At 49.2% G+C, this 57,671-nt stretch carries 47 protein-coding genes and 1 rRNA gene (1 of these 48 running past the window's edge); 17 read left to right on the top strand and 31 right to left on the bottom strand.

The window, feature by feature from the left end; all coding sequences use genetic code 11:
• A protein-coding gene (locus BMW93_RS22485; RefSeq protein ID WP_090381638.1) for a hypothetical protein crosses the window boundary here: on the bottom strand, positions 1-1,205 show its 5' portion. 670 nt of this gene lie to the left of the window's left edge; only the first 1,205 of its 1,875 coding nucleotides appear in the window; the start codon lies at positions 1,203-1,205; its stop codon lies off the left edge, out of view.
• 147 nt (positions 1,206-1,352) lie between these two features.
• Here BMW93_RS22485 and BMW93_RS22480 point away from each other — a divergent pair, with 147 nt between their 5' ends.
• Positions 1,353-2,354 (top strand): MBL fold metallo-hydrolase, encoded by a 1,002-nt coding sequence (locus BMW93_RS22480; protein WP_090381636.1) that lies wholly within the window; start codon positions 1,353-1,355, stop codon positions 2,352-2,354.
• A 29-nt stretch (positions 2,355-2,383) separates the two neighbouring features.
• Here the strand turns inward: BMW93_RS22480 and BMW93_RS22475 are convergent, their stop codons facing one another.
• The 6 genes from BMW93_RS22475 to BMW93_RS22450 all read right to left on the bottom strand — a co-directional run bounded on the left by BMW93_RS22475 (position 2,384) and on the right by BMW93_RS22450 (position 12,144).
• Positions 2,384-3,283, bottom strand: a complete 900-nt coding sequence (locus BMW93_RS22475) for a DUF72 domain-containing protein (RefSeq protein WP_090381633.1) — start codon at positions 3,281-3,283, stop codon at positions 2,384-2,386.
• 75 nt (positions 3,284-3,358) lie between these two features.
• Positions 3,359-3,874: a phosphoheptose isomerase gene (locus BMW93_RS22470; RefSeq protein WP_090381629.1), complete on the bottom strand. Its 516-nt coding sequence runs from the start codon at positions 3,872-3,874 to the stop codon at positions 3,359-3,361.
• Between the two features lie 107 nt (positions 3,875-3,981).
• Entirely contained in the window at positions 3,982-5,580 is a 1,599-nt protein-coding gene (locus tag BMW93_RS22465) for a SusD/RagB family nutrient-binding outer membrane lipoprotein (protein WP_090381626.1), read from the bottom strand.
• Positions 5,581-5,590: 10 nt separating this feature from the next.
• Positions 5,591-8,776 (bottom strand): SusC/RagA family TonB-linked outer membrane protein, encoded by a 3,186-nt coding sequence (locus tag BMW93_RS22460; protein ID WP_090381623.1) that lies wholly within the window; start codon positions 8,774-8,776, stop codon positions 5,591-5,593.
• Between the two features lie 296 nt (positions 8,777-9,072).
• Positions 9,073-10,290 (bottom strand): glycosidase, encoded by a 1,218-nt coding sequence (locus BMW93_RS22455; RefSeq protein ID WP_090381622.1) that lies wholly within the window; start codon positions 10,288-10,290, stop codon positions 9,073-9,075.
• 24 nt (positions 10,291-10,314) lie between these two features.
• Positions 10,315-12,144, bottom strand: a complete 1,830-nt coding sequence (locus BMW93_RS22450) for a sodium:solute symporter family protein (RefSeq protein WP_090381619.1) — start codon at positions 12,142-12,144, stop codon at positions 10,315-10,317.
• A 197-nt stretch (positions 12,145-12,341) separates the two neighbouring features.
• Between BMW93_RS22450 and BMW93_RS22445 the strand changes: the two genes are divergently transcribed.
• Positions 12,342-13,226 carry an AraC family transcriptional regulator gene (locus tag BMW93_RS22445; RefSeq protein WP_090381617.1) on the top strand — a complete coding sequence of 295 codons (885 nt, stop codon included), beginning with the start codon at positions 12,342-12,344 and terminating at the stop codon, positions 13,224-13,226.
• A 122-nt stretch (positions 13,227-13,348) separates the two neighbouring features.
• Here BMW93_RS22445 and BMW93_RS22440 read toward each other — a convergent pair whose 3' ends face one another.
• From BMW93_RS22440 to BMW93_RS36320, 4 genes are all read right to left on the bottom strand, one after another.
• On the bottom strand, positions 13,349-14,416 hold the full coding sequence (locus BMW93_RS22440; RefSeq protein WP_090381614.1) for a branched-chain amino acid aminotransferase: 1,068 nt from the start codon (positions 14,414-14,416) through the stop codon (positions 13,349-13,351).
• Between the two features lie 142 nt (positions 14,417-14,558).
• Positions 14,559-15,119 (bottom strand): cob(I)yrinic acid a,c-diamide adenosyltransferase, encoded by a 561-nt coding sequence (locus BMW93_RS22435; protein ID WP_090381611.1) that lies wholly within the window; start codon positions 15,117-15,119, stop codon positions 14,559-14,561.
• A 9-nt stretch (positions 15,120-15,128) separates the two neighbouring features.
• The gene (locus BMW93_RS35545) at positions 15,129-15,287 is read right to left on the bottom strand and encodes a hypothetical protein (RefSeq protein WP_177194172.1); all 159 of its coding nucleotides are present in this window, start codon (positions 15,285-15,287) and stop codon (positions 15,129-15,131) included.
• A complete protein-coding gene (locus tag BMW93_RS36320; protein WP_090381607.1) occupies positions 15,265-15,555 on the bottom strand; it encodes a BrnT family toxin in 291 nt (96 codons plus the stop codon). The genes BMW93_RS35545 and BMW93_RS36320 overlap by 23 nt, the downstream gene beginning before the upstream one ends.
• Before the next feature lie 110 nt (positions 15,556-15,665).
• Between BMW93_RS36320 and BMW93_RS22425 the strand changes: the two genes are divergently transcribed.
• The 3 genes from BMW93_RS22425 (at position 15,666) to BMW93_RS22415 (ending at position 18,100) form a co-directional block, all read left to right on the top strand.
• A complete protein-coding gene (locus BMW93_RS22425; protein ID WP_090381604.1) occupies positions 15,666-16,178 on the top strand; it encodes a glycerol-3-phosphate dehydrogenase/oxidase in 513 nt (170 codons plus the stop codon).
• 11 nt (positions 16,179-16,189) lie between these two features.
• Entirely contained in the window at positions 16,190-17,452 is a 1,263-nt protein-coding gene (locus BMW93_RS22420) for an S-adenosylmethionine:tRNA ribosyltransferase-isomerase (RefSeq protein ID WP_229240694.1), read from the top strand.
• Between the two features lie 81 nt (positions 17,453-17,533).
• On the top strand, positions 17,534-18,100 hold the full coding sequence (locus BMW93_RS22415; RefSeq protein WP_177194171.1) for a Uma2 family endonuclease: 567 nt from the start codon (positions 17,534-17,536) through the stop codon (positions 18,098-18,100).
• A gap of 1 nt (position 18,101) precedes the next feature.
• On the opposite strand, the gene BMW93_RS22410 is transcribed toward BMW93_RS22415, so the two are convergent.
• Positions 18,102-19,892: a discoidin domain-containing protein gene (locus BMW93_RS22410; protein WP_090381599.1), complete on the bottom strand. Its 1,791-nt coding sequence runs from the start codon at positions 19,890-19,892 to the stop codon at positions 18,102-18,104.
• A 148-nt stretch (positions 19,893-20,040) separates the two neighbouring features.
• Here BMW93_RS22410 and tyrS point away from each other — a divergent pair, with 148 nt between their 5' ends.
• Complete coding sequence (gene tyrS, locus BMW93_RS22405; RefSeq protein ID WP_090382125.1) at positions 20,041-21,336, top strand: tyrosine--tRNA ligase; 1,296 nt, start codon at positions 20,041-20,043, stop codon at positions 21,334-21,336.
• A 24-nt stretch (positions 21,337-21,360) separates the two neighbouring features.
• On the opposite strand, the gene BMW93_RS22400 is transcribed toward tyrS, so the two are convergent.
• Complete coding sequence (locus BMW93_RS22400) at positions 21,361-22,581, bottom strand: FAD-binding oxidoreductase (RefSeq protein WP_090381596.1); 1,221 nt, start codon at positions 22,579-22,581, stop codon at positions 21,361-21,363.
• A gap of 118 nt (positions 22,582-22,699) precedes the next feature.
• The gene (locus BMW93_RS22395; protein WP_090381593.1) at positions 22,700-23,515 is read right to left on the bottom strand and encodes a metallophosphoesterase; all 816 of its coding nucleotides are present in this window, start codon (positions 23,513-23,515) and stop codon (positions 22,700-22,702) included.
• Between the two features lie 121 nt (positions 23,516-23,636).
• Between BMW93_RS22395 and BMW93_RS22390 the strand changes: the two genes are divergently transcribed.
• The gene (locus BMW93_RS22390) at positions 23,637-24,089 is read left to right on the top strand and encodes a regulatory protein RecX (protein WP_090381591.1); all 453 of its coding nucleotides are present in this window, start codon (positions 23,637-23,639) and stop codon (positions 24,087-24,089) included.
• A gap of 86 nt (positions 24,090-24,175) precedes the next feature.
• Here the strand turns inward: BMW93_RS22390 and BMW93_RS22385 are convergent, their stop codons facing one another.
• Positions 24,176-25,171, bottom strand: coding sequence for a ribonucleoside-diphosphate reductase small subunit (locus BMW93_RS22385; RefSeq protein ID WP_090381589.1), 996 nt, complete (start codon positions 25,169-25,171; stop codon positions 24,176-24,178).
• Between the two features lie 442 nt (positions 25,172-25,613).
• On the opposite strand from BMW93_RS22385, the gene BMW93_RS22380 reads away from it, so the two are divergent.
• Positions 25,614-26,231: an FkbM family methyltransferase gene (locus tag BMW93_RS22380; protein ID WP_229240689.1), complete on the top strand. Its 618-nt coding sequence runs from the start codon at positions 25,614-25,616 to the stop codon at positions 26,229-26,231.
• A 44-nt stretch (positions 26,232-26,275) separates the two neighbouring features.
• Positions 26,276-27,310: a glycosyltransferase family 1 protein gene (locus BMW93_RS22375; protein WP_090381584.1), complete on the top strand. Its 1,035-nt coding sequence runs from the start codon at positions 26,276-26,278 to the stop codon at positions 27,308-27,310.
• On the opposite strand, the gene BMW93_RS22370 is transcribed toward BMW93_RS22375, so the two are convergent.
• Both BMW93_RS22370 and corA read right to left on the bottom strand, forming a co-directional pair.
• On the bottom strand, positions 27,297-28,283 hold the full coding sequence (locus tag BMW93_RS22370; protein ID WP_090381582.1) for a glycosyltransferase family 2 protein: 987 nt from the start codon (positions 28,281-28,283) through the stop codon (positions 27,297-27,299). The two genes, BMW93_RS22375 and BMW93_RS22370, sit on opposite strands and share 14 nt — an antisense overlap.
• 383 nt (positions 28,284-28,666) lie before the next feature.
• Positions 28,667-29,611: a magnesium/cobalt transporter CorA gene (gene corA, locus BMW93_RS22365; RefSeq protein ID WP_090381579.1), complete on the bottom strand. Its 945-nt coding sequence runs from the start codon at positions 29,609-29,611 to the stop codon at positions 28,667-28,669.
• A 114-nt stretch (positions 29,612-29,725) separates the two neighbouring features.
• On the opposite strand from corA, the gene BMW93_RS22360 reads away from it, so the two are divergent.
• From BMW93_RS22360 to BMW93_RS22350, 3 genes are all read left to right on the top strand, one after another.
• A complete protein-coding gene (locus BMW93_RS22360; RefSeq protein WP_090381577.1) occupies positions 29,726-30,160 on the top strand; it encodes a DUF6934 family protein in 435 nt (144 codons plus the stop codon).
• Between the two features lie 199 nt (positions 30,161-30,359).
• Positions 30,360-31,547 carry an MFS transporter gene (locus BMW93_RS22355; RefSeq protein ID WP_090381575.1) on the top strand — a complete coding sequence of 396 codons (1,188 nt, stop codon included), beginning with the start codon at positions 30,360-30,362 and terminating at the stop codon, positions 31,545-31,547.
• On the top strand, positions 31,537-32,145 hold the full coding sequence (locus tag BMW93_RS22350) for a YigZ family protein (RefSeq protein WP_090381572.1): 609 nt from the start codon (positions 31,537-31,539) through the stop codon (positions 32,143-32,145). Before BMW93_RS22355 ends, BMW93_RS22350 begins: the two co-directional genes overlap by 11 nt.
• Here the strand turns inward: BMW93_RS22350 and BMW93_RS35540 are convergent.
• The 3 genes from BMW93_RS35540 to BMW93_RS22340 all read right to left on the bottom strand — a co-directional run bounded on the left by BMW93_RS35540 (position 32,142) and on the right by BMW93_RS22340 (position 37,474).
• Complete coding sequence (locus BMW93_RS35540) at positions 32,142-32,306, bottom strand: hypothetical protein (RefSeq protein WP_177194170.1); 165 nt, start codon at positions 32,304-32,306, stop codon at positions 32,142-32,144. The two genes, BMW93_RS22350 and BMW93_RS35540, sit on opposite strands and share 4 nt — an antisense overlap.
• 111 nt (positions 32,307-32,417) lie before the next feature.
• The gene (locus tag BMW93_RS22345; RefSeq protein ID WP_090381570.1) at positions 32,418-34,181 is read right to left on the bottom strand and encodes a RagB/SusD family nutrient uptake outer membrane protein; all 1,764 of its coding nucleotides are present in this window, start codon (positions 34,179-34,181) and stop codon (positions 32,418-32,420) included.
• 35 nt (positions 34,182-34,216) lie between these two features.
• Positions 34,217-37,474 (bottom strand): TonB-dependent receptor, encoded by a 3,258-nt coding sequence (locus BMW93_RS22340; protein ID WP_229240687.1) that lies wholly within the window; start codon positions 37,472-37,474, stop codon positions 34,217-34,219.
• Positions 37,475-37,789: 315 nt separating this feature from the next.
• On the opposite strand from BMW93_RS22340, the gene uvrA reads away from it, so the two are divergent.
• Positions 37,790-40,642: an excinuclease ABC subunit UvrA gene (uvrA, locus tag BMW93_RS22335; RefSeq protein WP_090381566.1), complete on the top strand. Its 2,853-nt coding sequence runs from the start codon at positions 37,790-37,792 to the stop codon at positions 40,640-40,642.
• Between the two features lie 92 nt (positions 40,643-40,734).
• Here uvrA and BMW93_RS22330 read toward each other — a convergent pair whose 3' ends face one another.
• Both BMW93_RS22330 and BMW93_RS22325 read right to left on the bottom strand, forming a co-directional pair.
• A complete protein-coding gene (locus tag BMW93_RS22330) occupies positions 40,735-41,466 on the bottom strand; it encodes a LytTR family DNA-binding domain-containing protein (protein WP_090382123.1) in 732 nt (243 codons plus the stop codon).
• Between the two features lie 2 nt (positions 41,467-41,468).
• Entirely contained in the window at positions 41,469-42,539 is a 1,071-nt protein-coding gene (locus tag BMW93_RS22325; RefSeq protein ID WP_090381564.1) for a sensor histidine kinase, read from the bottom strand.
• A 381-nt stretch (positions 42,540-42,920) separates the two neighbouring features.
• Between BMW93_RS22325 and BMW93_RS22320 the strand changes: the two genes are divergently transcribed.
• Positions 42,921-45,848 carry a TonB-dependent receptor domain-containing protein gene (locus BMW93_RS22320; protein ID WP_090382121.1) on the top strand — a complete coding sequence of 976 codons (2,928 nt, stop codon included), beginning with the start codon at positions 42,921-42,923 and terminating at the stop codon, positions 45,846-45,848.
• Positions 45,849-45,917: 69 nt separating this feature from the next.
• Here BMW93_RS22320 and hemC read toward each other — a convergent pair whose 3' ends face one another.
• The 3 genes from hemC to BMW93_RS36315 are packed head-to-tail and all read right to left on the bottom strand — an operon-like array spanning position 45,918 to position 47,492.
• Complete coding sequence (hemC, locus tag BMW93_RS22315; protein ID WP_090381561.1) at positions 45,918-46,850, bottom strand: hydroxymethylbilane synthase; 933 nt, start codon at positions 46,848-46,850, stop codon at positions 45,918-45,920.
• A 23-nt stretch (positions 46,851-46,873) separates the two neighbouring features.
• Complete coding sequence (locus tag BMW93_RS22310; protein ID WP_090381558.1) at positions 46,874-47,233, bottom strand: type II toxin-antitoxin system HigA family antitoxin; 360 nt, start codon at positions 47,231-47,233, stop codon at positions 46,874-46,876.
• Complete coding sequence (locus BMW93_RS36315) at positions 47,211-47,492, bottom strand: type II toxin-antitoxin system HigB family toxin (protein ID WP_218147728.1); 282 nt, start codon at positions 47,490-47,492, stop codon at positions 47,211-47,213. The genes BMW93_RS22310 and BMW93_RS36315 overlap by 23 nt, the downstream gene beginning before the upstream one ends.
• A 254-nt stretch (positions 47,493-47,746) precedes the next feature.
• On the opposite strand from BMW93_RS36315, the gene BMW93_RS22300 reads away from it, so the two are divergent.
• The gene (locus tag BMW93_RS22300; RefSeq protein WP_090381553.1) at positions 47,747-48,826 is read left to right on the top strand and encodes a DUF2652 domain-containing protein; all 1,080 of its coding nucleotides are present in this window, start codon (positions 47,747-47,749) and stop codon (positions 48,824-48,826) included.
• A gap of 56 nt (positions 48,827-48,882) precedes the next feature.
• On the opposite strand, the gene rimK is transcribed toward BMW93_RS22300, so the two are convergent.
• From rimK to BMW93_RS22270, 6 genes are all read right to left on the bottom strand, one after another.
• A complete protein-coding gene (gene rimK / locus BMW93_RS22295; RefSeq protein WP_090381551.1) occupies positions 48,883-49,785 on the bottom strand; it encodes a 30S ribosomal protein S6--L-glutamate ligase in 903 nt (300 codons plus the stop codon).
• Between the two features lie 69 nt (positions 49,786-49,854).
• Complete coding sequence (locus BMW93_RS22290) at positions 49,855-50,325, bottom strand: RimK/LysX family protein (RefSeq protein WP_090381549.1); 471 nt, start codon at positions 50,323-50,325, stop codon at positions 49,855-49,857.
• Positions 50,322-51,440: a DNA polymerase III subunit delta' gene (locus BMW93_RS22285; RefSeq protein WP_090381546.1), complete on the bottom strand. Its 1,119-nt coding sequence runs from the start codon at positions 51,438-51,440 to the stop codon at positions 50,322-50,324. Before BMW93_RS22285 ends, BMW93_RS22290 begins: the two co-directional genes overlap by 4 nt.
• 34 nt (positions 51,441-51,474) lie before the next feature.
• Positions 51,475-52,665, bottom strand: coding sequence for a putative sugar nucleotidyl transferase (locus BMW93_RS22280; RefSeq protein ID WP_090381544.1), 1,191 nt, complete (start codon positions 52,663-52,665; stop codon positions 51,475-51,477).
• 154 nt (positions 52,666-52,819) lie between these two features.
• Positions 52,820-53,062 carry a type B 50S ribosomal protein L31 gene (locus BMW93_RS22275; RefSeq protein WP_015812727.1) on the bottom strand — a complete coding sequence of 81 codons (243 nt, stop codon included), beginning with the start codon at positions 53,060-53,062 and terminating at the stop codon, positions 52,820-52,822.
• A gap of 130 nt (positions 53,063-53,192) precedes the next feature.
• Entirely contained in the window at positions 53,193-54,104 is a 912-nt protein-coding gene (locus tag BMW93_RS22270; RefSeq protein ID WP_090381541.1) for a sugar phosphate isomerase/epimerase, read from the bottom strand.
• A gap of 426 nt (positions 54,105-54,530) precedes the next feature.
• On the opposite strand from BMW93_RS22270, the gene BMW93_RS22265 reads away from it, so the two are divergent.
• Both BMW93_RS22265 and BMW93_RS22260 read left to right on the top strand, forming a co-directional pair.
• A complete protein-coding gene (locus BMW93_RS22265; protein ID WP_090381539.1) occupies positions 54,531-56,975 on the top strand; it encodes a ribonucleoside-diphosphate reductase subunit alpha in 2,445 nt (814 codons plus the stop codon).
• Positions 56,976-57,474: 499 nt separating this feature from the next.
• Positions 57,475-57,671: ribosomal RNA gene (locus tag BMW93_RS22260) — 16S ribosomal RNA — on the top strand; the annotation flags it as partial.

The following is a 57,671-nucleotide window of genomic DNA, read 5'->3' as shown; positions in this document are numbered from 1 at the left end:
ACAGACCCGGTCAGCGTGATCTGGCTGGCGGGACTGTTGGGGTTGTTACAGCATATTGTTGCCCCTATGACCGAAAAGCCGGAGCTTAACAACGCTTTATTGGTTGAATAGCAATTGCCGTTCGGGTTGAAGTAGAATGCGTAATAGGTGCCCAGGGGGGCTTGTGCAGCATTTGTAATAACCGATCCCTGGTGCTGATCATTGTTAAACCATCTTACCTGATACGGTGACTGGCTTTCTCGGCTCGTAAGATCAAAGGTGTTTTGGTTTGAGCAGTTAATCGCCGCACTGTTACTTGTGAGCACTGCCTGCGTTTCCGCTGCCGTAAAGGAAAATGCAGCAGTTGAAAATTCTGTGTTGTAGCATTCATAAGGAATGTTGACCCCTTTGTAAAATGCATAATACTGGGCTCCGGGAATTTGGGTTGGCGCTTCGGCAACTTCCTGGGCTGTCATAGTTGCGTAATTTATATCCGGATTTTTCTTCCATATTACCTGTGTGCCTGTTGGCGTTGGCAGCTGAACCTGATCATTGAGGTTGATAGTTGCGCAAGAAAACGGCGTCACGTCAGATGTCCTGATTAATGCTACCTTACCGCCTTTGATCCTGCACGAGAATGGCCGGGAGTAAATGTCGAAGTTTACATATCCGTTCTGGCCATTGGGCGAGGTGCCGAAAAGCGTGATGTTTAATTCCGGGGCCGGGGCGGTAAACGTTAGCTTCTCCAACAGCCATTGATTGTGGTTGCCGTTAAATGTGGTCAGCTGCGTTTCGACAATGGCAGGGAATTGATCTTTGGTTGAGATCTGCAGGGTTGCGGTGCTCCCGAAGCTTGAAAACTGTGTCGAGGAAGAAAGCACATAGTAGCTGATCGTGTATTCATAGCCGGGTACCAGGCCACCTGCACTGACCCTGATTTTGTCGCTTTGGGTGCCGTTGCTCTTCAATGTAACGAATACCTCATCCGTATTCGGAAAGACGGCCGCAGTTTTGGATGGTGGTGACGGGATCGGGACAGACCAGTTCGGTAAATTACCGCCATAAGTGAAGCGGTTCGAGACGGCGGGCGCCCCGGATAAAATGGTGTACCCGGAAGGGGTGCAGTTCAGGCAGGCCGGGTTTGTAAATGTTTCAGGTAACGTCTGTCCGAATGTGGAATGGGTGCCCAAAAGTATGAGAGCCAGGAGGTAGTAAATTGTTTTCATGGTTCGTGGTAAGGATGGTATTTTTGTCAATCAATGACAGATCCCGAAATCCACAGGCTAATAACCACAATCACATATTGGATTATTTAATTTAATTAACATTCGGCTATCTTGAACTAACCATTGGTTCCAACCCGGGCTTTCGGAATGTTATCGTCTGAGTTTTCTATTTTTGTGACTTCCTATAACTTTGATTACGTGATCCGTGCATTTTGCTTTCTGGCTCTTCTGTTTTGGTACTCTTCATCGGTATTCGCCCAGGAAGGCTTTAAAGTGGTGCCGCTCGGCGTGAAAGGCGGGACGATGGACGGAAACCTTTCCGCATACATGCTCGCGCCAGCGGGCTCGGACGCTTATGTATGCCTGGATGCGGGTACGGTAAGTAACGGAATAGCGTACGCCATTGAGAAGAAGGCATTCAGCGCGAATGTGGAGACGGTCCTGAAAAGATACATCAAAGGCTACCTCATTTCGCACCCGCATCTCGATCATATCTCGGGGATGATCATCAATTCGGTCGACGATACGTTGAAGCAGGTGTACGCGATGGAGCATTGCATTAGCGTGATGAAATCGCATTATTTCAACTGGCAAAGCTGGCCTAACCTTGCTAGCGACGGTAATCCGCCTGCGTTGAACAAATACCGGTACAGCCAACTGGCCGCAGGGGTTGAAACACCGCTATCTGAGACGCAAATGTCGGTGAGGGCGTTTCCGTTGAGTCATTCCAATCCCTATTCAAGTACTGCTTTTCTGGTCAGAAGCGGAGAGTCGTATGTGCTGTATTTCGGCGATACCGGGCCGGACGAGGTAGAGAAAACCGACCATATGCGGCAGGTTTGGACCGCTGTGGCACCGCTCGTGAAGTCGGGAAAGTTGAAAGGCGTTTTCCTGGAAGTTTCTTACCCCAACGCGCAGCCTGACCGCCATCTGTACGGGCATTTGACCCCGAAATGGTTCATGAAGGAATTTGAAGTACTGGCGCAGCTGGCCGGGAAAGAGGGGTTGCGAAATCTTAATGTGGTCGTGACGCACATTAAGCCTACGGGAAATAATGAGGAAAGCATCCGCAAGGAATTACAGGCGGCGAATACGCTCGGCCTGCGGCTGATCTTTCCCGAACAGGGCGTTAAGTTGGAACTGAAATAATGCGAAAGGCGGATTTTTCCGCCTTTCTGCTATTTGAAAAGGCTCACCTGCCCGCTCGCGACCCTTGGATCGTACGGAACTTGCAGTTCCATTCCCAGTTCTCTGTTTAATTTTTGGATTAAATAGGAGGACAATAGCGGCGAAGCTTCCTCGTGGTTCTGGTGCACAAAGAAGTACACATTCTGAATGCCTTCCTCGATCCAGCTTTTCAGCCTTTCGAACCAGTCGTCCAGGCGCGTATAATCTGAATCCACATTAGCGCCATTGTAACGGATGAATGCGGTAGGCGTGGTAAGCCGCATGTGCAGCAAATCGCGGCGGCCGGCCGAATCGGTTACGATATGGGTGATATTCTTCTTTTCGAGGACGCTATACAGGTCTTCACTATTGAAGGTACCGTCGTACCAGCCTGTATGGCGCAATTCCAGCGCGAGTGGAAAACCCGAAGGCCATTCTTCGAGGTATGCTTTTAAAATTTCCCAGTTTTTAGGACCGAAGTTGTCGGGCATTTGCAGGAAAAGCATTCCGAGTTTGTCTTGTAAATGGGCGATTCCGTCGAGGTAAATGTCGGTTGGCTCCTTCGCGTCTTTCAATCTTTTCCAGTGGCTGATACTTTGATGCAGTTTTGGGAAGAACTTGAAACCTTCCGGTGTTTTGGCATGCCAGGTTTCGATGGTTTCGACGGGGAAGTTATTGTAAAACGTCGCATTCAGTTCGATGCTGTTGAACTGCGTCGCATAATATCCCAGTTCGTCCTTGGTACCTTTCGGATAGAAACCTTTGAGATCGGTCTTGTTCCATTTGGCACAGCCGATATAGATTCCCGGCTTTTCGCCCTTTGCCGCATTGAGCAATGCTTTGTTCGCAGGCGCGTCGGGCGGTAAGGTGAAATCTATGTCGTCGGCATTTTCAACTTTTCCAAATTTCATGACTGGTCAGGTTAGGATGAATAAAAACCGATCTGGCAAGCCCTCAGACTTGCCAGATGTGGATGAATGGTAGTATTATCTTCCGAAATCGTCCTGGACGCGAACGATATCGTCTTCGTCGGATGGATTGGAAGGGTCGGTATGCTGCCAGATTTCCGCTACAAAGCCCCATTCATTAACGCCTACCAGGCGGTGGCGCTCTCCTTTTTTGAGGTTAATCACTGTACCGATCGGCAATTGTTGCAATTCGGTTTCCTCGTCGGTGTCGCTGATCACGATGCCTGCATTTCCGCCGATTACTTTCCAGATTTCGGCGCGACGGTGGTGGTACTGCCACGAAAGGCGTTTGTTGGGGGCCACCACGAGGATTTTAGGACTCAGTTTTTCATAACCGGCAAAATCGGCGAGCGACAAATGCGGGAAAAATGTGGAGATGAATTTGGGCGCCTGGCTTTCGTCGAGCACGAAGAAGCCGCCCCACGGACGTGAATGGTCTTTCGCTACGACGGTGAATCCTTGCTCATCTATAAACTGCTGTACTTTTTCAAAAACCTCATTTTTATCGGCATCCGCCGCAAAAGATTGTATCATAACCGGGAGTAATTAGTAATTCAGGTGAATCTCAAAATTAGGATAAAAAACAAAAAGATGCCCCAAAATATTCAGGGCACCTTTTGAATTATATCTACTAATTTTTCCTATTTGTCCCACCAAACCTTGGTGGTGAAGTCGTCTGGCAAAGTGGCCCCGGTCTGGTAATTCGGGTTACCTGCCACTTCGTTGGTTGGATAGCGGAGTCTTACGGGAATGGTGCCGTTAGTTACATTGCCTGGGTAATTGGTTGGCGTAAGTTTCGGGAACCCGGTTCTGCGCCAGTCGTTCCAGGCTTCCCACCAGTTGAAAAACTTGTTCACCCACATCTGTTCGCCGATCATCTCGAGTGCCGGCTTAGCGGTACCGTACGGATAGGTGGTCAGATAACTGGCTACCGCGGCATCCGAAACAGTCAAAGATGCGTCGTAAGGCGTGTACATCTGCATGGACGCCTTCACACCCGCCTCATAATGCGATTTCGCCGTTCCTGAGATTCCGGTTCCGATTTTCCGCTCGATGGCTTCTGCCAGGAGGAATTCCACCTCGCCGTAGTTCATGATCATGTAGGGATCGGAGTCTTGGAGCATTTTCACGTTGATACGGGAGTAGGTTTTGGGCAATATGACTGCCGTGCCTTCCAGTTTGTCGAGCATGGGTTGGTCGTATCCATTTGGCATTCCCTTTTGTTTCAAGGGGTCAACCGTAATAGGCGTATACCCGGCGGCAGTCCAGTCGCCGATGCCTCCGCTGATAATCATCAGCCGGGGATCGTCGTCGGCCACGCTGTTGGCATTAGTACCCTTCAAAAAATTGACCAGCGTAGCGCTCAGGTAGGCGGGTTGTCCACCATCACCCGGGTCGAATGCGCGGGAAATACCATTCTGGTTGGTCCACTCACCCGGTCCGTCGGCCATGGCTACCCACACGTTGTCGGTATTGCTGGCAAAAACGCCACCGGCAGCCGCTTTGGTAACGTAAGTCGCAGCTTTGGCAGCATCCACATTGGAAATACGCATAGCCAAACGGAGCATCAGTGAATAGCCGAATTTTTTCCATTTCGAGATATCTCCTTTGTAGATGAAATCGGCGGCGGCAAAGCCTTCATCCGGATTGGAAGTACTCAGCGCCGAAGCAGCTTCATCCAGCTCTTTCAGCAAGTCGGCGTAGACGGCATCCTGCGTATCGTATTTAGGGAAGAAAATACCCTCTGTACCCTTGTTGGCCTCCGAATAGGGAATGTTGCCGTAAAAGTCGGTGAGGCGTGCAAAGCTGAATGCACGGAGAATGCGGGCGGCCTGGCGCATATTCAGGTATTTGCCTTCCCCGAATCCGCCGGGTCCCGACTGTTTCAGGATTTCTGCGAGGTTTTTCAGCTGGTCATTATAGGTAAAATCAAACGGCGCCGCGTTGGTCTCGGCATTCACGGTGTATTTGTCACCCGGAGCGATACCACCACCCGCATTGGCCAGTTGCTGGATCGCATAAGCACACATACCGATATTGGTACGCCAGTCGATGTAGCGGTTGTCGCCGGATGTACCATTGGAAGCGATACCCAATTCGGCCGACGTGAAAATCAGGTTCAGGTTTACCTGATTCAATGCCTGGGGATTGATGTTCAGATCATGGAGCTCCTGCGTGTCGCAACCTGTCGCTAAAACTACCGCCAAACTGTATTTTAAATATTTAGTTAAATTTTTCATGTCGGGATAATTAGAATGTTGCTCTCAAGTTGAAACCGTAACTACGTGTGGAAGGGAAACCGAAATAATCGAAGCCCTGTGAGTTTCCGTTCGAATAGGTGGATTCCGGATCGACGTTATCGATGTTTTTGAACAGGATAGCGAGGTTACGTCCGACGAATGAAACGCTGAGGCTTTGTAACGGGGTTTTTTCAAGCAGTTTTCTCGGAACTGAGTACCCTAATGTTAACTGCCTCAACTTGATGAACGAAGCATCATAAAGGTACATTGGCGTTACAGCGTCTGCTTCACCGCCAACGGATTGCCAGTAGTCAAAAGCTTCACGCGGTGACAGGGTTTTGGTGAAAGGTTTGTATTCGGTGCCTTCCTGTGTTACGCCTGTTACGGTCAAAGGTGCTTCGCCTTCTCTTCCTTTCAGCGATTGTTTGCTCACACCCCATTGGTCAAGGCGCATGTTGGTGCCCGAAAGAATATCTCCGCCCCATTTGAAGTCAACCAGGAAAGAAAGATCGATGCCTTTGTAATTGAATGAGTTTGTTAAACCGCCGGTAAGTTTGGCGATACCGTTACCTATGATTTCATATCCGCTTGATCCGACAGGGCGGCCGTCGCTGTAAAACACGGGCTGGCCATCGGGCGACATTTTCTGTACCCGGCCGGTGATCATACCGAACGGCTTGCCCACAATGTTCTTGATGTAGGCGTTTCGCGTGCGCGGCTCTTCCATTACGAGCTCATTGCTGCCTTCGATCAACGATTTTACCTTGTTATTGTTCTTGGCAAGGTTCAACGATACATCCCAGTTCAGGTTGGCGCTTTTGAGCGGAGTAAGTGTCAGCAAGAGTTCGATACCACGGTTTTGCATTTTACCTACGTTTACATAAGTCTGCCCGAATCCACTGGCTTTGGAAATGGTGGCACTCAGAATATCGTCGGTAGTTTGCTGGTCGTAGTAAGTAAAGTCGACTGCTAGCTTGTTGTTGAACATACGGAAGTCAATCCCGAACTCTTTTTCAGTCGATGTCAATGGTTTCAAATTCGGGTTTGGAATAGTACCATTGTTACCCATCGCTTGTGAAAATGATGCCATTGCATAACCCAGGTGCGGGTTGCCGTTGAGTGAATAGGTTAGATTGGTCGAATATGGATCGTTTGTTGCATTACCAACCTGTGCCCAGGATGCGCGTACCTTACCGTACGACAGCCATGACGGCATATTTTTGAAAGCGTCCGAGAATACGAAACTGGTTCCAATAGATGGATAGAGGGTATTGTTGCTTTCGGGGTTCAAAGTGGAGAACCAGTCATTACGAGCGGTCGCATTCAGGTAAAGGAAACCGTCGTAGGAAATCTCCGCCGACCCGAACAGGGAGTTGATCCCCTTTTCCTGGTAATTGTAATCCCATGATTTTCCTTTCACATTGTTGATAGCAGGGAAAAACTGAACATTGAAACCGTTACCATAGATATTGACGAAGTCGTATTTCCACCGCATCCGGTTGCCGCCGACAAATGCGTTGACCCCGATTTTTCCGAAGTCTTTATTAACTCCCACCATGTATTCAGCATTGATTTCCTGCACATTCCAGGTTCCCATGCTCCGCGCGCCGCCCCGCTGATACCCTGTTCCTTCCGGGGTAAGCCCCTCGGCCCGGCGCTGGTATTTATCGAGACCGACGCGGCCCGAGACATACAACCAGTCGGTAATTTGGTATTTCAACGACCCCGAGGTGATAAATCGGTTCTTTTTGTCGGTTTTGATAAACTGGTGGGTTACCCAGTAAGGATTCTGGCCCCAGTTGTTGCTGGCTTGCTGGAATTCCTCTCCCACCTGCTTGCCGAAAACGCTCAGACTATTGGCATCGGTTCCGGCGGGAATTGCACCCGGTTTGTTGGGATCACCGTAATAGTCGAGCACATTATAGCTTCCCGGCGTGCGCCAAAGCGATTGGATCGCGTTTCCTGGTGAGTCCGACACGTTGGGGCGGTTTTTAGCTTTCTCTTCGGAGTAAAGTACCTTAGCGTCCAAGGTCAGGCGTTTGCCGAATTTAGCATTAGTTGACAAGGAAATGTTGATCCTGTCGTAACCCGAGTTGGGAATGATGGTCGTACTGTTCAGATTGGTAACCGACGCCCGGAAGTTCTGGGTTTCGTTTCCGCCGGATAGTGCCAGGTTGTTCGTAAATGCATGCCCTGTTTTATAAAAACGCGAGAAATTGTCGCCCTGGTAGGCATAAGGTCTCATTTTGCCATCAAACCCTACGTATTGGCTATTATCATATTTCGGTCCCCAGGAGTCGTCACCCCACTCATATGCTTGTGTCTGAGTAGCCGGTTTGACGGCTACGCCATTCGCATACGCCCCGCTGCCGTACGACTTTTGCAGGTCGGAGAGGTCATTGAATTTTTCAAAAACGTAGTTGGAGCCAAACTCGACGCCGATCCCTTTTCTTTTGGTTCCGCGCTTGGTAGTGACGTTAATAACCCCATTCGTCGCGCGAGAACCGTAAAGTGCTGCCGCATTCGCACCTTTCAATACAGTTACCGACTCGATGTCATCCGGGTTAATACTCGAAAGACCATCCCCTTCATCGGAGCCACCCCATAGACCGGCCTGGCCGAAGTTATTGTTGTCCATCGGAATACCATCAATCACATATAACGGCTGATTAGGCCCTTGCAGGGATTTGTTACCGCGGATAATCACGCGTGATGAACCTGCGGGCCCGGAAGCGATTTTGCTTACGTTAACCCCCGCCACACGTCCGGCAAGTGCGTTACCGAGATTGGCTTCGCGCGCGGCCGTCATGTTAGTGCCCGCTACTTCGGTAATGGAGTATGCGAGAGACCTTTTCTCACGACTGATACCCAAAGCTGTCACCACCACCTCGTTCAGTGCGGTTGCTTCGGCGGCCAGTGAAATGTTCAGGATGGTTGCATTGGCTACCACTTCCCGGGTAACGTAGCCGATATAGCTGAAAGTCAGGGTTTTCCCTTTGTCTACGGTGATGCTATATTCACCCTTGTCATTAGTGGTAGTACCCCTGGTGGTACCTTTTACGACAACGTTCACACCGGCAATTTCACCGCCTGTGGCGTCGCTTACTTTCCCGGATACCGTCATTTCCTGTGCATACCCCCTGATGGAGAGCACAGTGAACAGCATCAGCATGGTAACTAGTAGATTTTTTTTCATACAGTCCGTACATCGATAGGTTAAACAGGATACTTGGTTGAGGAATTAATGCTGAAAATTGAGTCAAATATACCTAGGTTGACTCCATATGTACATAGTGCTTTTTTATCTAAAAATAACACATTTTTAACACTTCTTTAATATTGGAATTAAAATTATTCTGGTGTTAAACTGGACTATTTAATGTTAAAGTTTAAAATAGGAAGTGCAACTACGGCCGTGCGAATTTATTCTAATGCTCACCCATCAAATCTATTGAATGGTTTCCGGTTATGGATATACGTCCAAGTGGACGACTATCGCGGTATGTTGAATGCAGTGCTGCTTTCCATATGACCGGCAGAGAGGAATGCAAGGTTGCGGTCGATCAGGCCACTAAGGGTATTCCTGGATGACAGGGAATTGAAACTTTCGGGTGGAGTGCGTGTAATGTAGTCGAGCAGGCGCTCTACCGTAGTGGTAGCGACATGCAGCCGCGTATCCGAAGACCCGTAGTAGATGAATACCGCGCCGTTGTCATCGACGATCCAGCCGTTTGAGAATACAACATTGGAAACATCGCCGACGCGTTCGATGCCTTCGGGTGCCAGAAAATAACCTGCGGGCTTATAAATCACTTTCGCCGGATCGGCCAGGTCGGTCATGAAAAGGTATAGAACGTAACGCAGGCCCGCCGCGGTGTGCCTCACGCCATGCGCGAGGTGCAGCCAGCCAAGTCGTGTTTTGATGGGAGCGGGTCCCTGGCCGTTTTTGGATTCGTAAACGGTGTGATATTTCCTGGCGTCGATGACTGTTTCCCGCGTTATCTGCGCATTTTCGATGCAGGGCGCCAGTCCTAATGCAATGCCGCCGCCGCGCCCGGCCTCGATGAACGAATCCTGAGGGCGGGTATAAAATGCGTATTGGCCGTCGATGAACTCGGGGTGTAAGACCACGTTCCGTTGCTGGGGCGACGGCGTTTGGAGGTCCGCAAGCCTTTCCCATGTGTGCAGGTCATGCGTGCGGGCGATCCCGCATTGCGCAACCGCCTGCGACTCGTTGCCGGGCGCTGCGGCGGGATCTTTACGTTCGGTACAAAACAACCCGTAAATCCAGCCGTCTTCGTGCGCCGTGAGCCGCATGTCGTATATGTTTACGTCCGGTTCGGTAGTTTCAGGCATTTCGAGGGGATATTTCCAGAATTGAAAGCCGTCCATTCCGGTATCGCTCTCGGCCACCGCAAAAAAAGATTTCCTGTCATAACCTTCCACCCGGACGACAAGCAAATACTTCCCGCCAAGCCTGATCGCTCCCGCATTAAAAACCGCATTGATGCCGAACCGCTTCATGAAATAGGGATTGCTGGCGGGGTTAAGGTCGTATTCCCAGAAGAGCGGCACATGTGCGGCAGTGAGCACGGGGAGCTTGTAGCGCTCGCAGAATCCGTCGCCGGAGCCCAGCTTTTCGTTGCGTGTTCCGGTCAGTCGCTCCTTTTCGCTTTTGATGCGTTGCAAACGCTCTTCGAAGACAGTCATAGGCGATTTGTCAGGGGTTGTTCATCACTGATGCGGCAGGTTCTTGTACCAAGTTTTCCAGAGAATGGTCGAGGTGGCCAGAAAAATAGCCATCGCGATGCAGGTTTCCACAGGCATTTTAAGAATACCAAACACGGGTATCGCTGTAATGGCGGTTTGTGCTATGATACCGGTAACTACATTGAAAAGATCTCTTCCCAAATCCCTGTTTGGTAAAAACGAAGGGTCGCTTTTGCGGATTTCTTCCCGGACCGGCCCCCAGAACCCCCACGGGTTTACCGTGCGATAGAATGTTTTGAGGACTTCCATATCTGTCGGCGCCGTCGCAAGAGACCCGGCCACCGCCCCCATGATTGAAATGCCCAGAATAAGCGGGAAATAATAGAGCGGCAATGTGCCTGTAAAAGCATGCGGGCAAACCAGCGCGCACACGATACCGGCCAGCATTCCCCAGAAAAAACCTGCACTGTTGAACCTCCACCAGTACCATTTGAGGACATTGGAAGCGATATATCCACCATACAATGCCGATACGATCCATTGCAGGATGCTGTTGACATCCCTCGCTAGCAGGCCGAGCAGGATGCTGATGCCGACGATCACGATGCCGGACAGATAGCTGATCTTGCTGATTTGCCGGTTACCCGCACCTGGGTTGACGGACCGGAGGTAAATATCGTTCACAAAATAGGCTTGTGCCGCATTGAAAGTGCCTGCAAATGTGCCCATGAACGCGCCCATCAGGCCAATCAGAACCAGGCCCAGCAAGCCCGATGGAATGTAGGTATTGAGCACGGCCGGAAGTACTTTTTCGAAATCGGTACCGATGGCAGCCGAAATGCCGGGTTGCTGGAAATAGAGCAATGCGAAAACGGCGATTCCGGTAATAAAAAGGTACCGGGTGGGCAACAATACCACATTCACGATCATGCTCATCAGTGCGGCTTCCCGGGGCGAACGGGTGGAGAGGATTTTCTGCATGTCGTAATTCGGTGCCGGGCCGGCTAGGCTTGCGAGAATGCCTTTGGAGGCCATTAAAGCGAAGAAAAAACCAAAGGGGGTAAAGCTGTCGTTTTGTAGCTTTTGAGCGGCTGCAGGTAAAATGCCGGACCAGTCGAGGCCGAGTTCTTTGCCGAAAAACAGATCCGTCCAGCCGGAGGGAATGGGTAAGCTGCCTGCTCCGGGCAGTGCCGTGTAAGCCATGACTGCTACCGACACGCATACGATAACCATAATGAGATAATGCAGCAAATCGGCCCACACAATGCTTTTCATGCCGCCGAGCAATGCATAGCAAGCTGTGAAAAGCGTAAAAATGATACCGTAGAAGTGGGCAGTATAGGCAGGCGACAAACTGAATGGCAGGAATGCGCTGACCAACTTCCAGGGAACAAATATTTCGATGAATTTACCGAGCCCGATAAAGCCGTAGGCCATGAAGCTCAGGCAGCTTAGTAATGCAAAAACGATGATGATCTTGTGCGAAAGCCCGGCCCCTTGGCGTTCCCCGAAACGGAACAGCATCCATTCGGCTCCGGTAGCCGCATTCGAGCGCCTTAGCCACATTGATAGGTAGACCATCATGAATATTTGGTTAAATACCGGCCACAGCCACGGTAGCCAAATGCTTTTTACACCATACACTACCATGATCGCGACCATCCAGGCCGTACCGGAAAGGTCGAACATTCCCGATGCATTCGAAATGCCGAGCATCCAGAAGGGCATGGATTTCCCTCCGAGCAGGTAGTCGGTTTTGCTTTTCGCTGCCTGCCGTTTGAGGTAAATGCCGATCAAAATGACCGTTACCAGATAGAGTAATATGACGAGGAGGTCGATCGCCTTGATTTTCATCGGTGAGCTTGCTAATCGATCCGCGTATGATACAAACTTATTGACAAAACTGCCGTAGGGTATAATACTTTTTTATCCATGATTAGACCAATACGAACAGTTTATAGGATTATGGGAAGGTTTTATGGGTGGCATTATTGATAATTAATCTTTAAATTGTTACCTGAATATAACATAACAACCGATACCAATTGCCTATGAATGAAATCTACCGAGAAATTACCCCATTGACCCAGTACGATTGTTTCACCGTTTTTGACCGGAATAAGACTGTTTTCGACTTTCCGTTACATAGCCACGAGGAGTTCGAATTGAACCTGATCCTTTCGGGAAAAGGGGTAAAGCGGGTGGTTGGCGACCATACCGAGGTGATCGACGACGCGGAACTGGTGCTGGTGGGCAACAATTTGCCGCATGGCTGGCTTACGAATTCCTACCGGTGGCAGGAAGGCATGCCGGAGATCAAGGAAGTTACGGTTCAGTTCCACCGGGACCTGTTCGACGACAAGTTCCTGAAACGGAATCAGCTGTTTTTTGTCCGGTCGCTGCTGGAAAAATCAGCCAAAGGGATCGCGTTTTCGAAGGATACGATCGAACGGATCAAGCCGAGGCTTACGAGCCTGGCGCAGAGAAGCGGTTTCGATTCCATGCTCGAACTCATGTCCATTCTGCACGACCTTTCTGTTTCGCGCGACATGCGGACGCTTTCCAACAGCACATTTACCGACGAAGACATTAATTTCAATAGTCGCCGTATCGAAAAGGTGTTCGCGTACATGCGTGACAACTATGATAAGGAGGTAAACCTGGGCGGCGTGGCGAAGCTGGCGGGGATGTCAGAGGTGTCGTTCAGCCGGTTTATCAAGAAGCGTACGGGCAAAACATTCATCGAAAGCCTGAACGAGATCCGGCTCGGCCACGCATCGCGCTCGCTGATCAATACTTCCAACACGATTTCAGAAATCGCTTACAAATGCGGGTTCAACAACCTTTCGTATTTCAACCGGATTTTCAAAAGCAGGAACGGCTGCACACCGAAGGAGTTTCGTGATAACTACTCGGGGACGAGGACGTTTGTTTAATGAGTGACCGGGTCGCCGGAGCGATGAGTGAATGAGTCTAAAAAAAAGAGTTCAAAGCTTGGGACTGCCCTAACTTTGAACTCTTGTTATTTCAACGACTTGCTGACCTATTCCTTCGGTCACTAAACCTTCAACATCCACCCAAAGATATCCTCTTCTTTGCCGGTGCGGAGGTCGGTCAGGTAAGTTTTAACCTTATTCACGAATGAATCTTCCTTGATTTCGGGTAGCGGGTAGTCTGTGCCTTCGTACGCGATCGTTGCAAACGGAGAGATCACTACCGCGGTTCCGGCGCCGAATGCGGCTTCGAGCTTGCCGGCTTTTAATGCGTCGATGATCTCTTTTACGGTGATACGGCGCTCTTCCACCGGAATCCCCCAATGCTCGGCGATTGAAACGATGCTTTTGCGGGTAATACCGTCGAGCGTGGTTTCAGAAACATGCGGGGTAAGCAGTTTGCCGTCCAGCATGAACATGATGTTCATTGTTCCCGATTCTTCGATGTACTCGTGGTCGCGGGCGTCGGTCCAGATCAGCTGGTCGTAACCTTCCTGTTGGGCCAGTTTCGCCGGGTAAAGCGAGCCTGCATAGTTACCTGCGCATTTGGTAGCACCTACGCCACCTTCCGCCGCGCGGATAAAACGCGTTTCCACTTTCACACGCGGAGGTTTGGCATAATAAGTGCCTACCGGGCTCGTGAAAATGATAAAATAATATGATTCCGATGCTTTGACGCCGATATAAGGGTCGGTGGCAAACATGTATGGACGGATGTACAGTGAGCAGCCGGGTTGTGAAGGTACCCAACCGGCATCCAGACGGAGCAGCTCGGTGAGGCCGTTCATGAAAATCTCTTCCGGGATCTGCGGCATGCAAAGGCGTTCGGCGGATTTGTTAAGGCGTTTCCAGTTATCGATGGCACGGAAAAGCAACACTTCACCTGCGTCGTCTTTATAAGCTTTCATTCCCTCGAAAATAGCCTGACCGTAATGTAGCGCGGCGGTAGCAGGGCTGAGCGAGAGGTCGCCGTAAGGGACGATACGCAGGTCCTGCCATTGTCCGCTTTTGTATTCGGCGATAAACATGTGGTCGGAGATGTTCCGTCCAAAAACGAGGTTGTTGAAGTCAACCTCCTGCAAACGGGATTGGGTGGTTTGCTGAACTTCTATTTGTACTGTGTCGGCTGTCATGATGCCAAAAATTTAATTTTTCAAACGCTTTCCGGAGCTAATACCTTGAAAAAAGGCAGGATTTGGAAATCCCGGCGCATTCTTTCTAAGTCTCGCAATTTAAAAAATTTAATCTATAAATAATTGATATTTAGTATAACAATTATTTTTGCCGGGAAACCCTCGGTTGCCACGTAACTTCCTCGATTCCCAGCTCATGCGTCATGGCGCGGCAGAGCATAAAAAGGTAATCGGAGAGGCGGTTGAGGTAGCGGATCACGATGAGTTCCACTTCTTCGCCCTGCTGCAAATGGATCACCGCGCGCTCGGCCCGGCGGCAGACCGTCCTTGCAATGTGCCCGAAAGATACCGACTGATGCCCGCCCGGCAGGATGAACGCCCGCAACGGAGGTACGGCGGCATCGATCAGGTCCATTTCCTTTTCGAGCAATGTAATGTCCTCGTCATGGAGGTCAGGCAATATTCTTTTTTTCTGGTCGGGCTCGGAAGCGAGGTGCGAGCCAATCGTGAACAGGCGGTCCTGAATTTCTTTGAGCAGGTCTTTGCGGCTTTCATTCACAGGCTGGTCGCGGAGCATTCCTATGTAACTGTTCAGCTCATCGACCGTCCCGTACGCGTCTATGCGCACGTGCGCCTTACTCAGGCGCGTACCGCCAATGAGCGCGGTAGTGCCTTTATCACCGGTTTTGGTGTAGATTTTCATGTGTTGGGATTAAGCCTTTGCTTTCTTTGCGGACTCGGCTTTAATGAGTTCTTCGAGCGTGCACTTTACAGTTTCCAAATTGATAAATTCTTTCTCGATTTCACGCATTTCTTTTGCGGTATGACTGTTTTTGATAACGGCGATTTTATTTGCCTTTAATGTTTTCATGGTAGTAGCGGATAGTCTGTTTGTTGGCAGGCCAGCAGCTTATCGGCCTGATCAGTCGTTTGTCAACAGTAAATACAACGACATTAATTATCTGTGAGTTTCCTGTATCTACGGCATTGAAGCGTTGCTCGCCGCCTAATCTTGTTCCTGTTTTTATAACGAGATTCGGGTCGTCAAAGACACTTTCAACCTCTTCCACGGTATTTTTTCTCTCAGGATGGTCTTCGATAACATGTCTCAGGTTGTGTGGATCCCATTCAAATTGCATCGCCGGAAATTATAATGTGTGTTAATACAATTAGGTTTTGGAAGCTTCCCGACCTAATTTTGCACCCGATTTACTATGGCGAAAAGACCTCTATTTAGGGTACCTAATTCATGAAAGTTACAACATTTGCAATAAAGATCTGGCGCTGGGCATCTTTATTATTCGTTATCGGGGCGCTGGTTTGGACGTATTCCCTCTTCCCTGAAATGGTCGCGGTGGATTTTGCGGATAGCGGCCTCGCAGAACGTTATGTCGAAAAAGGGCACATTTTTTATATCGTAATGGGGCTTTTCCTGCTGAATAACGTGGTGATCACCGGCATCGCCCGGCACATTCCGAATGTAGACCCGATGAACCTGCCTATTCTGAAACGCAGGGAATGGGCGCAGCATCGCGCGGAACTCAACGAGCATCTTACCAACTGGCTTTTTTGCCTCGTAGCAGTGATCAATACGATCACCGGTTTCAGTCTGATGGCGTTGGCGACGATCAATAGTACCAACTACAAAATGGACGTTTTCGATTTCTCCTGGCTGTACTATGCAAGTCTTGCGCTTGTTTTAGGCGTATTCCTGCTTCCATTGCGCCTGCTATGGCCGCCCGTGCAAGACGATAAACTGTAATTTGGCGAGGTATGCAAGGTAAAATGGCGGAGGAGCAAGCATCGTGGCGGCAAGAGGCGGAGGCGATCGATTTGGAAAGCTATACCTACGATTTGCCCGACAACCGCATTGCAAAGTATCCGATGGAAGTTCGCGATCAGTCGAAACTGATGGTGTACAAAGGCGGTGAAATCAATCATCTGCGGTTTACCGATATTACTTCCCAATTACCCGCAGATACCCTTCTGGTTTTCAATGATACCAAAGTAATCCCGGCACGGGCGCATTTCCGGAAAGAAACGGGAGCCGTGATTGAACTGCTGCTCCTGCATCCCGAACTGCCCACAAGGGTGATCAACGACGCGATGCTGGTAAAGCATTCGTGCGTGTGGGAATGTATGATAGGCAATAAAAAGCGTTGGAAAGCGGGAGATGCATTATCAAATGTCATACAAGTAAGTGGGACGGAAGTGCATTTGCAGATTTCGTATCATGATTATGAGCGCAATTTGGTGAGGCTAACCTGGGACGCCGACGTTACGTTTCTGGACCTGGTGAAAGCATTGGGTGAAATCCCGTTGCCGCCCTATCTGAACCGCGATACCGAGGAGCCGGACAAGGAAACTTACCAAACCGTTTACGCGCACCACGACGGCGCCGTTGCCGCTCCCACAGCCGGATTGCATTTCACGCCACGCGTTTTTGAGGCATTAGCGCAAAAAGGCATCCGCAAATCGTTCCTCACCTTGCACGTGGGCGCCGGTACTTTTCAACCTATTAAAGTCGAGAAGGTTACTGAGCATCGGATGCATTCGGAGCAAGTGGTGTTTACAAGGAGCTTAATTGATAACCTGCTTCAATCGGTTGATCACATTGTGCCGGTAGGTACTACTTCATTGCGTTCGCTGGAAAGCCTGTACTGGTATGGCGTGAAGCTCTTTAAAGAGGAAACGACAGAATTTAATATCGAAAAACTCTATCCATATCCCTGGAAAGAGGCAGAACTCCCATCCGCGGCCCAATCTCTGCAAGCCGTCGCCGATTATATGGATGCTGCAAATCTTAATGAAATCGTAGGTGAAACCGAGATCTTCATTTTTCCGGGCTATCGTTTCCGCTTATGCCGCGGGATAATTACCAATTACCATCAGCCAGGCTCCACGCTCATTCTCCTTGTGGCCGCATTTGTAGGAAAAGATTGGAAAACGATCTATTCCGAAGCATTGGCCAACGATTACCGCTTTTTAAGCTACGGCGATTCGTCGCTCCTTTGGCTCGTTGACGAGGCTCGGTAGTTTTATTAGTTGATCTTTTCCTGCTATTTGTTGTTTAAAAAACAGTAAATTATGGGATGTGTAAAGCTAATTGACCGGAGAATGACTGTCGAGGAATACTTCGAATTGGACGAACAAAGTGATATTCGCTATGAATATTTTAACGGCGAAATGTACCCTATGGCCGACGATACGTTGAACCATAATGAGATTGTTTCAAACATTCGAGCGGCCTTTTCAAGTTTTTTTCGTCCCCGAGGGTGCCGGGCATTTTCGGAAACCATCAAGTTAAAGGCATCAGATGTCTATTACGCCTACCCGGATGTGATGGTTACCTGCGCGTCGAGCGATCTGTCAGGATCTTACATTGTCGAACATCCCAGTATAGTGGTTGGAGTCGTATCCAAAACGTCAGAGCATACCGACCGTGTTTTTAAGTTAAAAGAATACAAAAGAGTAACTTCTCTTAAATACTATCTTCTCGTGGAGCAAAATGACTATCGCGTCGAGCTCTATTCACGTTTAGAACAAACGGATCTTTGGACCTATCACACATTTAATAATCCAACCGACCTCGTCCGCCTCGATGCATTCGATTTCGAAATGAGCCTCGAAGCGATTTATGAGAACATCGAGTTCATGCCGGAAGAGTTCGCGCCGGAGGAGTAATTCAAAAGCATTGTTGCACCGCAACCACCTTACTCGCAGCGCTCACTCCATTCTCGTTAAAAGCCTCAATAGCAAAATAATAAGGCACGCCTACATTGAGCGCGCGCAGCTCGAAGGTGTTCGGTTCGTCGTTCCAGAACTGGTAGGTCTGGTATAATTTATCCGGGGCGATGCCCCATAGCACATTGTAACCTGTCGCTTCCGGTACTTTTTCCCACTTCAAATCCGCATTGCGGGCGTCTTTCTGTCGGATGGCGGTGAAAGTCGCGGGCGTTTGCGGCGCTTTGCCGAAACCGTTTCCGAAAATCCTGATTTCGCTGATCGCCAATTTCGGCGACGCCACGTATACGTGCTCATAGCGTACGTACCGCGCACGGACAGGCGCCGGGAGCTCGATGTAGGCGCAGGGGCGATCCCGTTTGGGCTCTTTGGTAAGGTCGCTCGCGAGATCCCATTTCTTGCCGTCTTTTGAGGTCCAGATTTTGAATTGCGTGTAGACCTTTTCGGGCTTGTTGTCGAAAATGTCGGATTTGTAGTCGGTATAATTGACTTGTATTGCTTTTACTTCCTGTTCGCTTTGCAAGTCGATCGTCAGCGTTTCGCCGGGCTTGTTTTGCTTTGCGGCCCAGAATGTCCTTGGATTTTCGTCTGTGACCTTTTGCGCGGACATGGTGTCGAGCGTTGACGAGGCAGTTACGGGCTTTTTATAGGATAGCAGCATCCAGCCGGTGAAAAGCTCGTCGCCTTTGCCGGTCCAGGTTTTGGTGGTTATTTTGTGCGGGAAATCGCCGAAACGGGTATTGGCGAACATTTGACCGTCCTTATCGAACCCGGCGGCGTAGCGCACAATGCGACGCTCCATAGCCCAGTTCAGGCCGATCCACGAGGTGCCGGTATTCCAGTAATTACCGAAATTGTCCTGAAATGTATTGCCATGACCGGCGCCCGTCGCGAAACCACCCGGTTTGTAGGAAACAGGGTTATAAGTAGCGTAGGTGAAGGGCCCGAGCGGCTGGTCGCTGACGTATGTCCCATTGGCATACACATTATATTCGGTACCCGGCGCGCCGTATTGCAGGTAATATTTGCCTTTGTGCTTAGTCATCCAGGCGCCTTCGGTGAAGGGTTTGAATGGGTCCGAATGGTTTGGCCCGAAGCGCTCCCAACCGTGCTCATATTGATTTAGCCAAAACAAAGACTGGTATTGCCCCTTGAATGCAAGCCGTTTGGAATAATCCAGCTCCGAGCCGAAAATGGGGTAGACATTTGACGAGCCCCAATACATATACCATTTGTCGGTATCGGGGTCGTGGAACAAAGCGGGGTCCCAGGGGCCGATGTCCTTTGGTAACCGGGGCGTCCAGCGATTGTAGAACTCCCAGATGCCTTTTTCGGGGGCAACGGAATACAATATCGGCCGCGATTCAAATGTGGATTGAAATAAAAACAATGTATCGCGAACGGAAACCGCCGCGGGTGCGCACATGTCCTCGAAAGGCCAGCGGTTGGCGGTCAGGTATTTCCAGTTAAGCATGTCTTTGGAATGCCAGTAACCGCCTGAAATGGTTACGAAAAGAAAGTATTCGCCTTTGTGATTGATGATCACCGGGTCGGCACCGGAGCGGTAGCTGATATTGTCGTTGAGCTGCTCGAAATTGTATTTGTAGTCGATGTCCATCGGATTGCAATAAGTGCTCTGGGCAATGGCAGGCATCGCGCTGAGCATTAGTGTTAAACCGATGAATATTCCGAAAATGCGTAACAACATGATTTTGTTGATGATAGGATACATATTATTCTTTTAATCCTCCAAAATTACCTGTTTTTGGATTAATAATCTTTCGGGTGCGCAAAACCATTGTGTCTTTAAGAAGTTTTGAAACCGATAACCTTTACCTTTGCGGTCGATTTTGAAATAAGCAACATTTTTTAGAATGGCGATTGATTTTATAGAGGAACTACGCTGGCGGGGCATGCTGCACGACATGATGCCGGGAACACATGAGCAACTTCAAAAGGAGATGACATGCGGTTATATCGGCTTCGACCCGACGGCTCCTTCGCTGCACATCGGTAACCTCGCTACCATTATGCTTTTGGTGCATTTCCAGCGCGCAGGCCACAAGCCGATCGCATTGGTGGGTGGCGCGACCGGGATGATCGGCGACCCTTCCTTCAAGGCGGCCGAGCGGTCATTCCTCGACGAGGATACATTGCGGATCAACCAGGAAGGTATCCGCAAGCAGCTCGAATCATTTCTGGATTTCAATTCCGGTGAAAATTCGGCCGAAATGGTCAATAATTACGACTGGTTTAAGGATATTGGCTTTTTGCAGTTCCTGCGCGATGCAGGCAAGTATTTGAGCGTCAATTATATGATGTCGAAGGATTCTGTGAAAAAGCGTCTGGAAACCGGTATTTCTTTTACCGAATTCTCCTACCAGCTTTTGCAGGGCTACGATTTTTATCATTTATATAAAAACAAAAATGTCCGGCTGCAAATGGGCGGTTCGGATCAATGGGGCAACATCACGACCGGTACGGAGATCATCCGTCGCAAAGAGGGTGATGATGAAGGCTATTTCAAAGCATATGCATTGACCACGCCGCTCGTTACCAAAGCCGACGGCTCCAAATTCGGGAAAAGCGAAGGTGGTAACATCTGGCTCGACCCGGAACGCACTTCGCCTTACCAGTTCTATCAGTTCTGGCTCAACCAGAGCGACGAGGATATGCCGCGCTACCTGCGTGTTTTCTCACTGAAAGGTCGCGAGGAAATCGAAGCATTGGAAACCAGCCATGCCGCCGAGCCGCATTTGCGCAATATGCAAAAGGCGCTGGCATCCGAGCTGACGATCCGCATTCACTCGCAAAAGGCATTGGATCTGGTGTTGAAAGCATCGGAAGTTCTGTACGGTAAGGCGACATTGGAAACGCTTAAAAGCATTGAAATAGATGAGTTCGACACTGTTTTCGACGGCGTGCCCCAAACGGAAATCACCCGTGTCGAATGGGACGAATGCGCCAACATTACCGACCTCGTTTCGACCGTAACCCGCGGAGAAGTGTATGCTTCGAAAGGCGAAGCGCGCCGTGCGATCCAGCAGAATGCGGTGAGTGTGAATAAATCGAAGGTTACCGCCGCGGAGCAAACGTTGAGCGACTTCGCATTGCTGCAAAACAAGTTTTTGTTGATCTCAAAAGGTAAGAAGAACCACCTGATTAAGGTAATATAGTGGTTTGAAATGCTTGGCGGGCGATTAGCGCTTGCCAAGCCGTTCAAAACTGAAAATAGCGGCGTCTTTATTTTTCTTTCCGGCAATCAGGTCTGTGATAATGCCGGCGGCGATAATGCTGAAAAGGATGCCGTTTCCGCCAAATCCCAATGCGAATAAGGTATTTGGATGCTCCTTCACACCACCGATAAAAGGCAAGCCATCCTCAGTCTCGGCAAATGTGCCGCACCAGGTATAATCCGTCACAAACGGCAGGTCCGGAAACATGCTGCGGGCATTCTTTTCCAACTCTCTGGATTTCCGGTTAAGCAATTTGTCCCTTTTGACGGCGCTTTGGAACATTTCGTCCTTGCCGCCGATCAACACCCGGTGATCTTCGGTCGTGCGTAAATACAGATAAGGCCGGGCACTTTCCCACAGCAATGCATTTTCGTACCACAATTCCTTTCTTTCCGGCATAGGCTTGCTCACGATCGCGTAGGAGGAATGTAGCCGTACGAAATTGTGCGATATCAGTTTTTGCGATTCGTAACCTGCTGCAACAATCAGCTTCTTTGTTTTGACGATATTTCCGTTGTCCAATATCAGCGTAACACCCGCCCGATCATGCCGGATGTCGGTGATTTCCACCGTATCATACACGCGCGCACCCTTCTGAATGCACTCCTGTAAGAGCGCATGCGCGAGCGCGTAGGCGTCCACCTGCGCGGCATCGTGCGAAAGGATCGCGCCGCTTTTGCGGATACCTGGGAAATGGGAACGTAGTGTGGCCTGATCCCACCATTCTACATCGATGCCGATCTTTCTGCGCGCCTCGTATTCTTTTTCCAGAAGCGGTAAATCATCTTTTTTCGATGCATAATACACGCTTTTCATGAGCGAAAAGCCGGTTTTGACCTGCAATGAACCCACAATTTCGCGGGCCTTATGAATGGCCTCTATGCAAAGAAGATAGCTGCGTACGGCATTCTTTTCTCCTACCAGGCCGATCAGGTCGGTTAGCATGGTGTCGATCTCGTATTGCAGCAATGCCGTGGAACCGGACGTGCTTCCCATCCCGATATGCCGTTTTTCCAGCACTACCACCGGAAATCCTGCCTGCGTAAGATGCCAGGCAAGCAATGCGCCGGTGATACCGCCGCCCATAATCACGATTTCCGCTGTCAGGTTTTCTGTTAAAGCAGGGTAAGCATGCATCGCCCCATTTTTGTAGAACCAATGAGGCTGGCCACTGAGTAGATCCATCAGGTGTTTTGGTTGAACTGATGAATCTGAGACTCCAAAATTTTGTACCAGGGGCAGAGCCCCAAATACTTGTAGAAATGGTCGCGTTTCCCCCAGATTTAAAAGGTGCAGCGCACCATCACCCCTTCCCGGAAAACGTATTCAATACCGGCGCCGCAGTCGGATTATATTGATAGGACTGCCAGGTGTGGTCATTGTAGATTTCGACAATGCGGTAGCCTTTGTAGGTCGTTCCCCAGTTGCCGCCGAAATGGCCGTCGAAGAAGTAGGGCTTTTTGCCGTAGATTTTGGTGCTGTCCTGGTCGTGGTCGTGGCCGTTGAAAATGGCCTTCACATTAGGTGTATTTTCGAAAAGTTCGATCACTTCCTTGCATTCGATGCCGTTCACGGTCCATTTGGCCGGGGTAATGTGCAGAAACACGAAAATGCCTTTTTTGTCTTTGTATTTGGCGAGTTCGTTGCGCAGCCACGTAGCGTCGGGGCATACATATTCGCCTTTTTCATTTGACGTATCACCAACTACAAATGCATATTCGCCTTTCGCAAAACTATGGTTGGTGGGGTAGCCCCAGGTGCTTTGCCACACATCCAGTGCCACTTTGTCGTGGTTGCCGCGACTTACATAATAGGGCACACTGAGGTTCGAGATCGTGTTTTTAAAATCGTAAAGCAGGGTAGGGTCGTCGTGGATGAGGTCGCCGTTGATGAAGAGGAAATCCACCCCTTTTTGCAGTTTTTCACGGTTTACCCAACTTACCAGGTCGGAATGGAATGCCTTGAACTCTGTGTCGGGTTGTCCGTAATGTCCGTCGGATGCGACGATGAACCGTAATGCGATGTTGGCCGCCGGTTGAGCCTTCGCGGGTTCTGACAAATAGGTGATTCCGGATAATGCAGGCAGGAGTTTAAGAAAAGACCGTCTCTGGAAAGTCATGGTTTAACGGGTTTGGATGATCGGAAATAGGGGTTTCATGCGTGTTCAAAAATAGCTATTCGTCCGTTATATTTCCTTAATCTTGCACATTGTTAAGCATATTTAATAAAAACCTGAATACATGGACCGGCTTATTCTGCAAAAAGCAGCTTCCTATTGCGCTTACCAGGAGCGCACGCAGGACGAGGTGAAACAGCGGCTGAAAAAATGGAATGTGTGGGGCGACGAAGCCGACGAGATCATCGCAGAGCTGATTTCCATGAACTACCTCAGCGAGGAACGCTTTGCGAAAACCTATGCCGGAGGGAAATTCAGGGTGAAAAACTGGGGCCGGATGAAAATCCGGCAGGAGCTGAACCGCCGCGGGCTGAGTGCTTACAGCATTGAAAAAGGGATGAACGAGATCGGTGACGACGATTATGTGTCGGGCTTGCGCGAGTTGCTTGCGAAGAAGCGGGTTCTGCTGTCGAAAACGGAGACAGATCCTTTTAAATTGAAACAGAAGCTGGCCAGGTTCGCGCTGGCAAAGGGGTATGAAAGCGAGCTGGTGTGGAAGGAAATAGGAGAGTTATAATGTAGTATTGGTATGTCACCCTGAGCAGAGTCGAAGGGTAGCTGCGTTTCGTATTTGCTTCGACCTCGCTCAGGGTGACAGATCGTTTAGAAGTCGGAGTCGAACGAAATTCTGTGCGCGGATTCTTTGTCCTTCACACCACTCATCACACCTGCTTTCTGGTATTCTCCTACCCGTTTTTCGAAGAAGTTGGTCTTGCCCGGAAGCGAGATCAGCTCCATGAAATCGAATGGGTTGGCCGAGCCGAACTGTTTGGGGCAGCCCAGTCTTTCGAGCCAGAAATCCGCGATGTATTCGATGTATTGCTTCATCAAATCGGCATTCATACCGATCAGCGACACCGGAAGCGCTTCACTCACGAACTCTTTCTCGATTTCCACCGCGTCGAGCATAATCTCGATCACGCGCTCTTGCGGCAACTGGTTCAGAATGTGTTTGGTATATAGCAAACATGCAAACTCGCAGTGTAAGCCCTCATCGCGGGAAATCAGCTCGTTCGAGAATGAAAGTCCGGGCATAAGGCCACGTTTTTTCAGCCAGAAGATCGAACAGAACGACCCGGAGAAGAAAATCCCTTCCACTGCTGCAAATGCGATGATGCGTTCCGCAAAAACAGGGCTGTTGATCCATTTCAATGCCCAGTCAGCTTTTTTCTGCACGCATGGGATGGTTTCGATCGCCCTTAGCAGCCTGTCTTTCTCAACCGGATCTTTAATATAGGTGTCGATCAGCAGCGAGTAGGTTTCGGAGTGGATGTTTTCCATCGCAATCTGGAACCCATAGAAGCATTTAGCTTCGGCATATTGCACTTCGCTAAGAAAGTTGACCGCCAGGTTTTCATTGACAATCCCGTCGGATGCCGCAAAAAATGCCAGTACGTGGGAAATGAAATGCCTTTCTCCGTCATTCAGGTTCTCCCAGTCCTTCATATCCTGCGACAAATCGATTTCCTCGGCTGTCCAGAACGATGCCTCGTGACGTTTGTACATTTCCCATATGTCGGAATGCTTGATGGGGAACAAAACAAACCGCAAGGGATCTTCTATCAACAGGGGTTCCTGTCTGGTAAGTTCTTGTGACATAGTTAATTAGAGTATTTTACTGGGATCAGAATGATATAACGTTATTACTTGCCGTTGGCTCTGACAGCCGGGCCGGAAGAAAACAAAGCTACACGCTTTGGGCTAAAATTCAAACAAAGTTGTCGACATCCGACCGATGGAAAACCTGAACCAACCCTATCGGTAATTATTAATGTGATGCAGGTGAGACTCTGGGTATAATGCAGGGAGGTGGTGCTTTGGATGTCTACCCCGGAAATATTCCATATCGTTAAATTCATAGCCCATGCCCGTAACAGGCCCGAGGAGGTACGTCAATTTGTTCCGGAACATCCGTAACCCTTTCGAATATATCTTCGACAAATTTCACGACCGTGGCAGGACGCTACGCTTTGTCACGAAACCCAACAGCCTCCGTTTCGACGTCCCTGCCAGCCTACACCAGGTGTTCAAGGAAATATTTATGGCCGACGTATACAACATCGGGACGCTGACGGGCGTAATGCCTGATGATCCGCTGGTGATCGATATCGGCGCAAACGCCGGTTTTTTTGATATATTGCTTTTATCTAAAACAAAGAATGCTCAAATTTATGCGTATGAGCCTCTGAGCAGTAATATCGAACGAATGCGTTCCATTGCATCCTCCAATCGCAGGTTTGATAAAAGCGTGACCATCAATCCTTTTGCCGTGACAGGAACACCCTGCGAAATGTTGCGCCTATACGCACAGGACACGGAAGATAATCAGGTGGTCGCTTCTTCGTTAAAAGGTTTTAATACTGATAATACAAAGGAGCTGTGGATTCCTGCCGTTTCATTTTCGGAAATCATGGCTGGTATTCCGAAGGCAAAGGTCGATTTGCTGAAAATGGATTGCGAAGGAAGCGAATATGATATTATTTTGAACACGCCGCCGGATGTTGTGCGCAGGGTTGAAAGAATGTTGGTTGAGGTGCATGATATTGATAGTCAGTTTAATGTAATTACGTTTAGCCAGTATCTTGAAGAGCTGGGCTATCATGTGAGTTACATGCCCATTAACGGTTTTTGTTATGCACTGGAAGCGTGCAAAAAATGAATAATCATTTTATGTCAAAAAGAATTCTGATTGATTGCGAGAGGATGAGGCACCCTCATACCGGGCTTTACCACTATTGCCTTCAATTAGGGAATTCCATATTAAAAAAGGTTGGGAACGATCAGGAAAAAATTGCCTTTTACTTACCTAATTCGGCAGAGCATGCTTTTGGCGAAAATGCCAATTATGTTTCCCAGCATTTTATTCACAAACTGTTTTTCCCGGATACCAAATCGGTTGATATCTGGCATTGCACCTACCAGGGTTCAAGGTATTTTCCGTTTGGGAAAAAGGTTTCGGTGGTTCTAACAATCCACGACCTGAATTTTCTTTATGACGGCAACAGATCCGAGAAACGTATCAAGAAGTATTTGAACAGGTTGCAATTAAAGATAGACCGGGCCGATCATATCGTAGCGATCTCTTATTATGTTCTGGAAGATTTAAAAAAGTACCTCGAATTAGGGAATAAGCCCACATCAGTAATTTACAATGGCTGTAATATCGATGATACCGGTGTAATTAATGTTCCGGACAAGCCGATTGAGCAGCCATTCCTGTTTACGATCGGAACGATTGTCGGGAAAAAAAATTTCCATGTACTGCCTGCATTGCTGGCGGGTAATGATTTTAAGCTTGTTATTGCGGGGATTGAAAGCAGCCAGGAATATAAGAAGGCGATTATCAAGGAAGCACAGAAGCTGAATGTGCTTGACAGGCTATTTTTTACGGGCCCTATCTCCGAGAACGATAAAAAATGGTATCTGAGCAACTGTACTGCTTTCGTATTTCCGTCCATTGCGGAGGGTTTCGGATTGCCGGTTATCGAGGCGATGTACTACGGCAAGCCGGTCATTTTATCACGCTGTACATCACTACCGGAAATCGGCGGTGACTACGCTTATTACTTCGATAATTTCGAGCCCGAGCACATGCGTAATGTATTGAATGCGAGTCTTGAAGACTATAATAAAACAAAACCCAGGGAAAGAATCCGGGATAGGGCCAGATTCTTTTCCTGGGATAGGGCAGCTTCGGAATACCTTGAGTTGTATCGAAGCCTTGTTAATTCAGTTTAATTACCTGCTGGTATTTCAGCATCATCCGGAAGTTATTGATCACATCAATAATACCAATATCCGAGTGATGTTTTTTCATTTCCCTGTTAAAGGCTACTTTCTTCGCTTGCAGGTTGTCCCGGTTTTTAAAGAAATCCCAGTACGCTTCTACTTTAAAGAATTGTAGCGTCAGCAGGCCGAGCAATACATCACAAAGCAGGATTTGCAAATGCCATAATTTCAGGTCCATACCTTGCAAATGCAGGTAGTGAACGTAGTAACGGTTCCTGAAATGGATTCTTTTGATGGCCTTTTTATGATTGTGGTTTTTGGTGCTGGCCGAAACCTCGTGCCGGCAAACGGCATCATGTTCGTAATAGCATTTCCAGCCCAATCGCCACGCGCGGATCGAAAGCTCCTGATCTTCGCCATAATACGGATTGAACATTTCATTAAATCCGTTAATGGCTTTCAGTTTTTGTGTATCCATTAATGCAATTGCACCTGACAAATAAAATGTCGGCGTAAAAGCATTGATATTTTGCAGATGAAAGAAATCCGATGACTTTATTTTTCTTCCTGAAATTTTTGGTTCTCTGGCAGCTTCACGAATGAAATCATCATTCATACCAATAACCCTTCCCATTACACCAAAAGTATCTTCCAATTCGAAATACTTATAGAGTTTTTCCATGTAACCGGGTTCGAGGGTTACATCCGTATTAAGAAGAAAAATCAGGTCATTGGTGGCATTCTGGATGCCTATATTGCAAGTATCTGAAAACCCCGAATTGGTATCTTTACGAATCAGCGTGATCTTGTCACCGTAATGTTCTTGTAAATATGCAACAGATTCATCCGTGGATGCATCGTCGATTACAATAATCTGAACACTGGTTTCGAGTTTTTGAAGGACCTTATAATTATGCTCAAAATATTTTTCGAACAGATGTTTCCCGTTATAATTGGGAATTACTACTGATATACTTTTCATATACAATCGGTTATCAAGTTAGTTGAGCGTTTTTTTAATACCCGATTCTTCAATATTTCCTTGTAACAGGATGGCGTTCATGATCTTCTTCTTTGGTGAAATTATATAGCTCATTTCCATATCCTTGCGGATATATTTTGTACAAATATCAAGCCAGCGCTCGCGGGAGCTACGCCGCCTGAAGTTATGACTCTGCTGTTAGGGAAATGGTTGGAAGAGGGTTGATCGCACAGGGCATAAACCTGGGCGCGGAAATATAACTTCTATACTAACACTATGGCGAAATATTTATTGTATTCGCTTACAACATTAAAGATTACATTAAAATTATACCTGTAACGTATAATCATTAGAAAAAATAACAAACCGATAAAGATTCCTTTCTAAATCCATTTTTTTCTTCTGAAAAACCAAAGGACTACAAGCGATGAGAAGACCATCAGCAGCAGTGAAAGCCAGAACCCCCACGGTTCACCGGTGGAGGGTATGTGCTGGTAGTTCATACCGAAAATACCGGCGATCAGCGTCGGCGGCATAAAAATGATCGTTACCACCGTGAAAATCTTGATTACCTGGCTCTGTTCGAGATTGATCAGACCCATGAAGGTATTCTGGAGGTATTCGAGTCGCTCGAAATTGAAAGTGGTGTATTCGAGAAGAGAGTTAATGTCTTTGAGGATGATACGCAGGTGCTCTTTCCTGTCCTCGGGGAAGTACTGGCTACGGAGAATGCCGGAGAGTACACGCTGCTTATCGATGCTCGTTTCGCGAAGCATCATCGTGATTTCCTGCAAACCGCTGATGCGGATCAGGACTTCCTGCCGTGTTTTTTGTTCGTGCGTGAGATCCTTGCTGATGGCCGAAATGTCTTTGGAAATGCCTTCGAGCGCATCCGCATCCGCCTCAATGCGGGTTTCCAGTAGCAATAGCATAAAATCGACGCCTCCCTGTATACTTTCCGGGCTCACTTTCATCTTTTTTACGGTATCTGCAAACGTTTTCGAGTCACCGCGGCGGTAGGTAAAAAGCACATTCTGATGCAGGATGAAGGACACCGGATATGTTTCGTAGCCCTCCCGCTCTATTTTGAGGAAGTTGGAGTTGGCATTGATTGTCTCGTTCTGTTCGAAAAAACGGGAGCTACTTTCGATTTCTACGATTTCCTGGGGGGTCTGAAAACTGATATTGCATTTGTTCTCCACCCACTCCTCTTCTTCGGCGCTCGGAGACTGTAAATCCACCCACACGAGGTTCGGGATCTTACCCAGTTCGCGGATATCGTTTTCGCGCTTAATGACTCTGCCGTCCTTATAGAATATGCGTACCATGCGTCAAAGTTGGGGAAAAAAGCCATACGCTTAGCCGTTCGTTCATCGGTGCTGCATTGGCTTGGAGCACTTACCGGTTAAAGCTAACTTGTATTCGCTTAACTACACGCACTTGTGAAAGAGAAATTTTACCCGTTCGAGGCTTCGGACGATTACTTGTCCTTTTGGTTCGAAAGCTGCTCCTCGGGTTGCAGGATTCAGAAGTCTGTGGAGTTTGAGGAGATAGGAGTCGATCTTTATAACTTGGCATTCGGCGATATGGATAAGAAGGGGCAATTAAATGATATGGTAGTGAGTAATAATGGTGACATGAGAAAAGTTCTTGCCACCGTCGTAAAGACCGCTTTGGCGTTTTTTGAGATGTATCCTGATAGAAGTATTTATTTCTCAGGAAGTTCATCTTCAAGAAATCGGTTATATCGGGCCATTTTAACAAGAGATATTGAAAATTGGAGTGGTATATTTGAAGTACAAGGGATAATGCAAGGCATGCCTGTCCAGTTTTCGCAGAATCTGGATTTTGAAGGGTTTCTTATTAAACGAAAATGACTAATGAAGGAGAAAAGACAGCCGCTCGTTGATTTATCAAAGATTAAAATAAATTCCAATTTGAAAAGTCATCGGAACGACCCATTCGTTGTCCGCAAAGTCGAAGAGGCGAAGAGAGTACTGGCACCCTATCTAAAGGAGCTCGCCGATAAGTCGAAGTAAATTCCGCTGTTTCTGTAAAGTATCGTAAATTTGTGCGATGCAAAATACAGGTTCAAGTGGGATATTGACGACGCAGTTCTGGCTGCTGGGCCTTAGCTCGTTTCTCTTCTCATCCAGCTTCAATATGCTGATACCCGAGCTCCCGGCTTACCTTTCGAGCATGGGCGGGGCCGAATACAAAGGGGCAATTATCGGTTTGTTTACATTAACGGCAGGTCTTTCCAGGCCATTCAGCGGTCGGCTTACCGATCGCGTCGGGCGGGTTCCCGTGATGGCCTTCGGTTCGCTGGTATGCTTCGTTTGCGGGTTTCTGTACCCGATCTTCACCACGGTAATGCCTTTTCTGCTGCTCAGGCTGGTCCATGGCTTTTCGACAGGATTCAAACCGACCGGTACCGCCGCCTATGTGGCTGACATTGTGCCGGCCAACCGCCGTGGGGAGGCGATGGGCATCCACGGCATGTGTATGAGCGTAGGGTCCGCATTTGGGCCGGCGATAGGGAGCATGATCAGCGAGGAATTTTCGTTGAATGCCCTTTTTTACACCTCGTCGTTACTCGCATTTCTCTCCATTGCGATCCTTTTGAATATGAAGGAAACTTTGCAGGAGAAGCAAAAACTTTCCTTAAAGTCATTTCAAATCACCCGCCGTGACATTTTCGAGCCCGATGTTTTCAGTCCGGCACTCATTACATTTCTTTGCTATTTTGGTTTCGGCGCAGTGGCTACGGTCACGCCGGATTTTAGCAACTACCTGGGCTTGCAGAACCGCGGGTTGTATTTTATGATGTTTACCATCTCCTCCATTATGGTAAGGCTCTTCGCGGGTAAAATATCCGATCGCCATGGCCGTATGCCGGTCACAATTGTAGGGTGTATTATCCTGATCATCGCGATGATCCTCACCGGTTTTGCCGAATCCGTGGAGATGTTTCTCACCGGAGCCGCATTCTTCGGGATTTCAATGGGCATCCTGTCACCGGTACTTTCCGCCTGGACGGTCGATTTGAGCGGCGACCATAACCGCGGCCGGGCGATTGCGACGATGTTTATTTCCCTGGAAGCAGGCATTGGCCTCGGGGCATTTCTTTCTGCCGAATTATTTGCAAACCAGCGAGAGAATCTCCCTCTGGTATTTTTCAGCATGGCGGCGTTTGCATTGGCTGCCCTTTCTTACACAGTAGTTATTTATCAGTTTAAAAAGCGTCGCACCCGTGTTATTTGACGATACCTACCGAACCATTGCTAATCCAGCGGAAGGCTTTTTCAAGGATAAGGGGAGTAAATTTCTGGCCTATGCTTATCCTGTCGAGAACGACGAGCAAGCCAAAGCTAATCTGAACGAACTGCGCGAGCTACACCCCAAAGCAGTTCACCATTGTTATGCCTATCGCCTGGGCGCCGACAGGATGAGTTACCGCATGAGCGACGACGGTGAGCCATCGGGAACAGCGGGGCGTCCGATTCTCAATGCATTATATTCGAGGAATATCACGAATGTGATTGTCGTAGTAGTGCGGTATTTTGGCGGGACGCTGCTTGGGGTGCCGGGCTTGATCAACGCTTATAAAACCGCTACCGAGGAGGCCCTGAATGTAGCAGAAATTATCACACGGCATTATTTCAGTGTTTATCGGCTTTCATTCCAATACCCGCAAATGAATGACGTCATGCGGATCGTCAAGGAAATGGAGCTTCCCGTGCGTACGCAGGAATTTGAAATGCAATGCACCATGGAAGTAAAAGTACGCTCCACGCTCGTCGAGCGGTTTATGACGCGCTCGGAGAAAGTAGAGGGCCTTTCCGCGGAACTGGCTGACTAGTTGTTTTCGCGAAGCATTCGCACGAAATCGTCTTCATATTCCTTGATCGCTTTCAGTAGTTCCTGTAATTCCTTTTCCTCGGGAGTACCTTTCTTGGCATCGAATATCTCGTCGGCACGCTCCGAGGCTTTTTCGTATTCGCTTTCGTTCGTGATTTTCATGATGGCAGCTGTTTGAATGTTTTCTCAAAAGTATTTCATTGTTTTTCAAAGCACAAAAAAACCGGCACGAAGGCCGGCTCTTTTGGGGTGCGTTAGTGGGTTAAATGACTGTTAATACTCTGGATTTTGTATCAAAGTCGGTTTGCCGTCTTTCTGGCTGTTCAGGATTTCGTCTTGTGGAATTGGGAAATACAGGTTTTTCTTTGTGAAAGTTTTACCTGCCATATAGCCCCGCTTGTTGAACGTACGTCCCGACGGCTCCTTGCCTGGTACGGCTTCTTCAGCGGCATATTTGTTCAACACTTTTTCCGCGATGCCCCAGCGCACGAGGTCGAAGAAACGGTGGCCCTCCATGGCGAATTCGAGGCGTTGTTCCATGCGTACCGCGTTTCTTGCATAGTCAGCACCTTTTGCGGCGAAGGTTCCTGCCGGATAAGGTTCCACTTTGTAAGTAACGGTTTCATCCTGCACCGAACCGGTTTTCGCGCGGATTCGGATTTGGTTCACCAGGTCCTGAGCCACTGCGAGGTTGCCCAATTCGATTTCGGCTTCGGCCAGCCACAGTAACACATGTGACAACTTGATCAGGCGGTAGTTGTTATTTACGTTCCGCTTGCTGGTCGAGTGGGTAGTGCTGTTTTCTTCCGCCAGATAATACATCCATTTTTTACCGGTGAATGGTCCTGCATAAGCCTGGTCACGGATCCAGGTCGAGCCTGGCATCGGGCCCCAGTCGAGGAAGTTCACGCCGCGGCGACCGACGGTCCAGTCGAGGCGGGGATCAACGGGAACGGTTTTGTCCAAGGTGAATGCAGCCGAAGCCACGATTCCCTGGTCGTTTGGCAAATCCACTTTGTTGTAGGTATCCAGTGAGCCGTCGGCGGCGGCACCGATCATCGGAAGCCCGTTTTCGGTTTTGAATGCATTTACAAGGTTATGCGAAGCCTGATAGAAACCGCAGCATCCGCGTCCCGGAGCCGTCGCCGAATAGGGCCAGTTCAGGTTATCGCCGGCATTACCATTGTTACCGTTCGTTCCGTCGTTTACCGAGAATTGTACCTCCATAATCGACTCGATATTGTTGTTGCCGGTTGTGCGGTAGTTGTCATGATAATTGGCAACGAGTTTTTTACCTGAATTTTTAACAACATCATCCAGCAACTCTTTCGCTTTGAGCCATTTTTTCTGGAAAAGAAGCGCTTTGGCGAGATATGCCTTGGCTGCCCACTTGGTAGCGCGACCTTTCTGAGTCTGTGTGGCAGGAAGGTTGTCGGCTGCAAACTGGAAATCGGCTTCGATTTTCCCCCAGATATCTTCGGTATTAGGGACTTTGGTCGAATTTGGATCACCGGCGTTGTAAATCTTTTCATCGATGAATGGCACGTTGTTCCACATTTTCTTGGCCTCGAAATGATAATGGCCGCGCAGGAAACGCGCTTCCGCAACCACCTGGGTCTTTTCAGCGTCGGTCATATCCTTCACATCCGGACTTCCTGCGATTTGGATTGTCTCGTTGGCACGGGCAACGCCGTCGTAGGAATGCCACCATTTGCCGAGGAAATAGGTATTGTCGGAAAGCCAGTTGTATTGTTCGATGAACGATTGCTCGGGCTGGTCACCGGCATCTGTACCTTTCACAGCGTCGTCACTGCTGATACCTCCGAAAACATAGTTCGAAATCGTCGACTGGCGACCGGTGTTACCGGCACCCACACCATCGAGTAGCGAGTAAGCGCCGATGAGCAGCGCATTTACGCCGTTTTTGTTACTGAGCTGCTCTTTCGACGCGCGCCCCTGCGGTTTCAGATCGAAGAAATCGTCGGAGCAGGAGAAGCTCAGAGCGACTAACATGCATATTAAAAGTGACTTTTTCATTGTATGGTTCTATATAATGAAGATCAATGGATGAACTAGAAATTGAAACGCAAACCGCCGAGGAATGACTTGGCCACAGGGTATGAGCCTTCGTCTACGCCCATGTGGATATCCTGGTTGTTTTCGCCGGATCTTCTCAGGTTAATGTCCGGATCAAGTCCTGTGTATTTGGTAAGGGTGAACAGGTTTTGTCCCTGAACATAGATCTGCGCCGATCCCAGTTTCACTTTTTTCAGCCAGTTTGAAGGCAAATTGAATGTCAGCTGGATGTTTTTCAAACGGAAGTAAGAGCCGTCTTCCAGGAAGTAGGACGAAACCTGCTGGCTGGTAGCGTCACCCGAGTTCAGGCGAGGAAGCTTTGCATCATCACCGGATTTTTTCCAGGAATCATAAAGCATGGTTTTCGAGCGATTGCCCTGGAACACGTTGAAATCCGTCCAGTACTTCACATAGTTGAAGATCTGGTTTCCTTGCACGCCTTGTCCGAACAAGGTGAGATCGAACCATTTCCAGCCTACACCTACATTGATACCATAGTTGAAATCAGGGTGCGGGTTGCCGATAATGGTACGGTCAGCTGCGGTAATAACGCCGTCGCCATTCACGTCGCGGAATTTGAAAGTACCTTCTCTCGTATAGGAACCGAATTTCGGAGCGGCATCAGCTTCCGCCTGATTTTTGATCACACCATCCACAAAATAACCATAGTAGCTCGCGATGGGCAGGCCGGCTTTTGTTGCCGACATTGCCGGCAGACGGGTCGTGAAACCGAAAATGGTTGCATTTGGGTCGTTGTTCAGTTTAATCACCTCATTTTTGTAGTGACCAAAGTTCACGCCGACCATGTAGTTAAAATCACCTCTCTTATCCCGAAAAGTCAGGCCAAGGTCTACACCTCGGTTACGCACTTCGCCGATGTTGGTGTACGGAATCGTACCGGAACCGGCTGTTCTTGGAATGGCGACTTGCGTCAGCATGTCGGAAGTAAGGCGGTTGTAAAGGTCGAGTACCACTTCCAATTTGCTATTGAATAAAGTCGCGTCGATACCAATGTTGGTAGAGGTATTGGTTTCCCATTTACCATTGGAATTACCAAACTGAACCAGGTCAAAACCTCCTACGATGGATGTACCCGTACCGCCAATGTCGTAGGCATTGTTCTGCGGGTCGGCAGCGTAGAGGGTGTAAGCATTATAAACGTTAGGGATGAGTTGGTTACCGGTTTTACCCCAGCCAAAGCGGATTTTTAAATCGTCTACGAACTTGGCCGGCTTCATGAATGCCAGTTCCGTCATGCGCAAACCCAGTGAGAACGCAGGGAAGACACCGTAGCGGTTGGCTTGCGAGAAACGGGACGATCCGTCACGGCGGATCGTTACGTCGGCCAGGAGGAGTTCTTTGAATGCGTAGTTGATCTTTCCGAATTGGGAGAACAGCGCACTTTCTGTCGGACCAGGGCCTGCATTGCTCAAACCGGCGGCCGAACCTGCGTCGAGGAAGCGGTAGTCGACGTCGTCGAATGCAAATCCGCTCCGGCCGGCGCGGAATTCACCGGCGTAAGTTTTCACCGCTTCCGTACCTGCCAGTACGTTGAAGCTGTGTACGCCAAATGATTTGGCATAATTCAATGTGTTGAACCAGGTGTATGAACGGTCGACGTTGTTGATTACGGCGAGGCTGTTCGCATTTCTTGCTTCGGCGGCTTCGATATCGCGGTGGAAATACTCCGCACGGTTGAACTGGTTGTATTCGATACCAAGGCTCGTGCGTGCGTACAAGCCCGGAAGGATGTCTACCTGCGCGAACACGTTACCGAATGCGTGCGTGCCTTTGGTGAGGTTGTCTTTCTCACGGTACAGGCGCGCCAGCGGGTTGGGGGCGTTACCGAGGTTACTACCACGGCTGCCTGCAAATCCGTTGAAATCGGAAGTATTGGTTCCGCCCAGTGCCCTCGGGCCGCCGGTAATATCGAATACAGGGATGATCGGGTGCACGCGGATCGCGAACATGATCGGGTTGCTTTCGTCGTTGTTGGTGATCCCCTGTCTTTCATCATAGGAGAATGTAAAGTTCTCACCCACGGTCACCGGGCCTTTTTTGAACTCGGTGTTCGCACGGAGCGAGTATCTTTTGTATTTGGTGTATCTCAAAATACCATTCTGCTTGAAGTAGTTGGCCGAAAGCGCATACTTGGCTGCCTCGGAACCGCCGGAAGCACCGATCTGGTAATTTGAAATAGACGCCGGGTCGAAGATCACATCCTGCCAGTCGGTTCCTTCCTTGTTGGCCTTGGTGATGTTGAATGCGGTTTTACCCAGGGCCGGATCGGCGATGTCGTTGGTGTAAGTATAATTGCTGGGTAACTCGCCGTAAACATTCGGGTAAATGTAATCGGCGACAGTCTGGTTGCCGTTTTCGTCGAATTTGTATTGTGCTGAAGGTGATGTTACCGACGGATTTTTACCAGCTCCCAGTTCAGCTTCGTAGAGATATTGGCCCAACTCTTTCGTATTTAGCAGATCGAGCATTTTGCCCGGGCGCTGGGTGCCGGTATAAAAGTCGAATGTAATGTTCGGTGCGCCGGTTTTACCTTTTTTAGTGGTAATGATCACCACGCCGTTCGCTGCGCGTGCACCGTAAATAGATGCGGCGGAAGCGTCTTTCAATACCTGCATCGACTCGATGTCGTTGGGGTTGATCTGGTTCAATGTACCTTGGGTAGGCACGCCGTCGATCACGTAAAGCGGGCTGTTGTTGTTGATCGAACCAAAACCGCGGATACGCACCATAGTACCACCACCGGGAGAGTTATCGTTTCCGACCGTTACCCCCGAGGCGCGTCCTTGCAGCATTTGTGTTACGCTCGCAGTAGGAACAGAGGTCAGTTCTTTTGGATTAATGACGGTTACTGCGCCGGTAATGTCCTTTTTACGCTGTGCCGCGTAACCGGTTACCACCACTTCGCTCAGGTTCTTGATATCGTCCTCCATCGCCACGTCAATGGTCGTCTGGTTTCCGACAGGAATTTCCTTTTTGATCAAACCGATCGAGGAGAAGACCAGGATTGCACCGGAGCCTTTTGCTTCGATCGAAAAAACGCCGTCAGCATCGGTGACAGTACCGACATTCGTTCCTTTCAGTTGCACGTTCACACCGGGGATGCCGGTTCCATCAGCAGAGGAGGTTACTTTTCCCTTGACCTGATGATCCTGGGCGTAGGATAGATGCGCTGCTATTGCGAACAGCATAATCATGACACCCCGGAAAAGCGGGACTAGTAAATGTTTGTTCATAAATTAAGTAAGGGATGATGTTAAAAATGTATTACTAAATGTCAATATACTGTTAAAATAAAAGAAACGAACATCCATTTTGGTAATATTTTTATAATTTATAGAAATATACTTCTGGTTACATAATATTTTTTCTTTGAAAAATCTAAAATTGCAATCGTTTGCAACCGCTATTTTTTCTTGGAAAGAGTCAATCTTTACCGGGTATACGCATGAGGATCGCAGGCAGAAAATTTGCAACTCAAAGTGTATTTTTGTGGTTATCAGAATTACAGCTTCATTTAACAGACTAACTCACAAACTATCATCAGGACTTTGGAATACTTAAATGGCCTTGAAGTGGCTGAACAGGACCTCATCGAGGTACAAGGCGCCCGCGAACACAATCTCAAAAACATCGATGTAGCTATCCCGCGCAACAAACTCGTGGTAGTGACGGGTATCAGCGGCAGCGGCAAGTCGTCGCTCGCGTTCGATACGATTTATGCGGAAGGACAGCGCAGGTACATGGAGAGCTTCTCTTCCTACGCCCGCGGCTTCATCGGCGAAATGGAACGGCCGGATGTGGACAAGATCAGCGGCCTTTCGCCGGTGATCAGCATCGAGCAGAAAACAACTTCCCGGAACCCGCGCTCGACGGTCGGGACGGTGACGGAGATTTACGACTTCTTGCGCCTGCTCTACGCACGGGCGGGCGAGGCGTACTCGTACGTGACAGGCCGGCGGATGATCAAACAGTCGCAGGACCAGATTGTGAACCAGCTCATGACGCAGTTCCTGGGGCAGAAAATCGTGCTGCTGGCACCGGCTGTGAAAGGCCGGAAGGGGCATTACCGCGAGCTTTTTGTGCAGATCGCCCGGCTGGGTTATACCAAAGTGCGCGTCGACGGGGAAGTGCAGGACATTACACCCAAAATGCAGCTCGACCGCTATAAGGTCCACGACATCGAGATCGTGATCGACCGCGTGATCCCGAAGAAGGAAGCGGAAGATCCGCAGTCGCGGTACCGGATGAGCCAGTCGGTGGCGACGGCTATCAAGCAGGGAAAGGGTGCATTAATGGTGCTGGATGCCAAAGGCAATACCCATTATTTTTCCCAAAACCTGATGGACCCCGAGTCGGGAATCAGCTACGACGATCCCGCGCCGAATGCATTCTCCTTCAACTCACCGTACGGCTGGTGCCCTACCTGCCAGGGGTTGGGGGTAATTGAGGAAATTACGGAGGATTCGATCATACCCGACAAATCGCTGAGCATTAGTCGTGGTGGTATTGCGCCAATGGGCGAGTACCGTGAGGCCTGGATATTCAAGCAGTTAGAGGTTTTACTTAAAAAGTACAAGATCACACTCACGACACCACTTGAAAAATTCCCGGAAGAGGCATTGAAACTGGTGTTGTACGGCAGTGAAGAAGCGGTTCCGGTGCCTTCGAAGAAATACCCGGGGACCGAATGGGAAACGAAGTTCGATGGCATTATCAACTTTTTGAAGAGACAGCAGGAATCGGGTAACGAAAAGATTCAGGATTGGCTGAAAGATTTCATGGTAACCCAAACCTGCCCTGAATGCAAAGGCAAGCGCTTGCGGAAGGAGTCGTTGCATTTTAAAATAGATAAAAAAGACATTGCCGAGCTGGCAGATAGCGACATCCGTGAACTGGCCGAATGGCTCGTAGGCCTCGAAGACCGCCTCGAAGAAAAGCAACGGGTGATAGGTCACGAGGTTTTGAAGGAAATTCGTAAACGCGTCGGGTTTATGCTCGATGTGGGATTGGATTACCTGACATTGAATCGTGCGTTACGGACACTGTCGGGTGGTGAAGCGCAGCGTATCCGTCTGGCAACGCAGATCGGCACGCAGCTGACGGGTGTACTCTACATTATGGATGAACCGAGCATCGGCTTGCACCAGCGGGACAATGTGCGGCTCATCAACTCGCTCAAAAGCCTGCGCGATCTGGGCAATACGGTGCTGGTCGTAGAGCACGACAAGGACATGATGCTCGCATCGGATTACATTCTCGATATCGGCCCGGGGGCAGGACGTCACGGCGGGAGTGTGGTAGGGGCCGGTACTCCGGAAAAGTTCCTTCAAAATGGCTCGCTGACAGCCGATTACCTGGCCGGGCGGGAAGCCATTGCAGTACCCAAAAAGCGCAGGAAAGGCAAAGGCGAAACCATCGTACTAAAAGGTTGCACAGGCCATAACCTGAAAAATGTTTCGGTAACGATTCCGTTGGGAACGATGATCTGTGTGACGGGCGTAAGCGGCAGCGGCAAGTCGTCGCTGATCCACGAAACGCTGTTTCCGTTGCTCAACCACCATTTTTACAAATCGAGAAGGGAACCGCTTCCTTATAAATCCATCGAAGGGCTCGAAAATATCGATAAGGTGATCGAGGTAGACCAGTCGCCGATCGGCCGCACGCCGCGTTCGAACCCGGCAACCTATACGAACCTTTTCACCGACATCCGTACACTCTTCGCGGAGCTGCCGGAGTCGAAAATCCGGGGTTACAAGCCTGGCCGTTTCTCGTTCAATGTGAAAGGCGGGCGTTGCGAAGATTGCGAAGGCGCGGGAATGAAGAAGATCGAAATGGATTTTCTGCCCGATGTGCACGTGAATTGTGAAACCTGTAAGGGCAAGCGTTTTAACCGTGAGACATTGGAAGTGCGTTTCAAAGGCAAATCCATTGCGGATATATTGGATATGACTGTGGAATCGGCATTGGAATTCTTTGAAAATCAGCCGAGGTTATTGCGTAAAGTTCAGACCTTGAATGATGTAGGTTTGGGCTACATTACGCTCGGCCAGCATGCTACCACATTATCAGGCGGCGAGGCACAGCGTGTGAAGCTGTCGGAAGAGTTATCGAAACGCGATACCGGCAAGACCCTTTATATTCTCGACGAACCTACCACCGGTTTGCATTTCCAGGACATCCGGCATTTGCTCAACGTTCTGAATAAACTGGTTGAAAAAGGGAATACCGTTCTCATTATCGAGCATAACCTCGATGTGATCAAGGTCGCCGACTATATTATCGACGTAGGTCCCGAAGGTGGCGCTATGGGAGGCCGCATTATCGCGGAAGGCACTCCCGAGAAAGTGGCGAAGGTGAAGGGTAGCTTTACCGGGTATTTCTTACAGGAAGAATTGAAGTAATAGCATTCTTAGCACATAAAAACACCCTGCATTGTGCGCAATGCAGGGTGTTTTGCATACGCACTTCTATTTTGTTTCGCGCGCATCTCCGGTTACATCCACTTACTCAAGAACTGGTTGAACGCCTCCTTGTACTGGTCGCTCACCGGAATGGAAGTCGGGCCGATCTGGATGGTATTCCGCGTCACGGCACTGATCCTGTCCAGATTGACGATGAACGACCGGTGTACACGCATGAACTTCGAGGCTGGCAGCTTCTCTTCCAGCGCTTTGAGGCTCGTGAGCGAAAGAATGGGCTTCGGGTCCGATTTGAGATGGACTTTCACGTAATCTTTGAGTCCCTCCGTGTACAAAATGTCGTCATAGGCGATCCGTACCAGCTGGTATTCCACTTTCAGGAACAGGTACTCGTCCTTCGGCTCCGCGGAACCGGCCGACGAGGCCTTTTGAACCAGCTCCACGTAAGCCTGCGCTTTCGATGCGGCACGGAGGAACTCTTCGTAGTTAAAGGGTTTTAGGAGATAGTCAATGGCGTCCACGCGAAAACCATCGAGCGCGTATTGGTTGAATGCGGTTGTAAATATGATCCTCGGGGCCTTGTTCCCCGCTTTTTCAAGTACTCTTGCGAGTTCGATGCCCGTCAGGTCCGGCATTTGAATATCCAGAAAAATGACGTCGATAGACTTGTTGTTGATCATCTGTAATGCTTCGACGGCACTGGAATACCGGCCCGCAAGGTTCAGAAATGGTGTTTTTTCAATAAATGCGCATACCAGCCCGAGTGCCAGCGGCTCGTCGTCTACGGCAATGCATTCCAATGTCACACTCATGCCGTTTCCAGTTCCAGATGTACTTCAAACTCTCTTTCCTCCTTGTTCTCGGTTACTTCCAGCTGGTATTTGCCGGGGTAGAGCAAGTCGAGGCGGCGTTGCGTGTTTGCGAGGCCGATGCCGTTACTTTCGTCCAGAATGGCCCTTTTATCGGTAAACAGCGTGTTTTTTACTTCTACAAAAATCTTATGGCCTTCCTGGCGGATCTGAATATCGATACGGCTCGGCTGAACGGCGCTTACACCGTGCTTGAATGCATTTTCGATAAAGGGCAGGAATAGCATCGGTGCGATGGAAACGTCGTGCAACGGGTTCGGCGGATCGAGGTGAACGGTGACTTTGTCGGTCAGGCGGAGCTGCATCAACTGAATATAATCCTGGGCAAATGCGATCTCCTGGCTCAGCAGCACAGTTCCGTGCTGGGTCTCGTATAATACGTAGCGCATCATGCGCGAGAGCTTGTGCAACGCCTCGCGCGCGGCTTCCACGTCGATCACCGTGAGTGCATAAATGTTATTCAGGGTATTGAAAAAGAAATGCGGGTTGATCTGCGCTTTCAGGAACGAGAGCTCGGAATTGATCTTCTCCTTTTCCAGGTTCTGGCGGTATTGCTTGTCGAGCTGGGCGGTGCGCACGGCGGCGACGCTGGTGCTAAGCCCGATGATCATCAACGCGGTGAGCAATGCGAAGTAATCGAGGCGGTCGTGGCGTTTTTTATCTCCATTCGCCTCCCTCGCCAGTTTGAAAGCACGGTCCATCTGCTCGCCGTGGTTGATCGCGATCTTCACCTGCTCGGTAATCACTGCCAGCATTACCACCGACACGATATTGAAGAGAATGAATCGGGAGTATTTGTTCTTGGCAAGGAATTTAGGAAACCAGAAATAGTAGTTCAGGTAAAAGATCGTAACCAGCAGCGAGAACAATACAGCCTGTTTGATCCAGAAACTCACGGGAAACTCGATCTGCCAGCTCAGGGGCTGCCACATCAGGAACAGGGCCAGAAAACTCCATCCGAGTAAGTGGAGGAATAATGGGGGGTATTTTCGGGCGGCACGCGTATCCATTTAACAATTAGTTAGTTTCAATGCGGTTTGAACGCAATACATCATTGCAATCTTACGCGGAATTTATGAAACCACCTATTTCAATCGATCAAAGTACTCCGAATACCGACCGGCGGGGCATGGTAATCTATTAATCAAAATAAGCGGGCGGACTGCTTAAACCTTACAACGCCAACGATGTCTAAGTCCGGTGGCCCGGCATTCGGTGATCACGCGGATGCGGCGCACGAGGTTCTGCGGATTGTCTGTCATTTCCAGCGATATATCGTTTGAAAACGCCCTTTGATCGGTACATCTTCCCTATCCATCTATTCCTTTTTTTTAGCCGGGTTCTACCTTGTTATTTTGAAATTCGAAAAGTACACTTTTAAAACCCCAACCATGAAACTTGTTTTACATCTTACATTCCTGGCTGTGTTCTCAGGGCTTACATCAACGGCATTCGCCCAGTTTCCGGGCGGAGGAGGCGGTGGTGGCGGATTCCGTGGCGGTGGAGGCGATTCCCGCGGCGGCGGTAACAGGCCGCAACGGCAGACGGTCATTCCGGGAACGGCAGAAGACACTCCTAAGGGTAACGGAAAGATCACGGGCGTGCTCGTGGATTCGACTTCCAAAAAACCGGTAGAATTTGCAGCACTATCTTTGGTGGATACCAAAACCAACAATCCGATCGACGGTACCACGACCGACGAAAAGGGTGCATTTACGCTCACGAAAGTGGCATCGGGTAATTTCAAGATCCTGATTTCATTTATTGGTTATAAAACGAAAACGATCAACAATGTCAAGATCGACCGCAAGACGGAACTGAATCTTGGTTCGGTGACGCTTGTGCCGGATGTGGTTCAGTTGAACGAAGTAGAGGTGGTGGGCATGGCCCAGATGATCGAGGAAAAGGTCGACAGGCTGGTATATAATGCTGAAAAAGACATTACCAGCAAAGGTGGCGACGCTTCCGATGTGATGAAAAAAGTGCCTATGCTGACGGTGGACCTGGACGGGAACGTATCGCTTCGCGGGAGCTCCAATGTGCGGGTTCTGATCAACAACAAGCCTTCGACCATTATCGCAACCAGCGTAGCCGATGCATTGAAGCAGATTCCTGCCGATATGATCAAGTCTGTGGAAGTGATTACCTCGCCGTCTGCGCGGTACGATGCCGAAGGTTCTGCGGGTATTATCAATATCATTACCAAGAAAAGCACGATCCAGGGCGGTACGCTTAACCTCGACACCGGTATCGGTAACCGCGGCTCGAACCTCGGCTTGCGCGGTAACTACCGTGTAGGGAAAATGGGTTTCAGTCTCGGAGGTTTCGGCCGGTTCAACTATAATATGCCGGGTAAATCGGAGAACCTTCAGATCGGTAAGACGAGCCCGTTCAGCGTGCGTCAGACGAGTGATTCGAAGAACAAAGCGGCATTCGGTTCGTATAACCTCGGATGGGACTGGGAGATCGATTCCAAAACCTCGTTGTCGGCCGGTGTGCGTTACGGAATGCGTAACAACAAGGTAGACCAGGAGCTTTATACCTACAACACGCTCAACGATACGACAAAAACCAGCTTCCGCGATGTGAATAGCAAGGACCTTTCGGGCACCTGGGACGTGAATGTGGATTATATGAAAACACTGGCCAAAGCCGGTCAGGAGCTGAGCATTTCGACACAGTACAGCCGTAACAACCGTACCAACGATTACGATGCGGATGTGTACTCGCTGAGCAATGCACAATTGAAGGAATTACTGGGTGCGACAGGCAACAACAACAGCAGCCATAACCAGGAAAGCACCGTTCAGGTCGATTACCAGACGCCGATCAAAGAAAACCAGATGCTGGAAGTCGGTGGTAAGGGCATTTTCCGCCAGGTTGTGAGTAATTATGACTATTATTCTTCCCCTGAGCTCGGCCAGGCACAACCAGCCAGCAATCTGAACTACGATCAGAATGTGGCTGCCGGATATTTATCCTATACTTACACTACAAAAAGCCGTTTTACGGTGAAAGCCGGTACGCGTTACGAGTACACGAGCATCGACGCGCAACAGGGCGAAGGGGGTGACTTGAAACTGCCTGCTTACGGCAACCTCGTGCCGAGCATTAACCTTTCGCAGACATTCGGAAAAGGGCAGACCATTAAATTGGCCTATAACCGCCGCTTGCAGCGCCCGGGTATCCAGTTCCTGAACCCGAACCGGAATGCCGCCAACCCGCAGAACATTACCGTAGGTAACCCGGAGCTGAAACCTGAACTCACAGATCAGTTGGAATTGGGTACGAGCTTCTTCAAAAACTCCATGTACATCAACGTTTCGACGTTTGCCCGTTTCACCAACAGCTCGATCGAAAGCATCCGTACCACCAGCGCCGACGGGGTGATTACCACCACTTACGGCAACATCGGCTCGAAAAAGAACTACGGTGCCAACATTTTCGGAAACGTAACATTCTTCAAAAGATGGCAGCTCGGCGGCGGTTTCGACTTCTATTATGCGGACCTCTCCAACAACAGCCCCGATCCTGCATTGCAGAACTCCAACAGCGGTTTCGTATTGAGTGGCCGTTTTCGTACAAGTTTGAATATCAAAAACGGCTGGGGCTTGCAAGCTGGCGGGTTCATGCGTGGCCGCGACGTGCAGTTGCAAGGTACGCAAGCAGGGTTCCGCATGTACGACTTCGGTATCCGCAAGGATTTCAAGAACAAACGCGGAAGCATTGGTTTTGGAATGGAAAACTTCCTCGCGCCTTCGTTTAAAATGAAGACCAGCCTGGAATCGAAGACATTTACCCAAAACAACACCAACTACCTGTATAACCGAGGTTTCCGCGTAAACTTCTCTTACCGCCTTGGTAAAATGACTTTCGTGGAACAGAAAACACGCCGTAGAAAATCCGTTAACAACGACGACCAGAAAAGTGATGGCGGTGGTGGCGGTATGGATACCGGCGGCGGAGGCGGTGGTGCACAAGGAGGTGGACAAACTCCTGCGGTAACACCACCAGCAGGTGGTCGCGGTGCAGCTGCCGAAGGAACAGGTCGTCCACAAGGAGCAAGGCCGGCCGCTGCCGACAGCACTGCTCGTCCCATGCGCCAGGAAGGATTCCAGGGTCGCCCGGGACAGCCAGGTACTCGCCCGGATTCTACGATGAAACGTGATTCGACGCAATTCAGACCGGATTCTACCCGCGTACGTCCCGATAGTAGCACTGTTAAACCGGATAGCACAGCCCGCCCGGCCGCTCCCGCGGATTCTACTGCATTGCCAGCGAAACCGGCGACACCGGCCGATACGACCAAGAAAAATTAATTAACACTATAAACACAGAAGCCCGGCTGATTTCAGTCGGGCTTCATTTGTTTTGGGGTATTTCAAAATTTATACCGTACCGTTTTGTTGCTTGATGCTTGTCAGAATGCGATCGGCGCCTGCTGCAAGCAATTCTTCGGCCAGGGCGGTTCCGAGTTCCTGGGGAAATGCGTGCCCGCCGCTTTCTGCTTTACGAATCAGTTCCTTGCCGTCGAGGCTGATAATGCCGCCCGTCATGTGGATTTCCTCTTCGTGCAAAGTAGCCAAGCCGAAAACAGGAATGCTGCAACCGCCCTGGAGGCGTTTCAGGAATGCCCTTTCGGCTAGCAGGCAGGTTTCTGTGGGTTCGTGGTTGAGGAGTTCTTTCAATTTACTTTTCTTTTCGGCATCGAGCGAAACAGCGCATTCGATGGCTACGCTGCCCTGTCCTACGGCGGGGGTGAACTCATCGAGTAGCAAGTGTTCCGCGATTTTGTCGTCGTACTCCATGCGGTGCACGCCCGCATATGCGAGGAGGAGCGCGTCGCATTGGCCTTCTTCGAGCTTGCGCAGGCGTGTTTGCAGGTTACCGCGCATATCCACGGTTTTGATATGCGGGTAATAGTGTTTCAAAACGGCTACCCGGCGTGTGGACGACGTTCCTACCGTAAACGACTCGCCGCTTTTCAGCGACAATGTCGTATCGTGGCTTACGAGCACGTCGTTCGCGTGTTCGCGCTCGGTGAATGCGATGATTTCAAATGCATCATCCAGCTGCGATTGCAAATCTTTGGCGCTGTGCACCGCGATATCAATACCGCCGGTGCGAAGCTGGTCTTCCAGCTCTTCCGTAAAAACGCCCTTGCTGCCAATTTTCGAAAGCGACCGGTCGAGGATCTTGTCGCCTTTTGTCTCAATAATAACAATCTCCGTCTCGATACCGCCTTGCTGCAACAGCTCTTCGACATAATACGCCTGCCAAAGAGCGAGTTTGCTCCCGCGGGTTCCTATTTTTATATGCATGGTAATGTTAAAATGAGGCCGAATTAATAAGCCTGTATCAAAATTTCCGCCGGAATATGAAGTTTTTCATTTAGCCTGCGGATCATACTTAAATTCAATTTTCGTTTGCCGGAAAGAATCTCCGACTTTCGGGACCGATAGCCGAGAATCTCCGATAATTCTTTTTCTGAAATGCCCATTTGCTCCAACCGGAATCGTATCGCTTCCAGCGGGTTTGGTTTGGGAATCGGGAAATGCACGTTTTCGTACTCCTTCACCAAAATGGAGAGTACCTCTAATTCGTCTGCTTCCTCCGAATCTGGCTTGATATCAGATTGCATCAGGTCATAAATGCGAGCCAGATACCGGTCGTACTGTTCGTTATTTTTGATTGGTCCGATCATAGCTAACTTTTGTTACGTCAATTCTGTCATACTCTTCATGCGATCCAAACCAGACAATAAATACAATATGATACCTGTATTCAATATCAACTATCAGCCGGTAATTGTTCCCATGAATGTTGAACACTACCCGTTTCTGGTTGATTATTGATGCATTTCCGTACTGTATTTTCAGTTCATTTGGGGATCTCCATTCTGCGGACTCTATTTCCTGGTTCCAGGCAAGTAGCGATTGTTCCGCCTTCGGGTAAGTCCTCATATAGTTGCGTAATGTCTGCGTAGCGATAATGCGCATCTTGGACAAAGATAAGAAATGTTACCGTTTTGGTTACGACTATTTTGCAGTGGTTCTGTATCCTTACATATTTGAGTAGAAAGTAACCTGCGGAATTTATCGTTGCCGACGCGAACTGGAAGCAAATAATTATCCCGTGTAACTTCTGCATTTACGAACGGGTTTTGGTACAACCACTGGAAAATTCCCCGTAAATTAACCCGATCAAAATCAGCACCATGGAAAACAGAGGCCTTATCTTCATTCCCGATATCAGCGGATTTACGCAGTTTATGCATGAAATCGAGATACAGCATGGGCGGCAGATTATCCAGGAGTTGCTGGAAACGCTGGTGAATGCGAACCAGATCGGGTTGGAGATTTCGGAAATCGAAGGTGATGCGATCCTTTTTTTCAAATTCGGGGAAGCGCCGGAACTGGAAACGTTGTACCGACAAGTGGAGCGCATGTTTTGCGACTTTCACAAATACCTTATCGCCTATGATAACCGCCGCTTTTGTCAATGCAAGTCCTGCATTTCGGCCATCAATCTTACATTAAAAGTGGTGGCGCATTATGGCGAGTTTACGACGTACCAGGTCAAGAATTTCAGGAAACTGATTGGGAAAGATATTATCGTAGCGCACCAGTTGCTTAAAAACGACATTGACCAGCACGAGTACTGGCTGGTGACGCAAAACCTGCTCAACGGGCAAAGCCCAAATGGTTTTACCGAATGGATGCAATGGAACCCGGGTTCAAAAACAACCGAAAACGAACAGATACCATTTCAATACACGCAAATCGGGCCGTTGAAGGACAGCATTCCGCGTTATGAGCCGCCCTTGTTGGAGCCTCGGGAGAAAGTGAAAGTGCTCTCCGTTTCCAGGGAATTTGATTCGGATATCAAAAAGATGTTTTTCACCTCCGGCCACCTCGAACTGCGCCACCGATGGCAGGACGGTCTTAAATCCATCGAAGAGCTCGACCATTTCCTTCCGGGTATAGGCTCTCGCCACCTGCGCATAAGGGAGGACGGCGAAACGGTCATGTATGCCAGCGGCTTTTCCTATAATCCCGAATCCCGGATCGTTTTCGGCGAATCCGACGAAAAGCTGACCAGCACGCTCTATTTCGTGCTCGAAAAGCTGACCGACAACCGCACGCGCCTCAGTTTGGAATATTACCTGAAAAAAAATCCATTAAAGCAGCTTGCATTCCAGCTATTCAAAAAGGACAAAATGGAAGCCGAATTCCTGAAATCACTGGAAAATCTGGAAGCATTGCTGCCGCAGATCCAAGTACCGGTTGATTTCTAACCCGCCCAGGAATTCATTCAATCATCGCTCCGGCGACCCGGTCACTCATTCAAAATTCAAACCCCAACCGTATCCCCCTCATCCGTCACGATCTTATCCTCGATATAAGCCACGATCAGCGAAGCGATATCGATCCCGCTCACTTCTTCAATGCCCCGTAACCCCGGCGAGGAGTTGACTTCCATCACCAGCGGTCCGCGCTCTGATTGCAGCATATCGACCCCGGCGATTTTCACGCCCAATGCCCTGGCCGCCGCAATGGCAGTGTGTTCCTCTTCGGCCGAAAGTTCGATTATACACCCCGAGCCACCGCGGTGAAGGTTGGAGCGGAAATCGCCTTCGGCGCCCTGGCGTTTCATGGCAGCTATTACTCTATTGCCGATCACGAATGCGCGGATATCGGCACCTTTGGATTCGGCCACATATTCCTGGATGAGGAAATTGGCCCTCAGGCCGTAGAATGCCTCGATGGTCGATTTGGCAGCTTTAATCGTTTCGGCGAGTACGACGCCCACACCTTGCGTACCTTCCAGCAGTTTGATAATCACCGGCGGGCCGCCTACCATATGAATGAGCTCATTGACCTGAGCCGGATTTTTGGCAAAAACCGTCTTCGGAATATCGATACCGGCCTTCGCGAGTACCTGCATGCTGCGCAGCTTGTCGCGCGAGCGGAGGATGGCCTGCGATTTCACGGTGGTAAAGATCTTCATCAGTTCAAGTTGGCGCACTACCGCGCAGCCAAATGCATTCACCGACGTGCCAATGCGGGGAATGACGGCGTCGACGCCTGTAATAGGTTTGCCTTTGTAAACGACGGTTGGCTTGCCGCCTTCGATCATGACAAAGCATTTGACGTGGTCGATCACAACCGCTTCGTGTCCCTTTTGTTTGATTGCCTCCACCAGACGCCTGGTTGAATACAGGTCCGGATTGGTGGATAATACGGCGATTTTCATAAAAATGGTTTTAGAAAATGTGGAGGTAGAGCCGAGGCACGGAGCCTCCTTGACTGCGCGTCTCGGGGTTTAGTGCTGAGGTAGTTTTTGGGAACGAGTTGGTGTCAGCGAATGCCTTGCCGCCGACAGGTTTTTTTGGGAAACATCCACGATAAACCTGTTTTTGAGCAATTTTCGCCCGAGTAGTATGGGGTAACTCATTTTCTGCCGGTTGGCCAGCGAAAATTCGGTACGTATTTTCCGGCCGAAAAGCCTGATTGGTGTCTTGATCACGAACCGCTTTTCTTCCTTCCCGAAAGAATTCCGGACCACGGTCTCTTTGAATTCGGTTACTATAAAGAAATGTTGAGGTGCTCCGCGCTTGGCATCGAGGTAGACATGGAGCTCTTTGCTCCCTTCTTTTTCCACCAATTTCACGCGCGAACAATGGATGGCCGAAGTGGCCGCACCGGAATCCACGCGCACCGGCACATGATGCCAGCCCAGTTCCGGTAAATCCGCAATATCGGTCGCGCCGATAATTTCCAATGGACGCTTCATCTGCGCTGGAAAAACTGGGCGACCGTCAGCGACAGGTCAAGAAACACCATTTTGGCCCGTACATTGCGCTCAATGTGGTAATAGGCCGTATTTACTTCCCCGATCATCCTTTCCAGCGACTCAAAATTGACAGTTTTGGAAAAATTCTGCACGAAAGTAAGCTCTTCCTGCGGAACACGCAAAAGCTCGCCCGCGCCGTGGCTCCACACGAGCATGTCCCTGAACAAACGCAATGCATATTTGAGCAGGCCTTTTTGCTTTTCCTTGCTCATGACGTCGTAACTGTCGGCGAGTTTGACCAAATGCGATACATCAAATTTGTAAGACGAACGCATCCAGTCGGCAAACCATGCCGAGCGGTCATCCTGCTCTTCCTGAACGAGTTTCAACGCCTCGGCCATATTTCCGTCGGACAGGAACGCTACCTGGTTGGCGACGGCATCGGCTACTTCGCCTTGTTTCAAATAGGATTTGATTTCCGCATCGGAGAATGCCGGAATGGTGATCCGCTGCGTCCGGGAAATGATCGTGGTTAGTAATTTGTCCGATTGATCACTTACCAGAAGGAATAACGTTTTTTCAGGCGGTTCTTCGAGAATCTTCAGAATAGCATTCGAAGACGCTGCATTCATAATGTCAGGCTTCCAGATCAACAGGATTTTGTACTCGCCTTCGTAGGCTTTTACAGACAGTTTCCTCAAAATCCCGCGCGCTTCTTCCACTGAAATGTTTCCCTGCTTGTTGTCCGCGCCGATGTGGTCGAGCCAGTCGGGGAGAACGCGGTAGGGGTTTTCCAGCAAAAACGAGCGCCAGAGCGGCAAAAATGCTTCGCTGGTTTTGCCATCGACTTTTTTGGAAGTGGCAATGGGAAATATAAAATGGAAATCGGGGTGAATGAGCTTGCTCATCTTCGCGCAAGATGCGCAGGTACCACAAGCATCTTCCTCATTCCGGTTTTCACAGTTAATATAGGTAGAGAATGCAAGCGCCATGGCCAGGCCTGCTCCGCCCGTAGGATAATCGAAAAGCTGGGCGTGGGCCAGATGGCTGTTCCGGACCGAGCGCCGCAATGTCGCCTTAATACTGTCAAGTCCCGGAATATCTCTGAAAAGCACGGTTTAAATCAATTAATGAATGGGTAAATGCCTGTTAGCTGCGCTGGGTTTGGGTATTTTCAAAAACAGCACGAATAATGCCTTCCTCCGTCGGGCCAAATGCAATGCCCCGGCGGCTTACTGTATCGTTCGCTACGGCCACGGCTTTGTCGAAACGGTACTCGCAATAACCTTCGGCCGCGCCGCCCCAGGAGAACGAGGGTACATGCTTGGCCTGGAACCCCGCCCCGAACACATTCACACTTACGCCGACAACGGTACCAGTGTTGAACATGGTCGAAATTCCCGCTTTGGAATAATCGCCCATCATCAGCCCGCAGAAGAGTAAGCCGGTGTCTGCCAGTACATTGGTAGTATAGCTGTGCAGCTTCACGTTCGTATGGTCGTTTTTCAAGTTCGAGTTATTGGTGTTGGCCCCAAGGTTACACCATTCTCCCAAAACAGAATTGCCCAGATAGCCGTCGTGGCCTTTATTACTGTAACCAAACACGACACAATTGCTCACCTCGCCACCTACTTTGGACGACGGCCCGACGGTAGTATTAGGCCGGATCTTCGTTCCCTGTGCCAGCACGCCGTTTTCGCCGATCGCAAATGGCCCCTGGATCATCGATCCTTCCTGGATCAATGCATTTTTGCCGATGTAAATAGGCCCATTCTCCGCATTCAGAATAGCTGCCCTGATCACCGCGCCTTCCTCAATAAAGATGTTTTCCGGCTTATAACAATGCGTGAAAGGGTCAGTAATCGCTGCCGATTTGCGTACGGAAACGATGCGCTCGTAATCGGATTTGATTTGCGCGCCATTCTGCCCGAAAATATCCCACACGTTGCGGATCATCGTAAATGGTTCCTCATAGGTCACCACCGAAAGCCCGTTCGTACCTTCCGAAGCATTCCAGGAAGCGTGCGTGCGTACGGCCAGGATTTCCCCTTGCGGTGAAACCAGCGCGTTGCCGTACGGTAAGCCTTTCACGATGCCTGCTAAATGCTCATCGGGACATAATGCGCCGTTGATGTACAGGTTATCATCGGAAGTATGTTGCGGATATTTCGTCGATAGATAGGCTTCGGTTTGAAAGGAAACCGTGGTATGGCATCTGTCGGCCCATTTTTCGGCCAGCGTGTGAATGCCGCACCGTATGCCGGCGACTGGTCTGGTGTATGTAAAAGGTAAAAGCTGTATTCTAATCTTTGAGTCGTCGAACAGAATGGTATTAGGCATAAATTAAATCGTATGTGCCTGCCAAAGTTCGGGCATTTTATTGGTTACGGCAAAAAAAGAAGCAGTCTCCCGAGCATATTTGTCGGGAGACTGCCACAGTATTTTTTCGATCTCCTGCTGTGTTCGACCACGCAGGAAAAAGGCAATGCGTCGCTTATTTTCCGTAACGCTTTCTGAACTTGTCAACGCGACCAGCTGTGTCAACCAGTACGTTTTTACCAGTGTAGAAAGGGTGTGACTGAGACGAAACCTCGACTTTGTACACAGGGTAGGTTTTGCCGTCTTCCCAGGTAATGTTTTCAGAAGTTTCTATGGTAGAGCGAGTAATGAATTTAAAGTCGCTTGATAGATCCCAGAAAACTACTTCTCTGTAATTGGGATGAATATCTTTTTTCATTGGTATATGGTATTATTTGTTTCTGTACGATTTTCAAAAGGATTGCAAAAGTAAAAAATCCAGATTTGTAAATCAAGTATCGGAGCGCTATCTTTTTTAATATTAATACAATACGTCGAAAATTAACGTGCTAAACTTCACTGAGTTGTTGTTTGAGGACCTCCACACCCCGTTTCGCCTCCTTCTCGAAATCGGTATACACGAAGCATTCGATCGAAAGTCCGCCCTTGTACCCGATTTTCTTCAACGCGCCCAGGTACGCCCTGAAATCGTCGCCCTTCACGCCCGGCGGTGTGCGTTTTTCTTTCTCGGCAATGTGGCAATGCACGATATGCTTACCATATTTAATGATTTCCGAGGCTGGCTCGTCCTCCTTTAACATATGATATATATCACAAAGCAGCTTCACTTTGGGGCTTTTCACCGCATTAACGATCTCAACACCCTCGGCCAGGCTATTTATAAAGTTGGTTTCCCCACGGTTCAACGGCTCCACGGCAATGGTAACCCCGTATTTTTCGGCCAATGGTGCCATTTTTTGGGTTAATTCAATGTGCTGCGCTTTTGCCTTCGCGCGGTCGAAGCCTTCGGGAATGATTCTTGAAGCACCGCTTCCGAACACGACGAATTGCGAGCCGCATTCCTTGGCACGTTTCAGGACGGTTTCCGTCCGTTGGAGGATTGCCTCGTGGTTCGCTTCGGGCCCAAGCGTTTTCAAACTCGCCGGTAGCAGGATCACGTAAGACTTAATAGGAAAGTGCTCAGTCTTGAGCTGTTGGAGATTTTTTTCGTAACCGGCATCGCCGCCTTCGGGGATCAGGAAGCCCGCCACGGATTCCTCTATATAGGTACATCCCGATTTTCTCAGGAAATCGGCTTTGTCGTAGGCCGCATACACGCCCAATGGAATGCTGTAAGCAGTGCTTTCGGCAGCTTTGGCCATAGCTTCGCTAAAGGTTCCTCCCAATGCAAGGCCGGCTACCATTCCGGAGGTGGTTTTGAGGAAGGTCCGGCGGTCTGCCTGTTCGATTATTGTGCTCATAATTATGTTGTTTAGCGTCTGTCAGTTAAAATTTTATGCAGGATTGCGAAAGTGTTGTTTTTGTAAAGTTCACAAGATTAGATTTATTCTAAATAGTTGATAACTTTTAATGTGTTGATTTTCAGTGAAAAAATTAGAAAACAGGAGAATTGCGGCGAAAAAACTTGAAAAAAAGTTTGCAAATTTTTGAATCTCATTTTGGTGAAAAAATTTTCTCAGATTCAAATTTCTGTAAATAACTAGGTATTAGTTTCTTAACAATTTAGTAATTTGCATTATGTCGGTAAACCCGGTTTTTGGCATTAAATACTGGTTGCGTTTGTGATTAATTTAATGTTATTTCAAGAGATTTTTAAGTGCATCTCCGAGTACAATCCCAACAATATACATCACTAACGTTCTATTAAACACCACATTACTATGTCTATGTACGTCATAAAGCGTGACGGCCGCCGCGAATCCGTGAAATTCGACAAGGTGACCGCTCGCATAGAGAAACTGAGCTACGGCCTGGACGCCGCTTACGTTCAGCCCGTGGAAGTAGCCAAGAAGGTTGTTTCCGGCATTTACGATGGCGTTACCACCGCCGAGCTGGATAACCTTGCTGCCGAAACCGCGGCTTCCATGACCACCAAGCACCCGGACTATGCGATCCTGGCTGCCCGTGTCGCTATCTCGAATCTCCACAAGAACACATTGAAGTCGTTCTCGGCTACAATGAAGCGTCTTTATACATATATAGATGCCAAAACAGGTGAAAACGCCTCGCTGATCTCCAAGGAGGTTTACGAGGTGATCCGCCAGAATGCGTCGCTGCTCGACTCTACTATTATATATGACCGCGACTATTCCTACGATTATTTCGGCTATAAAACCCTCGAAAAGTCGTATTTACTGAAAGTTGAGGGGAAAATTGTCGAGCGCCCGCAGCATATGCTCATGCGAGTAGCCATTGGTATCCACCAGGAGGATGTGCAGTCGGCAATTGAAACCTACCATTTGCTTTCGGAAAAATGGTTTACCCATGCGACTCCTACATTGTTCAATGCGGGTACGCCGAAGCCGCAAATGTCGTCGTGCTTCCTGCTCACAATGAAGGAGGATAGTATCAATGGTATTTATGATACCCTTAAAAACTGCGCATTGATCTCGCAGTCGGCGGGTGGTATCGGTTTGAGCATTCACGACGTCCGCGCGACGGGTACTTATATTAAAGGAACGAACGGGCAATCGAACGGTATCGTACCGATGCTCCGCGTGTTCAATGACACCGCACGTTATGTGGATCAGGGAGGTGGCAAACGCAAAGGTTCTTTTGCCATATATATAGAGCCATGGCATTCGGATATCTTCGATTTCCTGGATCTGAAAAAGAACCACGGAAAAGAAGAGCAGCGCGCGCGCGACCTTTTCTATGCATTGTGGATTCCGGATCTGTTTATGAAGCGCGTGGAAGCGAACGATACCTGGTCGCTCTTCTGCCCGCACGAATGTCCGGGGCTGGCGGATACGCACAGCGAGGAGTTCGAAAAACTGTACGAACAATACGAGCGCGAAGGCAAAGCGCGTAAGACCATCAAGGCGCAAGACCTGTGGTTCGCGATCATGGAATCGCAGATCGAGACAGGTACTCCATATATGTTGTATAAGGATCATGCGAACAGCAAGTCCAACCAGCAAAATTTGGGTACCATCAAATCGTCGAACCTTTGCACGGAGATCATCGAATATACGGCTCCCGACGAAGTAGCGGTTTGTAACCTTGCCTCTATCGCGTTGCCGAAGTTCGTAGAACAAGGTGCGGATGGCTTCATGCGCTTCGATCACCAGAAGTTGTACGAAATCACGAAAGTGGTAACGCGCAACCTGAACAAGATCATCGACCTGAACTTCTATCCGGTTCCCGAAGCCGAGAAGAGCAACAAGCGCCACCGCCCAATCGGTATCGGGGTGCAAGGTCTGGCCGATGCATTCTGTATGATGCGCATGCCATTCGACTCCGACGAGGCGCGGCAGCTGAATAAAGATATTTTCGAAACGATCTATTACGGATCGATGGAAGCCTCCATGGAGCTTGCTATGCAGCACGGCCCGTACGAAACCTGGGCAGGCAGCCCGATCTCGCAAGGGGTATTTCAGTTCGATATGTGGAATGTGAAACCGGAGAGCAAGCGCTGGAACTGGGAGAAGCTACGGAAAGAAGTGGTACAAAATGGTGTACGCAACTCGTTGCTCCTCGCTCCGATGCCGACTGCGTCTACAAGCCAGATCCTCGGTAACAACGAATGCTTTGAGCCATTCACTTCCAATATATATGTAAGAAGGGTATTGTCGGGCGAATTCGTGGTCGTGAACAAGTACCTATTGAAAGACCTCGTGAGACTTGGACTGTGGAGTGAGGAAATGAAGAACAACCTCGTTCGCGCCAGCGGATCGGTACAAGCCATCCCGAATATCCCTGAAAACATCAAGGATCTTTATAAAACGGCATGGGAGATCAAGCAGCGCAGCCTGCTCGATATGTCGGCCGACAGGGGTGCATTCATTTGCCAGTCGCAGTCACTCAACATCTTTATGGAAGAGGCGAACTTCGGTAAGCTGACATCCATGCACTTCTACGCATGGAAAAAAGGCCTCAAAACCGGTATGTACTACCTGCGCACCCGTGCGGCGTCCGATCCGGTCCAATTCACCGTCAGCAAACAGGCAGAGCCGCAACTGGAACCTGCCATCGCCGTGGTGGCCGAGAAGGAACTCAATTATGTGCAGTACGCGGAAGAACACGCTAAGCCGGTAGCGCCGCGCGATAACCGCTCGGATATGCAATGTTCATTGGATGATCCGGAGGGTTGCGAGGCTTGTGGATCGTAATTAAGGTTAAAATCGCAATAATGAAGAGGTGTCCGATCGTAGATCGGGCACCTTTTTCGTTTTCTGGGGCTGTTACTTTCGGCTTTGATACTTGCATTGCTACTTTTTCCAAGGGATTGGGGTAATGCATTACGGATTTGTTTTGTATTAATAAATGGAAAAATTGGACATGCTCGAACCGGCTTTCCGCCACTTGAAATGGAGGGGAAATTGAAGGTAAAAAACTTAACACTTTTTTTAGAGTGTAGTGTTTTCTTTATCAATCGGTTGTGTAATTCTGGTCAAAAAGATTTAGAAATATTTCCCTTTGCTGCTTGCATGTTAAAAATAAACCTCCCACTTTTGCACTCCCAATCGGGGACAACGGTAGCGAAAACGATCGCTGCCACGAGTTCTGGAAGGCCAGAGCAACGTTCTTTGACATGATGAAGAGAGCAAAAAGATAGGTTCGTTAGAAACATTTGATCTGTTTTTTCGGAAGCAAGATCGCAACATATTTACAATGGAGAGTTTGATCCTGGCTCAGGATGAACGCTAGCGGCAGGCTTAATACATGCAAGGCGAAGGGGCAGCAATGTCACTGTCGTACGGGTGCGTAACGCGTATGCAACCTACCTATCACTGGGGGATAGCCCGGGGAAACCCGGATTAATACCGCATAAAACAGGGGCACCGCATGGTGATATTTGTTAAAGA

The sequence above is a fragment of the Dyadobacter sp. SG02 genome, from assembly GCF_900109045.1.
Taxonomy (GTDB): Bacteria; Bacteroidota; Bacteroidia; order Cytophagales; family Spirosomataceae; genus Dyadobacter.
This window is presented reverse-complemented; position numbering and strand designations above follow the sequence as displayed.

What these genes read in the sequence shown, in the direction of transcription:
- BMW93_RS22480 (WP_090381636.1), top strand. Translation starts at nt 1,353, where the DNA reads ATGTTATCGTCTGAGTTTTCTATTTTTGTGACTTCCTATAACTTTGAT.
- BMW93_RS22475 (WP_090381633.1), bottom strand. Translation starts at nt 3,283, where the DNA reads ATGAAATTTGGAAAAGTTGAAAATGCCGACGACATAGATTTCACCTTA.
- BMW93_RS22470 (WP_090381629.1), bottom strand. Translation starts at nt 3,874, where the DNA reads ATGATACAATCTTTTGCGGCGGATGCCGATAAAAATGAGGTTTTTGAA.
- BMW93_RS22465 (WP_090381626.1), bottom strand. Translation starts at nt 5,580, where the DNA reads ATGAAAAATTTAACTAAATATTTAAAATACAGTTTGGCGGTAGTTTTA.
- BMW93_RS22460 (WP_090381623.1), bottom strand. Translation starts at nt 8,776, where the DNA reads ATGAAAAAAAATCTACTAGTTACCATGCTGATGCTGTTCACTGTGCTC.
- BMW93_RS22455 (WP_090381622.1), bottom strand. Translation starts at nt 10,290, where the DNA reads ATGACTGTCTTCGAAGAGCGTTTGCAACGCATCAAAAGCGAAAAGGAG.
- BMW93_RS22450 (WP_090381619.1), bottom strand. Translation starts at nt 12,144, where the DNA reads ATGAAAATCAAGGCGATCGACCTCCTCGTCATATTACTCTATCTGGTA.
- BMW93_RS22445 (WP_090381617.1), top strand. Translation starts at nt 12,342, where the DNA reads ATGAATGAAATCTACCGAGAAATTACCCCATTGACCCAGTACGATTGT.
- BMW93_RS22440 (WP_090381614.1), bottom strand. Translation starts at nt 14,416, where the DNA reads ATGACAGCCGACACAGTACAAATAGAAGTTCAGCAAACCACCCAATCC.
- BMW93_RS22435 (WP_090381611.1), bottom strand. Translation starts at nt 15,119, where the DNA reads ATGAAAATCTACACCAAAACCGGTGATAAAGGCACTACCGCGCTCATT.
- BMW93_RS35545 (WP_177194172.1), bottom strand. Translation starts at nt 15,287, where the DNA reads ATGAAAACATTAAAGGCAAATAAAATCGCCGTTATCAAAAACAGTCAT.
- BMW93_RS36320 (WP_090381607.1), bottom strand. Translation starts at nt 15,555, where the DNA reads ATGCAATTTGAATGGGATCCACACAACCTGAGACATGTTATCGAAGAC.
- BMW93_RS22425 (WP_090381604.1), top strand. Translation starts at nt 15,666, where the DNA reads ATGAAAGTTACAACATTTGCAATAAAGATCTGGCGCTGGGCATCTTTA.
- BMW93_RS22420 (WP_229240694.1), top strand. Translation starts at nt 16,190, where the DNA reads ATGCAAGGTAAAATGGCGGAGGAGCAAGCATCGTGGCGGCAAGAGGCG.
- BMW93_RS22415 (WP_177194171.1), top strand. Translation starts at nt 17,534, where the DNA reads ATGACTGTCGAGGAATACTTCGAATTGGACGAACAAAGTGATATTCGC.
- BMW93_RS22410 (WP_090381599.1), bottom strand. Translation starts at nt 19,892, where the DNA reads ATGTATCCTATCATCAACAAAATCATGTTGTTACGCATTTTCGGAATA.
- BMW93_RS22400 (WP_090381596.1), bottom strand. Translation starts at nt 22,581, where the DNA reads ATGGATCTACTCAGTGGCCAGCCTCATTGGTTCTACAAAAATGGGGCG.
- BMW93_RS22395 (WP_090381593.1), bottom strand. Translation starts at nt 23,515, where the DNA reads ATGACTTTCCAGAGACGGTCTTTTCTTAAACTCCTGCCTGCATTATCC.
- BMW93_RS22390 (WP_090381591.1), top strand. Translation starts at nt 23,637, where the DNA reads ATGGACCGGCTTATTCTGCAAAAAGCAGCTTCCTATTGCGCTTACCAG.
- BMW93_RS22385 (WP_090381589.1), bottom strand. Translation starts at nt 25,171, where the DNA reads ATGTCACAAGAACTTACCAGACAGGAACCCCTGTTGATAGAAGATCCC.
- BMW93_RS22380 (WP_229240689.1), top strand. Translation starts at nt 25,614, where the DNA reads ATGGCCGACGTATACAACATCGGGACGCTGACGGGCGTAATGCCTGAT.
- BMW93_RS22375 (WP_090381584.1), top strand. Translation starts at nt 26,276, where the DNA reads ATGAGGCACCCTCATACCGGGCTTTACCACTATTGCCTTCAATTAGGG.
- BMW93_RS22370 (WP_090381582.1), bottom strand. Translation starts at nt 28,283, where the DNA reads ATGAAAAGTATATCAGTAGTAATTCCCAATTATAACGGGAAACATCTG.
- corA (WP_090381579.1), bottom strand. Translation starts at nt 29,611, where the DNA reads ATGGTACGCATATTCTATAAGGACGGCAGAGTCATTAAGCGCGAAAAC.
- BMW93_RS22355 (WP_090381575.1), top strand. Translation starts at nt 30,360, where the DNA reads ATGCAAAATACAGGTTCAAGTGGGATATTGACGACGCAGTTCTGGCTG.
- BMW93_RS35540 (WP_177194170.1), bottom strand. Translation starts at nt 32,306, where the DNA reads ATGAAAATCACGAACGAAAGCGAATACGAAAAAGCCTCGGAGCGTGCC.
- BMW93_RS22345 (WP_090381570.1), bottom strand. Translation starts at nt 34,181, where the DNA reads ATGAAAAAGTCACTTTTAATATGCATGTTAGTCGCTCTGAGCTTCTCC.
- BMW93_RS22340 (WP_229240687.1), bottom strand. Translation starts at nt 37,474, where the DNA reads ATGAACAAACATTTACTAGTCCCGCTTTTCCGGGGTGTCATGATTATG.
- BMW93_RS22325 (WP_090381564.1), bottom strand. Translation starts at nt 42,539, where the DNA reads ATGGATACGCGTGCCGCCCGAAAATACCCCCCATTATTCCTCCACTTA.
- BMW93_RS22320 (WP_090382121.1), top strand. Translation starts at nt 42,921, where the DNA reads ATGAAACTTGTTTTACATCTTACATTCCTGGCTGTGTTCTCAGGGCTT.
- hemC (WP_090381561.1), bottom strand. Translation starts at nt 46,850, where the DNA reads ATGCATATAAAAATAGGAACCCGCGGGAGCAAACTCGCTCTTTGGCAG.
- BMW93_RS22310 (WP_090381558.1), bottom strand. Translation starts at nt 47,233, where the DNA reads ATGATCGGACCAATCAAAAATAACGAACAGTACGACCGGTATCTGGCT.
- BMW93_RS36315 (WP_218147728.1), bottom strand. Translation starts at nt 47,492, where the DNA reads ATGAGGACTTACCCGAAGGCGGAACAATCGCTACTTGCCTGGAACCAG.
- BMW93_RS22300 (WP_090381553.1), top strand. Translation starts at nt 47,747, where the DNA reads ATGGAAAACAGAGGCCTTATCTTCATTCCCGATATCAGCGGATTTACG.
- rimK (WP_090381551.1), bottom strand. Translation starts at nt 49,785, where the DNA reads ATGAAAATCGCCGTATTATCCACCAATCCGGACCTGTATTCAACCAGG.
- BMW93_RS22290 (WP_090381549.1), bottom strand. Translation starts at nt 50,325, where the DNA reads ATGAAGCGTCCATTGGAAATTATCGGCGCGACCGATATTGCGGATTTA.
- BMW93_RS22280 (WP_090381544.1), bottom strand. Translation starts at nt 52,665, where the DNA reads ATGCCTAATACCATTCTGTTCGACGACTCAAAGATTAGAATACAGCTT.
- BMW93_RS22275 (WP_015812727.1), bottom strand. Translation starts at nt 53,062, where the DNA reads ATGAAAAAAGATATTCATCCCAATTACAGAGAAGTAGTTTTCTGGGAT.
- BMW93_RS22270 (WP_090381541.1), bottom strand. Translation starts at nt 54,104, where the DNA reads ATGAGCACAATAATCGAACAGGCAGACCGCCGGACCTTCCTCAAAACC.
- BMW93_RS22265 (WP_090381539.1), top strand. Translation starts at nt 54,531, where the DNA reads ATGTACGTCATAAAGCGTGACGGCCGCCGCGAATCCGTGAAATTCGAC.